Source organism: Sphingomonas sp. 10B4, from assembly GCF_035019905.1.
Classification (GTDB): domain Bacteria; phylum Pseudomonadota; class Alphaproteobacteria; order Sphingomonadales; family Sphingomonadaceae; genus Sphingomonas; species Sphingomonas glacialis.
On record NZ_JASJVC010000011.1, the window covers coordinates 1 to 54,114 of the forward strand.

Consider the following 54,114-nt stretch of genomic DNA (forward strand, 5'->3'; position numbering starts at 1 on the left):
CGGTCATCCCGGTCCGCCGCAACGGGCAACCGTGGATCAAGGATGGCCCCGGCGTCGATGCACGCAATGAAGCGCTACGCGCTACAAGGCGGCTTGGTCGCGCCATCTGGAAGAAGTGGAGCGGCTATCATCGTCGCAGTCTGGCCGAGACCAAAATGCACTGCTTCAAACTCCTGGGTCAACGCGTTGTCGCCCGCACCTTCGATCGTCAGATTACCGAGCTCAAAGTCCGTGCTGCAATCCTCAATCGGTTCTCCGAAATAGGAACACCGGTGACCGTCCGCCTCTCATAACATCTTCAAGTAAAAGCGCGGTTATGCTCTCGCGACGTTATGCAACAAAGCCCTGCTGCGCCATCATGTAGCTGAGGTTGGCCAGCGCGAACGACTTGCCGCTGCCGCCCTTGCCGTAGATCGCAATGATCTGCGTTTCCTTGGTCACCGGCCCGGTCGAAACGGGATCGGGCTCGTACGCGGCTTCGTCGCGCAGCGGGCCTGGGTCGAGCATCGTCATACCGCACTCCAATCGAGGACCATCTTGAGGCAAGCAGGATCGCCGAACGCCGCCGGATAGGAGTCGGCGGCTTCGGCGGCCGGCCGAAGGTGACTGATCAGCCCGTCGAGCCGCAGCGCGCCGGATGCGATCAGCGCAGTGGTCGCGGCGACATCAGCCGGGGTAAATTCGGCCGAGATGCGCAGCCGCGCCTCGCGCTGGAAGGCTGGCGGGAAGGCAAAACCGAGCCGGTCGTAGAATCCCGCAAGCACGATCTCGCCGCGCTTGGCGAGCCGTGGGACGATCACGTCGAGGATATCGGGCGCGCCGCTCGCCTCGCAGATCGTCGCATAGTCGCGGCGTTCGTCCTGTGCGGGATCGATCACTGCATAGCCGCTCGCATCGCGCCGATCGGGGTTGGTCTCCCACACCGTCGGCGCCGGCGCGCCGAGCGCCACCGTGATCCGCGCCGCAAGCCGCCCGACGATCCCGTGGCCGATCACGAGCTCGGGCAGCGCGCCACCCGCGACGGCGTGATAGGCGGTTGCCGCGAGCGCGGTGAGGATCCCGTCGGCACCGAGCGACTCGTCGACCGGGATCGCGCGCGCCGAAGGCAGCAGGACGCGCCGCGCCGATCCGCCGAACAGGCCGCGCGCGCCCTCATAGCAATTGGCACCGGGAACGAAGACCCATTCGCCGATGCGCGCGCGGACCTCGGGGCCCGCATCGACGATCCGGCCGACCGATTCATATCCCGGGACCAGCGGATAGCCCATGCCGGGGAAGGCGGGCATCTTGCCCGACCACAGCAATTTCTCGGTGCCCGCGCTGATCCCGCTCCAGGCGATTTCGATCAGGACGTCGGCAGGGCCCATCGCGGTCAACGCCAGGCGACGCAGGGCGAGCTGTCCGGGCTCCTCCAATACGATCGCCAGTGTATCCACCGTGCTTCCCCTGCCGCGCCCCGTTACGGGTCGTCTTGGTGTCAATCTATATGGACACTTTGTTTTGTCAATCATGATTGACGGTTGATCGTCAGGCCTCCGCGATGACCACACGACACGTGATCGGCAGCGCAGTCGGCAGCAGCCGCGAGCGAGCAAAGCCAGCGGTACGGAGCATCGCGCGAATCTCGGCGGGAGCGCGCGGACGGCCCGACCCCATCGCGAGCAGATACAGGCCGAAATAGGCGTCTCCGGCGGGTTCGGCGCCCGGTGTCTGCGCCATCGGCTCGGCGATCAGCAGGCGACCGCCGGGGGGCAGCGCGGCACGAATCGCACGCAACAAGGCGAGCGCGACCGAATCATCATGGTCGTGCAGCACACGCACCAGCGTGATGAGATCGTACCCTTGCGGGACGGGGTCGCTGCGGAAGCTGCCGCCATGAATCGACGTCCGCCCGCCAAGCCCCGCGGCGGCAAAGCGCGCGCGCGCGCGTTCGCCGACCGCGGGCAGATCGAACACAGCGAGCTCGAGCGTCGGCACACGCGCCGCGACCGATTCGACAAATCCCCCCTCGCCACCACCGATATCGAGCATCCGCCGGTGGCGCGCGAAGCGATAGGCGTCGAGCGTCTGCGCCGCGACGAGCGGCTGCGACGCCGCCATCAGCCGCGAATAGGGCGCGACCGATTCGGCGTCGCCGGCGCCCGGCGCCTCGGCATAGCCCCAATATCCGGCCAGCGCCCCGCCGCCGCCACCCCGCCGCAGCAGCGCCACGGGGTCGGCGAGATCGGCATAGAGCAAGCCGTGGTGCGCGACCATTTCGGCGATCCCGCCATTGCCGCGCAGCGCCGCGCCCGCGCTGCCCAGCACCCAGGCATCGCCGAGTCGTTCGACCAATCGCAGCGCCGCAGCCGCGCGCAGCAGCCTGAGCGTGCCCTCGGGCGGCACGTCGATTTGCGCGGCGAGCGCGTCGCACGTCTGCGGTCCGCCGCCGAGTCGATCGAGCAGACCGGTCGCGATGCACGCCGCGAGCGTCTGCGAATAGACAAAGCCCGCCACCAGATCGAACAGCCCGCGCGCACGCGCCCGGGCAATCGGGCGCGTCAGCCAGCAGCGCGCGGCAAAGCGCTGAAACCGCGGCGACCCCAGCAGCCCGTTTCGCCATGCCAGCCAGGACGTCCGGGCCGAGAGCAGGAGGGACTTGCGCAAGACAGGCTTTGACATGTCGCCCTTGGTGGACGAAACTGAGTGTCCAGTCGAGTGGACACTGGCTGGATCGAGGATTCATTACGGTGGACAGACGCGATACAGTGCTCGTCATCGGCGCCGGGATCGGCGGGCTGGTCAGCGCGGCCTTGCTCGCCGCGCGCGGGGTGCCGGTTACCGTAGTCGAGGCGGCCTCTACCCCGGGCGGAAAGATGCGCCAGGTCATGGCGGGCGGCGCGGCGGTAGACGGCGGGCCGACGGTCTTCACGCTGCGCCATGTGTTCGACGAAATCTTCGCCGCCTGTGGCGAGTCGCTCGATGCGCATGTCGCGCTCACCCCTGCAAAGATCCTCGCGCGCCACGCCTGGGGCGACGACCGGCTCGATCTGTTCGCCGATCCTGCGGAAAGCGAGGCCGCGATCGGCGATTTTTCCGGCGCGCGCGCAGCGGCGGGTTACCGCGCGTTCTGCGCCGAGGCGCGCCATATCTTCGAAACGCTCGAAGCGCCGTTCCTGCGCGCGCCGCAGACCAACCCGCTCGGGCTCACCTGGCGGATGGGGTTGCGCGGGCTGACCGATCTCAGCCGCATCCGCCCGTACGAAACGCTCTGGTCGGCGCTCGGCGACCATTTTCCCGATCCACGGCTGCGGAGATTGTTCGGGCGCTACGCGACCTATTGCGGATCCTCGCCGTTCCACTGCCCGGCGACGCTGATGCTCGTCGCGCATGTCGAGGCCGCCGGGGTCTGGCTGATTTCGGGCGGGATGCATGCGCTGGCCAAGGCGCTCGAGGCGCTGGCGATCCGGAACGGCACGGTCTTCCGCTATGGCGAACCGGTCAGCGAGATCCTGGTCGAGCGCGGGCGTGCGAGCGGCGTGCGGCTCGCCTCGGGCGAGCAGATCTGCGCGACTGCGATCGTCTGCAATGCCGATCCCGCAGCGATCGCGCACGGTGCGTTCGGCCAGGCAGTGCGGCGCGCGGTCGCTCGGCAACCGGCGCACAAGCGCTCGCTCTCGGCGCTGGTGTGGTGCGCGAACACGCCCGCGCGCGGTTTCCCGCTGCTGCGCCACAATGTGGTCTTCGCACGCGACTCGGCGACCGAATTCGCCGAGCTCGCCGCCGGCCGCGTTCCCGCCGACCCGACCGTCTATGTCTGCGCACAGGACCGCGACGCCACGACGGGCGCGAGCGCCGGCGCGTCCGAGCGCGTCCAGATCATCGTCAACGCCCCCGCCACCGGCGATACGTCCCCTCTTTCCCAAGCGGAGATCGAGCAATGCACGCTATCGATGCACGCCACGCTGCAGCGCGCTGGCCTGACGCTGGACTTGCCCGAGGAGGCGACGGTGCTGACGACGCCGAGTGGCTTCAACGGCCTGTTCCCACGGACGGGTGGAGCCCTTTATGGACGGGCCTCGCACGGGTGGGCGGCATCCTTCCAGCGCCCCGGCAGCCGGACACGGATCCCTGGGCTCTATTGCGCGGGCGGGAGCACCCATCCGGGCGCGGGCGTCCCGATGGCGGCCTTGTCCGGCCACCTAGCCGTCGATTGCCTGCTCAAGGACCGCGCTTCGACGTCCATGTCGACGCGAACGGCTATGCCTGGTGGTATATCGACGCGGTCAGCGCCGACCGTCGCTTCGGCCTGACGATCATCGCGTTTATCGGCAGCGTCTTCTCGCCCTATTACAAGCTTTCGGGGCGCGGAAGGCCCGACAATCACTGCGCGATCAACGTCGCGCTGTGCGGTCCGCGCGGTGGGGCATGGGCGATGACCGAGCGCGGCGAGCGCCATATCCGGCGCGATGCCGACCATTTCCAGGTCGGACCGAGCGCGCTCAGCTGGGACGGCGATACGCTGGTGATCGCGATCGACGAACGTTCGGCGCCGCTGCCCTACCGCGTGCGCGGCACCGTCCGCGTCACCCCGGAGCTGATCGGCACCACCGCCTTCGCGCTCGATCCCGCGGCGCGGCACCGGTGGCACCCCGTCGCGCCGCGCGCGCGCGTCGAGGTGGCGATGACGCATCCCGATCTTGGCTGGTCGGGCAGCGGCTATTGGGATTCGAATTTCGGCGACGAGCCGCTCGAGGCAGGGTTCGACGACTGGCACTGGTCGCGCGCGCACCTGCGCAATGACGTGGCCGTGCTGTACGAGGGGCGACGCCGCGGTGGCGATCCGTTCGAGCTGGCGCTCAAATTCGATCGGCAAGGCCGCTGGCACGACGTCGCGCCGCCACCGCGCGTGCGGCTCCCGCATACCGGCTGGCGTGTCGCGCGTGCGACACGCGCCGATGCCGATGCGACTCCGCTCGTGACGCGGACCTGGATCGACGCGCCCTTCTATGCGCGGTCGGGGCTGTCGACGCGGCTGTTCGGCGAGAGCGTCGATGCGGTGCACGAAAGCCTGTCGCTCGCGCGCTTCCGCTCACCGATCGTCCAGTCGATGCTCCCCTACCGCATGCCCCGGGCGCTCTGGTGACTCTTCAGGCGGCACCGCCTTCTTGGCCTTGTCGCGCGCGATCTCGCGGTTGATCGAGACGAGTTGCCAGACCACGAAGAGGATCGTCGGCACTCCGACGATCGCCATGTCGAGCAAGGCGAAATAGCTATTCGGCATCCGCAAACCCTCGAATCAAGGCGGCGACATCGGCGGGACGTTCCTCGTGCGCGAGATGGCCCAGCCCGGCGAGCACTTCCAAGCGGCTGTCGGGCAGCAAGGCCGCGGCTTGGCGGACCGACGCCAGCGCGATCGCCGAATCGGCCGACCCGTGGATCAGAAGCGTCGGCACGCGAACGCGCGGCAGATCGCGCGCGAGCGAGTCCAAATCCCAATCCGCCATCATCGTGATCGCGCCCGCGGCGTGATCCGAGGTCGAGAATAGCCGCCGATACCAATCGACCCCTCGCGCGTCGATCGTCGAGCCTGTCGCGCGCTCGAGGTAGCGCTTCGCATCGCCCGGCCCGCGCGCGAGCCCCGCGACGAGATGCGGCGCGAACGGATTGACGAACAGCATTCGCGCGAGCGTCGGGAAGAGCGCCGCAGCCAGCCCGGGAAACGGCATCAGCGCGGGGTTGAGCCCGACCAGCCGGGCGGGGTTAGCGCCGCCATCGAGCACCAGCCGCGCCCCGATCGCCGCGCCCGCGGAATGCCCCACGACCAGATCTGGCTCGAGCCCGAGCGTGCCGAGCAACTCGCCCACCGCGCGCGCCATCGCGGGCATCGCCAGCCCACCGACCGGGCGCCCGGTAGTGAAACCGTGCCCCGGCAGATCGGGCGCGATCACGGTAAAATTTTCCGCCAGCAGCGGTGCAAGATCACGCCAGCTGTGCGTCGCCGCGCCGGTGCCGTGGAGCAGCAGCAACACCGGCCCTGCCCCCATCATCTGGACATGCCAGCGAATGCGCGCGGTATCGACGAATCGGCTCGCGCCCCGATTGGGCCAGTCGCGCCCCTCGGCCTCCCAGCGCGCGCGGCTCATGCGGCCTGCGCCGCCGACACCGCGCGGTGCATCGCCGCGGCATCGGCGCGTGGCAGCGGGAGGTAGCGCGCGCCCATCGCCAGCGCGAGTCGCGCACCTTCGGGGCGGGGGCGCGCCGCGGTATCGAGGAACACCGCGCCGATTCCGGCCTGACCGATCGCGCGCGCGGCTTGCTCGGCGTCGCGCTCGGCACGCTCGCGCACCGCGCTGCCATCGGCGGCGATGTTGCCGCGTCCGTCGGTCAGCACGACGAGGAAGGGCGTACGTCCGCGCGCGCGCGCCGCTTCGGCGAGCGTTCGCGCCGCGTCGAGCCCGGTGGCGAGCGGCGTGCCGCCACCGCCCGGCAAATCGGCGAGCGCACGCCGCGCACGCGTCAGCGAGCGAGTCGGCGGCAACAAGACCTCCGCGCCGACCCCGCGAAACGCCACCAAAGCGACCTGCGCGCGCTTCACATAGGCTTGCGCGAGCAGCAGCTCGACCGCGCCCTTCGCTTCGGCCAGTCGCGCCGCCGCCGCCGAGCCCGAGGCATCGACCGCAAAGATCGTCACCGTTTCCGCACGCGTCTCGAAGCGGCGAATGCGGAGATCGTCGCGGCGAATCCGGATCGCGCCGCCGCCACGCTCGCGCAGCTTCTGCCACGGCGCGGCGGCGCGCAGCGTGTCGATCAAGCTCAGCCGCAACCCGCCACGCGGAATCCCCGCACGCGCGCCGAGCGGGCGACCGCGCAGCGGCGACGTGCGCCGTTCGCCCGCGCCGCGCGCGCGATTGACCCCGCGCCGTGCCGCGCCGGCCGCGAGTCGTTCGAGCACGTCGCGCGGGAGCGCGGCGAGCGCGGCGGCGAGCACGACGTCGTCGGGCGGTTCGGGCGCACCGCGCTCTTCCTCGCTCGACTCGCTTTCGGGCGGCGGGGGTGGCGCGTCGGTCGCGCTGTCGTCCTGCGGCGGCGCGGGAAGCCGCGTCGCGCGCGGGCCGAGGACGAGCCGGATCGCGAGGATCACATCGTCTTCGTCGGGTTCGCTGCGCCCCGCCAACGCCGCCGCCGCGCGCGCGGCACGCAGCGCGAACAGCGGAGCGCGCGCCGAATCGATGCCGAGTGCGGCAGCAGCGCCGCTGAGAATCGCGCAAGGGTCGATCGCTGGCGCGTCGCCGTCTGCTGCCTTCGCTCCAGCATCGAATGGCACCGTGTCGGTCGCCCCACGGCACTCGGACAGGTCGATCCGAAACGCCAGCCGCTCGACGAAGGCTTGCGGCGGCGCTTCATCCTCGACCCCGTCATCGAACGCGACCATCGCAACGCGTACCGGCACCGCATCGATCGCGCGCGCGTCGAGCACTGCGGTGATCCGCGCCGCAGTCGCCTCGGCGATTCGCTCCGCCATCGGCAGCACGACGATCCCGCCATCCGCCGCCGCAAGCACTCCGCGCTGCCGCACGGGCCGCCCGAGCGCGAGCGTCGCGCCGAGATCGAGCCCCCCGAGCAGCGCATCGTCATCGACATGCGCAGGAATCCGCCGCAACGGCGCGCCTTCGGGGAGGTCCGCATGCAAGCGCGCGACGACGCGGTCGCGCACTTCTCCGCCACCGCGCAGGATCATGCCCCCCAGGCCGACCGGATCGATCGCGCACAACCGCGCCGCCAGCATCGCATCGTCGAGCGGCGAGGCGGTCGCGCTCACGCCGCCGCCAGTTCGTCCAGCGCGCGTTCGATCCGCACCGTCGAGCCCGTCTCGTCGAGCACCCCGCGCCGCAACCGGTGCCGCAACGCGAGCGGCGCGACGCGCGCGAGCTGCGCCGGGCCGACGACGGCCTCGCCATCGAGCGCCGCCAGCGCGCGTGCCGCGCGCATCAGCGTTAGCTCGCCGCGCAAGCCATCGGCGCCGACCGCCATGCACAATTGCGCGGCGCGTGCGAGGATGGCATCGGGCACGGTCACGTGCGCGAGGCCAGCCCGCGCCCGCGCGAGACGTCGCAGCGTCTTCTTCTCCGCCGCACGCCACGCCTCGGCGAATTCCGCAGGCGTCCGCTCGAACGCGTCGCAGCGCTTGAGGATCTCGATCCGCGCGGCGAGATCCTGCGGCGTGCGCACCTCGACCGACAGGCCGAAGCGGTCGAGCAATTGCGGGCGGAGTTCGCCCTCCTCGGGATTTCCGCTGCCGACCAGCACGAAGCGCGCCGGATGCCGCACCGACAATCCCTCGCGCTCGACGACGTTCTCGCCCGATGCCGCGACGTCGAGCAGCAGGTCGACGATATGGTCCTCGAGCAGGTTGATCTCGTCGATATACAGGAACCCGCCATTGGCGCGCGCAAGCAACCCAGGCTCGAACGCCTTTACCCCGGCGCCGAGTGCCCGCTCGAGATCGAGCGCGCCGACGACGCGGTCCTCGGTCGCGCCAAGCGGCAGATCGACGAAGGGAACGGGGACCGTCGCCTTGCGATCGGGCGGTGGCGCACCCTCGGGATGGAACCCGGCAAGGGCGGCAGGCATTGGGGGAAGCAAGGCGGCGAGCGCGCGCACCGCGGTCGACTTGCCGGTGCCGCGATCGCCGAATACCATCACGCCGCCGATCCGCGCGTCGATCGCGGACAACAGCAGTGCCAGTTTCATCTCGTCCTGGCCGACGATCGCCGAAAAGGGAAATGCCATGCCCATCGCTCATGTGTACCACGCGCTTGACACTCGGCAAGTGGACAGTCGTCGAAAAGTGATCGGAAACGCCGCATGAGCCCGCTGATCGTCTCGGGCGGATGCGCTGCGGTGTTGCTCGTGGCGGGTGGCCTCGCGACGCCGATCGGGTCGTGGTACAAGGCGCTGCGGAAGCCCTGGTGGCAGCCGCCCGGCTGGGCGTTCGGCCCCGCCTGGACGATTCTGCTTGGCCTCGCCGCCTGGTCCGCCGCGATCGCGTGGCAAGCTGCGCCCTATGCGGCGGCGCGTCAGTCGGTCGTCATCCTGTTTGCGGTCAACGCGGCGTGCCATTTCGCGTGGAGCCCGCTTTTCTTCGCGGTGCGGCGGCCCGATTGGGCGCTGGTCGAAGTCGTCTTCCTGTGGGGCTCGCTCGTCGCCTTGCTCGTCGGGCTGTGGCCAATCTCGCATTTCGCTGCGGCGCTGATCGTGCCCTATTTCCTGTGGGTGAGTTTTGCCGCGGTGCTCAACCGCAAGATCGTGCAGCTCAACGGGCCGTTCGGCTGAGGCTTTCGCGTTAATATTGTCGGCGCTCGCCAAAGGGCGTACAGTCCCCACTCCAAGACAAAGGAAAGTACGCTTAGGACGAGGACCAACCGATGACCGCCACGCTACACGCAACCGCCCTGCCCGCACGCGCCGCCGATCTGCCCGAGATCCGACGAATCGAGACAGCCGACTTGACCTGGGCGCTGGCGGAGGGGTGGAAGGACTTTACCGAAAAGCGCGGCGATCTGATCTTTCTCGGGCTGCTCTATCCCGTCATCTGCTTCGTGGCGGTCGCGCTCGCCTTCAACGCGCCGCTACTGCCCTTGCTCTTTCCGCTCGTCGCAGGGCTCTCGATCGCCGGGCCGGCCGTGGCATCGGGCTTCTACGAACTGGCGCGGCGCCGCGAGGAAGGCCGCGACTCAAGCTGGTGGCACTTCCTTGATCCGCTCAACGCGCGCAGCCGCTGGCCGCTCGCACTGCTGACCGGCGGGATCGCTTTGCTGTTCGTGGCATGGCTCGGCGTCGCCTATGCGATCTATCAAGCGACCTTCGGCACGGTCGGGCCGATGCAGCCCGGCGACGTGATCGCGCGGCTGTTCACCACGGTGGAGGGCTGGCAGCTGATCGTGCTCGGCAATCTCGCCGGCGGGGCGTTTGCGCTGGCGACGCTCGTCGTCGCGGTCGTGGCGTTCCCGATGGTGGTCGATCAACCCGTCGATGCCGTGACGGCAGTGCGCACTTCGCTCGCCGCGGTGCGCGAGAATCCGCGCGAAGTGCTCGGCTGGGGCGTGCGCGTCGCGGGGCTGCTCGCGCTCGGCATGATCCCGGCGGCGATCGGGCTGGCGGTGGTGCTGCCGTGGCTCGGCTACGCCACCTGGCACCTCTATACGCGGCTGGTGGTGCGCTAACGCGCTGCCGCGCGCTGTGCGGCCGCCATCTTGTCGAACTGATCGAGTGCGGCGAGCCGCTGGACGATGTCGTCGCGATACGGCGCGTTCGGCGGCGTCACGCTCAACGCGAACGCCCAGGCCGGCCGCGCCTGTGCGAACTCACCGGCATCGACATACGCCATGCCGAGGAAGAACGCCGGCCCCGGGCTGCGCGACGCAAGCGCAACGGCGCGACGGAAGGCGAACTTCGCCGCCGGCGACACCGCAGTGTCGTGCAGCGCGAGAACATAGCCGAGCCCGGTCCACAGCGCAGCGTCGCCGGGGCGCAGCGCGATCTCGCGGCGCAGGCCATCGGCGGCAGCATGCGCGTCGCCCGCCGCCAGCCGCGCATCGGCGCTGGCAAGCGCGAGACTGTCCTCGCGCGACGGCGCAAACACCGCCTCGCGAAACGCGACCATCCCGGGATCGACCGCGATCGGCGTGACATCGGCGGCGATCGGCTTGCCCGGGACGTGCCGCGCCGCCTGCACCGCAAAGCCTGCCGCGCCGAGCATCAGCGCCGCGCCGGCAAAGCTCCACAAGCGGCGCCCGACGCCCAATCCCCACAGCATCCCCGCCGCGACGATCCCGACCAGCGCGAGCATGAGCAGGTTCATCGTTTCGCCCGCCGCTTGAAACTCGCACGGGCGAACCAGACGCCGAGCGCCAGCAAGATCAACGGCGCGATCCACAAGGGAGCGGTCACCGCGCTGAGCGGCGGATCGTAGCTGACATAGTCGCCATAGCGCGCGATCAGCCACGCCCGGATCGCCTCCGGGCTCTGCCCCGCGGCGATCCGCGTGCGGACCAGCGCGCGCATGTCGCCCGCCATCTCGGCATTGCTGTCGGCGATCGACTGGCCTTGGCAGACGACGCAGCGCAGCGTCAGCATCAACGTCTGCGCCTGCGCTTCCTTGGCCGGGTCCTTGAGCTGGACATTGGCGAGCGGGGCGGGCGGAAGGTTGCTGTCGGCAAACGCCGGTGCCGCAACCAGCATCAACAGCGGGAGCAGCAGCCGCTTCACCGCGCGTTCCTCACCGCCGCGATCAGCCCCGGCACCTCCTCGGCGCGGATGTCGCCGACATGCTGGAGCACGATTCGCCCGTCGCCACCGATCACGAAGGTTTCGGGCACCCCCGACGATCCGAGCGCGAGCTGGACCGAACTCGTCTTGTCGTCACCGATCGCGGCGTAAGGATCGCCATTGCGCGCGAGGAACTCGGCGATTGCGGCGGGCGTATCGCGGATCGCGACGGCGTCGATCTCGACCCCGGCTTGCTTGAGCTTGAGCAATTGCGGCGCCTCGGCGATGCACGGGATGCACCAGCTGGCAAAGACGTTGAGCAAGCGCGGCTTGCCCGTCGCAAACGCTGCAGTGGCGAGCCCCGGCTTGCCCGGCACGATCGGCGGGAGCGCGAATTTGGGGAGCGGCTGTCCGACCAATGCCGAGCGCACCGTGCGGTCGGCAGGCTTGTAGAGTCCCCAGCCGACCAGAGCGAGCAAGCCCAGCGCGACGGCGAACGGCACCCAGATCAGCCAGCGCTTCATGCGTACGCCTCGCGCACCCGCACGCGGCGTTCGCGGCGCAAGCGCCCGAGCAGCGACAGCGCGCCGCCGATCGCGACGAGCGCGCCGCCGAACCAGATCAGCGTCACGAACGGTTTCCACCACAGCCGTAGCTGCCACCGCCCGGTGCCGTCGGGCTCACCGAGCACGGTGTAGAGTTGCCCGTCCCAGCGCGTCGCGATCGCCGACTCGCTCGTCACCGTCACCGGATTGGCGAAGAAGCGCGATTGCGGGCGGAGATAGAAGACCGCGCCATCGGTGCCACGCCGCGCGCTCAGCCGCGCTTCGAGCGCCGACCAATTGGGGCCGACCACCGGCTTGATCCCGTCGAGCGTCACGCTGAACGGCCCGGCGCGATACGGCTCGCCGACGCGCACCGCGACGAGCGTCTCCTGCGTGAAGGCGGCGTCGCACGCCATCCCCGCCAGGCTCACCGCGATGCCGAGATGCGCGACGACCATGCCGTAGGTGAAGAGCGGCGTGCGGCGCAGGTTGCGCCCCCACAGCGGCAACACGCTCGCCACCGCGAGCCCGATCGCGAGCGCCAGTCCGAACAGCGGCAGCCACGCGATCCCGCCGCCGAGCGCGACCAAGGCAACGAGCGCGAAGCCCGTCACCGCGACGGGTGCGATCATCCGCCCGAGCACCACGCCCGGATCGTCGCGCCGCCAGCGCACCATCGGCCCGATCGCCATCACCACGCCGAGCGCCAGCGCGATCGGACCGATGAACTTGTCGAAGAACGGCTTGCCGATCGACAATTGCGTCCCGAAGCCCGCCGCGACGATCGGATAGAGCGTGAACAGCAGGACGAGCGCGAGGATCACCGAGAGCAGCAGATTGTTGACGATCAACGCGCCCTCGCGGCTGACCGCGTCGAAGGTGTTGCCTTGCTTCACCGTGCCGACGCGGAGCGCGAACAGCAGCAGCGCGCCGCCGATATAGATGGCGAGCAGCGCGAGGATGAACGACCCGCGCGTCGGATCGACCGCGAAGGCGTGGACGCTGGTGAGGATGCCCGAACGCACCAGGAATGTGCCGATCATCGACATCGAGAACGCGACCACCGCGAGCATCAGCGTCCAGGCGCGCAAGCCGTCGCGCGTCGCGAGCACGCTGACCGAATGCAGCAAGGCGGTCGCCGCGAGCCACGGCATCAGCGAGGCGTTCTCGACCGGATCCCAGAACCACCAGCCGCCCCAGCCGAGCTCGTAATAGGCCCAATACGATCCCGCGGTGATGCCGAGCGTGAGGAAGATCCACGCGCCGAGCACCCACGGCCGCATCGCGCGCGCAAACGCCGGGCCGACATCGCGCGTGATCATCGCGCCGACCGCGAACGAGAAGGCGATCGAGATGCCGACGTAGCCGATGTAGAGCGTCGGCGGATGGAACGCTAAGCCCGGATCCTGCAACAACGGGTTGAGCCCGTTGCCATCGGCGGGCGCGGGATCGAGCCGCGCGAACGGGTTCGAGGAAAACAGCAGGAAGGCGTAGAAGCCAAGCGCGATCGCCGCCTGCGCGCCGAGCGTCGCGATCAGCGTGCGGGTCGCGAGGCTGCGCTCCAACAGCGCGACCGCCGCGCCGGCGATGCCGAGGATCGTCACCCACAGCAGCATCGAGCCTTCATGGTTCCCCCACGCGCCCGCGATCTTGTAGAGCATCGGCTTGTCGGAATGGCTGTTCTCGGCGACGAGCAGCACCGACATGTCGCTGCGCACGAACACCGTGATGAGCAGCAGCATCGCGAACAGGGCGAGCACGCCCTGCACCACCGCGACCGGTCGGACCGCGGCGATGATGTCGGCGGTGAGCGTGGTTTCCGCGTCGGTTCGCGCCGAGCCTGTCGCCTCAGCGCGAAGGGGGGTGGAGCGCCAGACCCCCATTCCCGCCAGCACGAGCTGCAACAGCGCGAGCGCAGCGGCGAACCACAGAGCGGCAAGGCCGGCCTCGGCGATCACAGTGCCGCCCCTTGGGCGTCGGCCCCGGCTCGTCCCGGGGTCCACCCTGCAACGAGCGCCGCGCGTGCGGCGCGGTGGACCCCGGCGCGCGCCCGGGGTGCCGAAGCATGGCGTGACGAACGGCGCGCCCTCATTGCTGCAACGTCTTCGTCTCGTGCATCTTGCCGGCGATTTCGGGGGGCATGTATTTCTCGTCGTGCTTGGCGAGCAGATTGGTCGCGGTGAAGCTGCCGTCGGGGTTGAACGATCCTTCGGCGACGACGCCCGATTTCTCGCGGAACAGGTCGGGCGCGATGCCTTTATAGGCGACCGGCACCGTCGCGACGCCATCGGTCACGACGAAGCGCATCGACACGCCATCGGCGAGCCGCTGGATCGAATGATCGGCGACCATTCCGCCAAGTCGCACCGCACGCCCGATCGGCAGGCCGTCCTTCTTGACGTCGCCCGGCGCGTAGAAGAATGCCGCCTGGTCCTTGAGCGCGGAGAGCGCGAGCAAGCTCGCCCCGCCGACCGCACCGATCGCAAGCAGGACAAGCGTGAGGCGTTGATGCTTGGCTTTCATTTCTTTTCGCAGCCGCGCATCGCGAGAAAGCTCCACACGGCGAGCCCAACCGAGACGACCCCGGTCAACGCATACGCCGCCGTCACGAACGGCCAGGGATTCATGCCGTCACCTCGACGACATTGGCCATCCGCCGCAGCCGCGCCTCGGCCTTGGTGCGCGCGAGGATCGTGCGCATCCGCATCAGCACGATCCCTGCGAAGAAAAAGGTGAAGCCACCGAGCGTGAACCATAGCGGCCAAAGGATCGACGAATCGATCGTCGATTTGGTGAGGCCGATACTCTGCCCCTGGTGGAGCGTATTCCACCACACCACCGAATAGCGGATGATCGGCAGCAACACCGATCCGGCGATCCCGTAGAGCGCCGGGATCCGCCCATCGCCGCCGCGATCGTCATCGGCCCGGACCAGCGCCATGAAGCCGAGATAGACGAAGAACAGCAACAGCATCGAGGTCAACCGCCCGTCCCACTGCCACCACGTCCCCCAGGTCGGGCGACCCCAGATCGACCCCGTCGCGAGGCACAGCCCGGCGAACACCGCCCCCGGCAACGCGATCGCGCGTGCGGCGATCATCGCGAGCGGATGCCGCCAGACGAGAAAAACCAGCGACGAGACCGCGATCCCGCTCCACCCGCCCATGCCGAGCCAAGCGGTCGGCACATGGATATAGAGGATGCGGACGGTCTCGCCCTGCAGATAGTCGGGCGGGGTTTGCGTGAGGCCACCCCAGACGCCGATGCCGATGAGCCCGACGCCGAGCCAGAACAAGACGGGCGTGAGCGGACGCGCAAGCTTCAGAAAACGGGCCGGATTGGCGAGGATGTGGAGGCTCGGCACGCGGGCGAGGTTACGCAAGAAACGTGGAAGAATCTACAGTCAAGCCAGCCTCCCCTTTACCGTCGCGCGCGGATTTTCACTCCGCTGCGCGTAATCCGTTCTCACCATAATCAACATCCTCGGGCAGTGCCCAGAGCAATTCGTGCTTGGTCAGCACGCGGCCGTCCCACGCGCGCACGTCGATCGGGGCGATCGGGCGCATGTCGCGCTTGTCGACCAGCACCGGGCTGGCGCGAAAGCCCGTCTCCCAGCGTTCGCCCCATTGCCGCAGCGCGAGCATCGTCGGCAACAGCGCAGCGCCCTTCTCCGTCAGCTCATACTGGATCTTGCGCCGGTCGGCGGCGACCGCTGTGCGCGTGAGAATGCCATGCTCGACCAACCGCCCCAGCCGATTGGCAAGGATGTTGCGCGCAATCCCGAGCTCGGACTGGAATTCCTCGAAATGGTGCAGGCCGTTGAACGCGGCGCGCAGGATCATGAAGCTCCAGCGCTCGCCCATCGCTTCGAGCGCCGCGGGGAGGCTGCATTCCACCAAATCCCGCAAGGGCTCGCGCAACTTTGCATCCATAATCGGAAACCCTAACGCATTTATAGGTAAAGGGGGAAGCAAAACTACGTTTTGACTTGCAACTCGCAACTGCAGCATTTAGGTAGCGGATCGAAACTGACAAGGCAAGGAGTCTCCCCATGATCCGTTCGCTTCCGCTTGCCGTCGCCGCGTTCGTGGCGACGCTCCCCTTCGTACCGACCGTCGCGCATGCCGCCGACGCTGCGCCGTATTATGCCGCGACCCCGGTCGCTGCGCCCGCCAAGACGATGCTGATCACCAACGGCACCGTGTGGAAGTGGAACGACACCGCCTTCACCGCGAACAAGGGTCCGCAGCGCGAAGGCATCGTGTGCGAGATGATCGCGCAGCGTGCCGGCAAGCTTTCGGCCTTCGCGATTGCCGGCCAGCCGCTCGATGCCGACGCGCTCGCCAAGTGCAACGCCCGCGCCAAATAAGCGTGGCGGCAAACCGATCGAAGCCCCTTTCGCAAGCGTGCGAGAGGGGCTTTTTTCTGCGATTCGCGCAAACATGTTGCAAAGCAACACTTCGTGACGCCATCTTGGTTTGAGATGTTGCGTCAGTATGAACTCGTCGATCGTGTCCTGGAGTACGATCCCTCGGCCAATGAGGCGCTGCTCAACCGCGCCTATGTCTTTTCGATGCAGGCGCACGGATCGCAGAAGCGCGCGAATGGCGATCCCTATTTCAGCCATCCGATCGAAGTCGCCGGCATCCTGACCGACTTGCATCTCGACGACGAGACGATTGCGACGGCGATCCTCCACGACACGATCGAGGACACCGTCGCCACCCCCGAGGAGATCACCCGCCTTTTCGGCGCGAGCGTCGCGCGGCTGGTCGATGGCGTCACCAAGCTGTCGAAGATCGAAGCGCAGACCGAGAACGAGCGCGCCGCGGAAAATCTCCGCAAATTCCTGCTCGCCATGTCGGACGATATCCGCGTGCTGCTGGTCAAGCTTGCCGACCGGCTGCACAACATGCGCACGCTGTATTTCATCAAGAATCCCGACAAGCGCAAACGCATCGCGCGCGAGACGATGGATATCTACGCCCCGCTCGCCGAGCGGATCGGCATGTACGAGTTCATGAAGGAGATGCAGACGCTCGCCTTCGCGCAGCTCGAGCCCGAGGCGTTCGAATCGATCACCAAGCGCCTCGCCCAGCTCAAGGACGGCGGCGGGGATCGCATCGCCAAGATCGGGTCGGGGCTCAAGCTGCTGCTCAGCCGCCAGGGGATCGAAGGCGACGTATCGGGGCGCGAAAAGCATCCCTATTCGATCTGGAAGAAGATGGCCGAGCGGCACATCAGCTTCGAGCAGCTCAGCGACATCATGGCGTTCCGCGTGATCGTGCCCGATGAAGAGGCGTGCTACACCGCACTCGGCGTGATCCACCGCCGCTGGCCGATGGTGCCGGGGCGTTTCAAGGATTACATCTCGACCCCCAAGCGCAACGGCTATCGCTCGCTGCACACCACGGTGATCCATGCCGACAATACGCGCGTCGAGATCCAGATCCGCACGCGCGCCATGCACGAAGAGGCCGAACTCGGGCTCGCCGCGCACTGGGCGTACAAGCAGGACAAGGTCCGGCCCGACTCACAAGTCAGCTGGATCCGCGATCTGGTCGAGATCCTCGACAATGCCGAGAGCCCCGAAGAGCTGCTCGAGCATACCAAGATGGCGATGTACCAGGATCGCATCTTCGCCTTCACCCCCAAGGGTGAGCTGCATCAGCTGCCCAAGGGCGCCTCGCCGATCGATTTCGCCTATGCCGTCCACACCGATCTCGGCGATCAGGCGGTCGGCGCGAAGATCAACGGGCGCGTGGTCCCCTTGCGCACCGTGATCGACAATGGCGATCAGGTGCAGATCCTGCGGTCCAAGGCGCAGGAGCCGCAGCCCGGCTGGCTTAACTTCGCGATCACCGGCAAGGCGCGCGCCGCGATCCGGCGGCATCTGCGCCACAAGGAGCGGATCGAAACGCAGGCGCTCGGCCGCAAGATGTACGACGAGCTCGTCTCGCGTCTCCCCGCCCCGCTCGCCGGCAATGCGCAGGCGATGGCGATGCAGCGTCTCAAGGTGTCCGACGAAGCCGCCTTGCTTGAGGCGATCGCGCGCCGCCGGATCCCCGACGCCGCGGTGATGGAAGCGTTGATGCCCGGCTCGGCCGGCGTCGACGCGATGCGTGATTTGCCGCCGCAATCGAGCGCGATCTCGATTCGTGGGCTGACCGCAGGCGTCGCGTTCGATCTCGCCGAATGCTGCCACCCCGTCCCCGGTGACCGGATCGTCGGGCTGCGCCGCCCCGATGCGGGGATCGAAGTCCATACGATCGATTGCCCGATCCTCGGTGCCGCCGACGATACCGATTGGGTCGATCTATCGTGGGGCGACAAGACCGAGGGCGCGACCGGACGGATCTCGGTCGAGGTCAAGAACGAGCCCGGCGCGCTTGGCACGATCGCGACGATCATCGGCGCGCAGAAGGCCAACATCGTCAATCTGCGGCTCGATAACCGCGATACCGGCTTCCACACCAATACGATCGATGTCGAGGTCCACGACGTCCAGCATTTGATGCACGTCATCGCCGCGCTTCGCGCCGCCGACGCGGTTAACGCGGTGACGCGCGTCTAGTACGCCGCCGCCGGACCGACACCCTTGCGCGTCAAGGGCGAGCCGTTAGGCTGCGCTGCGGGCAGACAAAGGGATGATGATGGACCGGCGTGATTTTCTGTGTTCGACGAGCGTGTTCGGCGCGCTCGCCCTTCTTCCCGCCGCCGCTGCCCGCGCCGCGATCGCGACCGCACCGGGCGATGCTGCACTCGCGGCGCTGTTCGACCGGATCTTTGCCGAAGGGCTGCAGGAAAGCCCCGAAAGCGCGACGCAGCTCGGGCTCGACAAGGGCGCCAACGCCGCGCTGAAGCGTCGGCTCGACGACCCCTCGCTCGCCAATCGGGCGCAGGGCTTGGCAAGGACACGCCGCGCGATCGCCGCGCTCGACGCGATCGATCCCGCGACGCTCTCCCCGGCGAGCAAGCTCGACCGCGAAGTCGTGCTCTATTCGCTGCGCCAGCGCGAAGTCGGCCCCGCCCGCTTCGGCGTCGGCTCGCCGCAGCGTCCCTATGCGATCACGCAGCAGCAAGGCGCCTATTTCGGCGTCCCCGACTTCCTCAATTCGCGCCATGTCGTCGCGAATGCCGCCGATGCCGAAGCCTATCTCGACCGCCTCGCCGATTTCGCGCGCGTGCTCGATGCCGAGAATGCCGTGCAGGCGGAAGCGGCCAAGCGTGGCTTGCTCGCCCCCGCCTTCGCGCTCGATCTCGCGCTCGGGCAGATGGCCGCGTTGCGCAAGCCCGCCCCCGCCGAGAGCGGCCTCGTCACCTCGCTCACGCGCCGGACGACGGCCGCCAAGTTGCCCGGCGATTACGCTGGCCGCGCGACCAAAATCGTTGCCGATGCCGTCTATCCGGCGCTCGACCGGCAGATCGCACTCGTCACGCGACTGCGCCGCACCGCGCGGACCGATGTCGGGCTGTGGTCGGTGCACAATGGCGACGCGCTCTATGCCGCCGCACTGGCAAGCGCCACGACGACCGATTTCACGCCCGATCAAGTCCATCAGATGGGGCTCGACCAAGTCGCCGAAATCGGCGCCAAGCTCGATTCGCTGCTCAAGGCGCAAGGGCTGACCACCGGCAGCGTGAGCGCCCGGCTCGACACGCTCAACACCACGCCGTCACAGCTCTTTCCCGACACGCCCGAAGGCCGCGCCGCGTTGCTTGCAAGCCTCAACGGCCAGGTGCGGACGATGCAGGCGCGGCTGCCAACGCTGTTCATCAACCCGCCCGACGCCCCGCTCGAGATCCGCAGCGTCCCCGTCGAAATCCAGGACGGCGCATCGAACGGCTATTATTACCGCGCCGCGCTCGATGGCTCGCGCCCGGCGATCTATTGGATCAACCTCAAGCACATCACCGATTGGCCGAAATACGGGCTGCCGACGCTGACGCATCATGAAGGTGTCCCCGGCCACCACCTCCAGATCAGCATCGCGCAAGGCGCCGCAGGGCCGCTGATCCGCAAGACGAGCTTCTTCAACGCCTATACCGAGGGCTGGGCACTCTATGCCGAGCAACTCGCCGACGAGAGCGGCGTGTACGACCAGGATCCACTCGCGCGGATCGGCTATTACCAGTCGCTGCTGTTCCGCGCGTGCCGGCTCGTCGTCGACACCGGCATGCACGCCAAGCGCTGGAGCCGCGAAAAGGCGATCGCCTATATGGTCGAAATCACCGGCTTCCCGCCGCCGCGCGCGACGAGCGAGATCAACCGCTATTGCACCATGCCGGGACAGGCGTGCAGCTACAAGATCGGCCATGTCAGCTGGCTGCGCGCGCGCGCCAAGGCCAAGACGATCCTCGGCGCGAAGTTCGACGTGCGGCAATTCCATGAAATTCTGCGCAACGGCGCGGTGCCGTTGGTCATTCTCGAACGGCTCGCCGAGGAGCGCGCGCGGGCTCAGGCGTGAGCTCGCCGGCATAGGCGCGATGCGGATAGGCGATGACGTAGCGGCAAAGCGGCGCTAAACCTGCCGCATGATCCGCCCCGCGCTCTCCATCGTCATTCCCTGCTATAACGAAGCGGCATGCCTCGACGTGTTGCACGCACGCGTCTCGGCCGCTGCGCACGCTGCAGTCGGCACGGATTACGAGATCGTGCTGATCAACGACGGGTCGCGCGACGAGAGCTGGCCGGTGATGCAGCGCCTCGCCGCCGCCGATCCGCGGCTCGTGGTGATCAACCTGTCGCGCAACCACGGGCATCAGCTCGCGCTGACCGCCGGGCTCGATCTGTGCTCGGGCGCGCAGATCCTGATCATCGATGCCGACCTGCAAGATCCGCCCGAATTGCTCAGCGACATGCGCGCGGCGATGGCGGCGCAGCAAGCCGATGTCGTCTATGCCGTGCGCCGCACGCGCGAGGGCGAGACCGCGTTCAAGAAGCTCACCGCGGCGATCTTCTATCGCTTGCTCGACCGGGTCACCGACACCGCGATCCCGCTCGACACCGGCGATTTCCGCCTGATGAGCCGCCGCGCGCTCGATGCGTTCCTGGCAATGCCCGAGCAAGCGCGCTTCATCCGCGGGATGGTCGCGTGGGTCGGCTTCCGCCAGGTGCCCTTCCCGTACGATCGTGCCGAACGCCATGCCGGCGAGACGCATTACCCGCTCGCCAAGATGATCCGGCTCGCACTCGACGCGGTCACCGGCTTCTCGACCGCGCCGTTGCGCTTCGCCAGCCATCTGGGGCTCGCGCTGACCGCGGCGTCGCTGCTGCTGTTCCTCTATATCGCGATCGGCTTCTTCAGCGGCAGCGCGGTCGCCGGCTGGACCTCGACGATGCTCGTCGTCGTGCTGCTCGGTGCGTTCCAGATGTTCGTGCTCGGGATGATCGGCGAATATCTCGGCCGGCTCTATGTCGAATCGAAGCGCCGGCCGCTCTATCTGGTCGCCGATGTGGTGGGGCCGATCCAGGGTCATGCGACGCTGGGGTATCGCGCGGAAGTCGAGCCCCTGCCCGTTCGCCCCGAGCCTGTCGAAGGGCACGCCGCTCCGCAGGCGACCGCGCCTGCTGCAAGCAGTGCTTCGACAAGCGCAGCACGAACCGAAATCTAGCGTCAGCCCTTTTTCGGCGACGCCAAGGTCAGGATCGAAACCCCTGGCGACAGCGGCACGCGCCCGACGAGATGCCGCTCGAGCCGGAAGATCCGCTCGAACAGCGCATTGAGCGCGGGGTGCGGCGGCGAATCGTCGCTGTCGTCCTTGCCGCGCAGCCGCCCGGCGATCCGCGATGCGGCGGCGAGCGGGAAGAGCAGCGAGTTGAACCAGCGCAGCCCATTGTGCTTGAGCCCGGCCTTCCCGATCGCCGCGGCGAGCGTCGCCTTCGAATAGCGGCGGTGATGGTGGTTGACGACGTCGTGCGCGCTCCACATCCATTGGTGCGCGGGCACTGCGATCAGGATCTTGCCGCCGGGCTTGAGGCATTCGCCCATCGCCTTCAGCGCCGCGACATCGTCCTCGATATGCTCGACCACATCGAGCACCGCGATCAGATCGTACGCGCCGCGCTCGATTCCCGGCAGTTCGGGCAGCGGTGCCGCGCTCACCGGCGCGCCGAGCCGCGCGCTCGCGATCGCGCGCGCGGCGGGATCGATCTCGATCGCCTCGACCCGCCCGAACTGCGCGAGCATCGGCAGATTGTGCCCGGTGCCGCAGCCGATCTCGAGGATCCGCGCATCCTTGGGCAAGCCCCCCTCGCGCACGAGATAGTCTGCGAGGATGTCGCGCCGCGCGCGATACCACCAATGCGTGGAATCGTGTGCCGCCATGCGGTCGTAAACGATGCGGTCCATTTATTTGAACACCAATTGGCGATTGAGGAAGAAGGTGAAGACGGTGGCGCAAGCGACCGCGGGCAGCAGCGGCACCCATGCCGGATACCCGAGCTTGGCAGTGCCGATCCAGGTGATCAGCGCGTTCAACAGCACGCCCGAGGCCTGCACGCAGACGAATTTGACGTGCTGCATCCGACCGGGATCGCGCGATCCGTGCCCCTTAAAGCTCCACCGGCTGTGCAGGAAGAATCCCACCGTCACCGCCACCAGAAAGGCGAAGGGCACGGCATAGACCGCGTGGCGCTGCTCGAACACGAAGTGCGTCAGCGGGAGATAGACCGCGGCGTAGATGGCCGTGGTGATAACACCGGCGATCCCGAAGCGCACGAGCTGCCCGACGAGCGGGTTCTCTCGCAGGCTCTCAATCTGTCGCTGGATCGCTGTCACGTTGGCTTGCCCTTTACGATAGCGCCACTAAAGGGCGGAGAGACCCGAGGAAAGCGTTTTACATGGTTGACGGTACAGTGGCGCGGACGCTCGATCGGGATTGGGTCCGCCTCAGCCTGATCGCATGGGTCGGCATCGCGATCTATTATGTCGCGCAACGCTGGACCGGGATTCACTACCTCCAGCTCGGCGACACCGACGACAATATGCGGCTGATGCAAGTCCGCGCCTGGCTCGGCGGGCAGGGCTGGTACGATCTGCGCCAGTACCGGCTCAATCCGCCGCTCGGCTTCGACATGCATTGGAGCCGACTGGTCGATCTGCCGCTCGCCGGGCTGATCGTGCTGCTGCGCCCGTTCGTGGGGCCGCGCGAGGCCGAGATGCTCGCATGCGGCATCGCGCCTTTGCTGCCGCTCGGCATCGTGATGCTCGGCATCGGCGCGACGGTGCGGCGCCTGGTCAGCGTCTATGCCTGGCCGCTCGGCATCGTGCTGCTCCTGTGCTGCTCGGCGACGATGATGATGTATATGCCCGAGCGGATCGACCATCACGGCTGGCAGCTCGCGATGCTGAGCCTCGCGGTCGCCGGTCTGTCCGACCCCAAGGGCGCGCGCGGTGGCGCGATCGTCGGCGTGGCGAGCGCGGTGTCGCTGACGATCGGGCTCGAGATGCTGCCCTATGCAGCACTGGCCGGCTCGATCCTGACGCTGCGCTGGATCTGGGACCGAAGCGAGGCGCCGCGGCTGGCGATCTACGCGCTGTGCCTCGGCGCTGGCAGCGGGCTCGGCTATGCGCTGTTTGCCTCCTATGCCGATGCGGTGCTGCGCTGCGACGCGCTGACGCCGGTCTGGCTGAGCGTGATGGTGATGGCGGGCGCGTCGCTGTTCGCGCTGGGCTGGGCAAACCCGGCGAACCGCTGGGTGCGGCTTGGCCTAGCGATCGCGGCGGGGGCGATCATCGTCGTCGGCTTCGCGCTCGTCTTCCCGCAATGCCTCGGCCGCCCCGAACAAGCCTCGCCCGAGCTGCAGAAGAACTGGCTCAACATGATCCGCGAAGCCAAGCCGATCTACAGCCATCCGTTCCGCGTCGCCTTTCCCGTAGCGGCGATGCCGATCGTCGGGGTGATCGGCGCGGCGGTCGCGACGTGGCGCGCGCGCGGGACCGAGCTGCGTGGCGCCTGGGCAACGGTATTGCTGTTCGTCACCGGCGCGGCATTGCTACTGCTGTGGCAGGCGCGCGCGGGCCCCGCGGCGCAAATGCTCTCGGTGCCCGGCGCGGTCGCACTCGGCTGGCTGCTCGTCCCTAGCCTCCTCGGTAATCGCTCGGCGATGGTGCGCGTGCTTGGAACGGTGGCGGCGGTCGTGGTGATCGGGTCGGGGCTGTTCGCCGGGCTCGCGATCCGCTTCCTGCCGATCGACCGACCGAGCAAGCGCGTCCAGATCATCGACCGGGCGAGCGGCCAATGCCCGACGATGACCGCGCTGCGCCCGCTCGATCGCTATCCCGCGCAGACGGTCTTCAGCTTCGTCGATCTGGGGCCGCGGATCATCACGATCACGCATCACGATGCGGTCGCGGGCCCGTATCACCGCAATGGCGCCGCGATTCTCGATGTCCAGCACGCCTTCTCGGGCAGCCCGGAGAATTTCCGCGCGATCGCCAAGCGCCACGGTGCGACGCTGCTGCTGGTCTGCCCCAACATGGCCGAATCGACGATCTACCGCGTGCGCGCGCCCGGCGGCTTCTATGACCAGCTCGCGCATCGCAAGACGTTCGACTGGCTCGAGGAACTGCCGATGCCGGCCAAATCGCCGCTGCGGCTGTGGCGGATCAAGGACTGAGCAACCAAAGGCCCTCCCCTGAAGGGGGGCTTTTCCCAATCACCCGAGGCTTTGCTTTACCCCGTCGATCACGAACTGCACCGCGAGCGCTGCGAGCAGCACGCCGAGCAGCCGCGTGATCACCGCTTCGATCTTCGCGCCGAGCACGCGCATGATCGGCCCCGCCGCCAGCAAGGCGGCGAGCGTCAACGCCAGGATCGTGGCGAGCGCGGCGAGCACGACGGCGATCGGCTCGAGCCCGTGGTTGCGGCTCATCAGCAGCATCACCGACGCGATCGACCCCGGCCCCGCGATCATCGGCATCGCCATCGGGAAGATCGAGACATCTTCGACTTCGGGCGTCGCGGCGACCTTGGCAGCGCGGTCCTCACGCCGCTCGGTGCGCTTTTCGAACACCATCTCGAGCGCGATCAGGAACAGCATGATCCCGCCGGCGATGCGAAACGAATCGAGGCTGATGCCGAGCGACTTGAGCAGCACTTCGCCGAATGCGGCAAAGGCGAACAGGATCGCGGCGGCGACGAGCACCGCGCGGATCGCCATCGCCCGGCGATTGGCAGGAGAGGCGCCCGACGACAGCCCGGCATAGATCGGCGCGCAGCCGGGCGGGTCGATCACCACGAAGAAGGTGATGAGCGACGAGATATAGAGTTCGATCAAAGCGCGCCCTCACCGACGACGTTTTCGCGCCGCTCGGCGGAGATCAGCGTGTTGCGCAGCAGCACCGCGATCGTCATCGGGCCGACGCCGCCGGGTACGGGCGTCACCGCCCCCGCCACGTCGAGCGCACCCGCGAAATCGACGTCGCCGACCAGTCCCTCGGGTGTGCGGTTGATGCCGACGTCGATCACCGTCGCGCCGGGCTTCAGCCACGCGGCCTTGACCATCTGCGGTCGCCCGACCGCTGCGACGACGATGTCGGCGCGCTTGACCACGCTCGGCAGGTCGCGCGTGCGTGAATGCGTGACGGTGACGGTGCAGCTCTCGGCGATCAGCAATTGCGCCATCGGCTTGCCGACGATGTTCGAGCGGCCGATGACCACCGCGTCGAGCCCCGACAGATCCCCGAGCTGGTCCTTGAGCAGCATCAGGCAGCCGAGCGGCGTGCACGGCACGAAGCCGGGAAGCCCGACCGCGAGCCGCCCGGCATTGACCGGATGGAATCCGTCGACATCCTTGTCGGGGTCGATCCGTGTCGTCACCGCTTGCTCGTCGATATGCGAGGGCAGCGGCAGCTGGACGAGGATCCCGTCGATCGCGGGATCGGCGTTGAGCGCATCTACGAGATCGAGCAGCGCCTGCTGCGGCACGTCGGCGGGGAGGCGGTGCTCGATGCCCGCCATGCCCGCCGCCTTGGTCGCCTTGCCCTTCGAGCGGACATAGACCGCCGAAGCGGGGTCGTCACCCACGAGCACGACCGCGAGCCCCGGCGCGCGGCCGGCCTGTTCGACAAAGCGCGCGACGCGCTGTGCGACGCGCTCGCGCAAGCCGGCGGCGAACGCCTTTCCGTCGATGAGTGCGGCAGTCATGCTAGCGCCTTTCGCCTTAGAGCGGCGTGCCGCTCAGGATATGAGCAGCCAGATTGTTGAGGATGATGCTGAGGATCCGCAGCGTCAGCAGCACCGCGAACGGTGCCAGGTCGATCGATCCGAAATCGGGCAGAATCCGGCGGAACGGGCGATACAGCGGCTCGGTCCCGCGGTTGAGCCCGGTATAAATCGAGCGCACGACTTCGTTGTAGGTATTGATGACGTTGAACGACACGAGCAGCGACAGGATCACCTGAACGATGACGATCAGCGTGACCGCGTCGATCAACACCTGCAGGATCTGAATGATGGTAATCACGCGCGTCTCCGGGTGGTGTTCATCACGGTTCTAGCGCGCTACCGCAGGTGCGAACACCCCTAGCGACGCAGACCGCGCGATGCGCAACGCTCAGCGGCGAACCAGGGTCCCGGCGCCGCGCTTCGTGAAGATTTCGAGCAGCATCGCATGCGGCACGCGCCCGTCGAGGATGACCGCGGCATCGACCCCGCCCTCGACCGCATGGACGCAGGTCTCGAGCTTGGGGATCATCCCGCCGCTGATCGTGCCGTCGGCGCGCAGCGCGGCGACGGCCGCGGGATCGAGATCGGTGACGAGTGCACCCGCCTTGTCGAGCACGCCGACCACGTCGGTCAGCATGAACAGGCGTTCGGCGCCGAGTGCGGCGGCGATCGCACCGGCCATCGTGTCGGCATTGATGTTATAGGTCGCGCCATCCGCGCCGAGCCCGACCGGCGCCACCACCGGGATGAAGCCGTCGCGCGCGAGGTTGATCAGGATCGACGGGTTGACCGCGACCGGATCGCCGACGAAGCCCAGATCGACGTGCCGCTCGATCCCCGAATTGGGATCGGGCTCGCGCCGCCCACCGACCTTTTCGGCCACGACGAGGTTGGCGTCCTTCCCCGAAATGCCGACCGCGCGGCCGCCCGCCTGGCCGATCCAGCCGACGATTTCCTTGTTGATCGACCCCGCCAGCACCATTTCGGCGATCTGCGCGGTCTCGGCATCGGTTACGCGAAGGCCGTCGACGAAGCGCGATTCGACCCCCAATCGCTTGAGCATCGCGCCGATCTGCGGTCCGCCGCCGTGCACCACGACCGGATTGATCCCGACCGCCTTCATCAACACCACATCCTCGGCGAAATCGCGTGCGAGCTCGGGGTCGCCCATCGCGTGCCCGCCGTACTTCACGACGAAAGTCTTGCCGGCGTAGCGCTGCATGTACGGCAGCGCCTCGACCAAAGTCTCGGCCTTGGCGAGCAGTTCGGGGGCGGGGGAATGATCGGTCATGTTCGCGCCCATAGCCAATCCGTCACCCCAGCGAAAGCTGGAGTGATATGTCAGCCGCGATCGAGCGTCCGCCCGATCGCCACCGCCAGATAGATTGCCGGCGGCACGAGCAGCGCCGACAGGATCACCTTGATCAGCATCTGCCCGGCGAGCAACTGGCCGATCGGGAATTCGCCGTAGAACGCGATCGTCACGAACAGCAACGTATCGACGACCTGGCTCAGCATGCTCGCAATCGCCGCGCGCAGCCACAGCAAGCTGCTCCCCTCGCGGCCTTTCAGCGCCGCGAAGATCGTCACGTTGAGCGTCTGCGACACGCCGTAGGCGACGATCCCGCCCGCCCAGATCCGCCACGTCGCGCCGAGCACGAGCTGGATCGCATCGCGATTGGCGGGCAGCATCGCGGGCGACGGCGGCAGGATCCAGACGATCCACGACAGCAGGATCGACACCAACAGCGGAACGAAGCCGATCCGCACCAGCCGGTTGGCGACCGCGCCGCCATGCAGCTCGGCGACCGCGCTCGACGTCACCACGAGCAAGAGGAAGGCGAAGATCCCGGCCTCGACCGCCAGCGGCCCCAGGCCGAAGACCGGTCCGATCGCGGAAATCGGCCCGAGCGAGACTTGCTTGTTGCCGAGCACGCCCGCGATGCAGACCATCCCGCCGTAGAAGATCGAGAAGGCGAAGAGCGAGCGCGGGATACCGCCGACCGCGGGAGAAGCAGCTGTGTTCATCGCGCCGACGCTAGCCGGTTTCGCGCGCAGAGCAAACCGCCACTAGCCCCCGCCGCGCGGCGCTGTATGGTGGCGCGCTTGCGCGGGGGGCCGCGTGCCGGTTTCAACGCGAGTAACGACCCACATGAATCGTCTTCTCATCGGCATCGCCGGAATTGCGGTCATCCTGCTGATCGCCTTCGCTTTGTCGAGCAATCGGCGCGCGATCCGGCTGCGCGTCGTCGGCGCGGCGTTCGCGCTGCAAGTCGCGATCGCGGTGCTCGTGCTGAAGGTGCCGGCAGGCGTCGCGGCGCTGCAATTCCTGTCGGGCGGGGTCGCGAACCTGCTCGGCTATGCGCATAACGGCGTCGACTTCCTGTTCGGCCCGCTCGCCAAGCCCGAGATCGGCGGCAACAGCTTTGCGATCGCGGCGCTGCCGGTGATCATCTTCTTCGCCAGCCTGGTGTCGATCCTCTATTATCTCGGCATCATGCAGTTCATCGTCCGCTGGCTCGGCGGTGCGATCGAGGCGGTGATCGGCGTGTCGAAGGTCGAGGCCTTGTGTGCCGCGGCCAACATCTTCGTCGGCCAGAGCGAATCGCCGCTCGTCATCCGTCCCTATCTCGCCGGGCTGACCCCGGCACAGCTGTTCACGGTGATGACCAGCGGGATGGCGGGCGTCGCCGGCACGATCCTCGCGGCCTATGCCTCGATGGGGATCCGCATCGAATATCTGCTCGCGGCAAGCTTCATGGCGGCGCCGGCGGGGATCCTGATGGCCAAGATCATGATGCCCGACGAGCCCGTTCGCCAAGGCGAACTGCCGCTCGGCGATCATCCCGAGGAGAATATCCAGCTTTCCGAGGCGCGGATCAGCGGCCAGGGGCCCGCCGCCTTGCTGCCCGAGGGCGTCCCCGGCGAACCGATGCCGCACGCGAGCCACGACGAGGAAAAACCCGCCAACATCATCATGGCCGCGGCACAGGGCGCGCAGACCGGCGTCAAGCTCGCGGTCGCGGTCGGCGCGATGGTGCTCGCCTTCGTCGCGCTCGTCGCGCTCGCCAACGGCATCCTCGGCGGAATCGGCGGATGGTTCGGCTATCCCGCGCTGAGCTTCCAGGGGCTGCTCGGCACGGTGTTCGCGCCGATCATGGTGCTGCTCAACGTCCCGTGGACCGAAGCGCAGATCGCCGGCGGGCTGTTCGGGCAGAAGATCGTGCTCAACGAATTCGTCGCCTATATCAGCCTCGGCACACAAAAGGGCCTCAGCGCGCATACCATCGCGGTGGTCACCTTCGCGCTGTGCGGGTTCGCCAATTTCTCGTCGATCGCGATCCAGATGGCGGTGACTGGCAGCCTCGCCCCCAACCAGCGCCCGATGATCGCGCGGCTCGGCTTGAAGGCGCTGGCGGCGGGAAGCCTCGCCAATCTGATGTCGGCGGCGCTGGCCGGGTTGCTCATCCCCGACGTCCCCACACAGCCCGCGGCCAAAGCGCCGGCAGCGGTCGTCGCGCCGGTGGCAAAGCCGTGATCGACGCGCAGCGCGGCTAGCCTCCCTTGATCGAGGCGCGGTCCGCCAATGCCGTCCGGACGGAGCCCGTCGAAGTCCAGCCTTGAACCCGCCGACGGTCGGCAAGTGGCGTTGGGCCCTTCGACAGGCTCAGGGCGAACGGTGGGTCGGTTAGCCTCGGGAAAAGGCCGCTAGCGGTAGATCCAGTGCCACACCCCGGCCGCGACCCCCGCGATCGGCAGATGCGCCCAGGTCGCCGCGAGCCAGATCACGACGCCGCCCGCGATGTCATGCGGCCGGAAGCCACCGAACGCCGCGCGCCGCTGCGCGATCGCGACGAATGGCCAATAGCTCGTCTTGGCCTCCCAATCGCGCCACAAGGCGGGCTGGAGCGCTTCCTTCTTGCGATCCTGCAACGCCGCGCCGACGAGCGCGAGCACGATGATCGCCACCGCCACGACGATGTTCGCGGCGATCGGATAGACCGCGATGTGGCACAGCCCCCACAGCGCGAACGCCCACATCATCGGATGCCGCGTGATGCTGAACACGCCGCGCGCGCTGGCAGGCGCAGTCGCGGTCGGTGGTCCGGGAAGCGCGGGATTGCCGAGCAGCGAGCCCATCAACAGGATGCTCGCCACCAGCATGACGAGCGTGACGGGACCCCAGATGCCCTCGCCGACCGCCCAGAGCGGAACGCTCGCAGGCGCGATTTTATAGGCATGCGCAAGCCAGCCGAGCGTCGCGAAGGCGACCAGCGCATACACGCCCATAAAGCCGTTCGCGCCGATCGCCTTGACGATCGGCGCGCGCAACGGATGCGACAGCAGGAAATGCGTTCCAACGAATGCCGCAGCCGCGGCGATCACCATTTCCGTGCCGTCCATCGTCTTTCCCCCTTATTTGACGCCGTGCATCCACTTCTTGAGCGGCCACGACAAGGCCAGCAGCACGACCCCGAGCACGATCGCGACTTCGGCGATCGTCGTGAAGGTGCCGGTATAGGTGTCGAGGCTGACCTTGAGGTTGGTCACCTGCCCGCCGACGGTTTCGACGCTGGCGAACTGCGCGACGATACCCGCGACATATTGCGCGCACGAGATCGACAGGAACCACACGCCCATCAACAGCCCGACGATCCGCGCGATCGACAGCTTGGTGATCATCGAGAGGCCAACGGGCGAGATGCACAGTTCGGCGACCGAGTGGATCAGGTACAAGCCAGCGAGCCACCAGATGCCGACCTGGAAGCCCGGCCCGGCGAACCCTGCGCCGAGCACGAGGAACAGGAAGCCCGCCCCCACGCCGATCAGCGCGATGCCGAACTTGACCGGGATCGACGGCTCGAGCCCGCGCTTGGCGAGCGTGGTCCAGAGGATGCTCATGATCGGCGCGAGCGTGACGATGAAGAAGGCGTTGAAGAACTGCGTCTGCGGCGCCGAGATCGCGAAATCGCCGAACAGCCGCAAATCGGTGTTGCGATCGGCGAACAGCGTCAGCGACGAGCCGGCTTGCTCGAACAGCGTCCAGAACACGACGTTGAAGATGATCAGCACCATCGCTGCGAGCATCATCTGGAATTCGCGCTTGTCGCCGATCACGAACGACCAGATCAGGATTCCCGGGATCGCGACAAGGAAGGTGCCGAACAGCAATTTGCCCATCAACGACAGCGACGCGAGATAGCCGATAAAGCCCGAACCCGGCACTGGCGGGACCGAGTTCATCAAATTGACGAACAGGAAATACAGCACCGGAACCGCAACGAGCGCGCCGATAAAGATCGGGATCGTCCGGTCGGGCCCGCTCCGCACGGGCGGTTCGCCGTATCCGTTGAGCTTGCCGCCATCGAACTGGATCAACGTGAACGAGATCAGCATGCCGACCGCGGCAAGGCCGAAGCCTGCCCACCAGCCGAACGTCTCGGCAAGGATCGGACAGAGGATCTGCGACGCGAGCGACCCGAGGTTGATGCCCATGTAGAAGATCGTGAAGCCCGAATCGCGGCGTCGATCGCCCTGCGCGTACAATTCGCCGACCATCGTCGAGATGTTGGGTTTGAAGAATCCGTTGCCGACCGAGACGAGGCTGAGCGCGAGCAGCATGATCGTGACGAACAGCGGGCTGCGCTCGGCATCCGATTTGAAGCCGTCCTTTTCGATCGTGCGCGCGGTGCTGCCATCGGCGGCGAGCAGCGAGACGGTGCCGTCGTCATTGCCCTTCACCTGCAGCCGCTTGCCCTGATCGGTGATGTAGCGCTGCTCGGTCCCGGCCTTGGATTCGACCGTTACGTTATAGCGCTGGCCGTCGATCGTCGCGAACGGCACCGCTGTCTGGCCGCCGAAGCAGAGCGTGAAATACCCGACCGCCATCATGATCGCGCCGAACTTCACCGAGCGCTTCGACCCGAGATACTGGTCCGCCAGATATCCGCCGACGAGCGGCGTCAGATAGACGAGCGCGGTGAACCCGCCGTACAGCCCGGTCGCGGCGCGATCGCCGAAGACAAAATGCTTGGTGAGATATAGCGTGAGCAACGCGCGCATGCCGTAATAGCCGAAGCGTTCCCACATTTCGGTGGTGAACATCCGCGCAAGCTGGCGCGGATGTCCGAACCAGGTCTCGCCCGCCGCCGGATTGACGTGGCTAATATCCGGCTCGCGCGGAGTATCCGCGGTCGGGGTGTCCACCATGTACGAAAGCTCCCTGAATGTCCGTGCGCCGCTACCTTCGGCGCCGACTTGTTACCGTTGAGACTAGCGGCTTGGACGACGGTGTAAATATGCGCGCGTTCCGCTACAGCGCGGCGATGCTCAACGACTCGTCCACCCCGCTCTCGCTCCTCGCCACGCGCCGCTCGGGAAAACCGCGCGATCTCGTCGCGCCGGGGCCCGATGCGGGACAGCTCGACACGATCCTGCAGATCGCCGCGCGCGTCCCCGACCACGGCAAACTCGCCCCGTGGCGCTTCGTGATCGTCGCGCCCGAGCAGCGCGCCGCGCTCGCCCGCCTGATCACCGACGCCTGTCGCGCCGAGCGTCCGAACGCGTCGGCGAAGGAGCTCGAATCGCTCGAACAGTTCGCGCACCAGGCACCGACTTTGGTGGTGGTGCTGTCATCGCCGCGCGTCGACAGCCCTATCCCTTTGTGGGAGCAGCAATTGTCGGCGGGCGCCGCGGCGATGAACCTGCTCCAGGCGACGCACGCGCTCGGTTTTGCCGGCGGCTGGCTGACCGGCTGGGCGAGCGCTTCGGATGCGGTGCGCGATGCGTTCGGCGCGGCCCCGGAACGGATCGTCGGCTTCTTTTTTCTCGGAACACCCGCCAAGCAATTAGAAGAACGCCCCCGCCCGGATACGAGCAAGATTATTTCTCACTGGAAGGGCTGAGGTGTGGACCTTTTTGGCGGTTGCTGTATTATAGCAGCATGACAGCCCTGAACAGCGAAGACAGCCCAGTCTATATCAAATTGCGCGGGACGATCTCCGCCGCGATCCTGCGCGGCGAGTTTCGCGCTGGGGACCAGCTCCCCTCGGTCCGCGCGCTTGCCGCCGAACATGGCGCAAACCCGCTGACCGTCGCCAAAGCGTATCAGAGTTTCCAGGACGACGGCTATGTCGAGGTCCGGCGCGGGGTCGGGATGTTCGTGCTCCCAGGCGCCGCCGAGAAGCTGCGCGCTGCCGAGCGCGAGCATTTCGTCAAGACGAGCTGGCCGCGCATCGCGGCGCATATCGAATTGCTCGGGCTCGACGTCGCCGACCTGCTCGAGCGCGAAAAGGCCTGAAAGCCTGGCCCGGCCGCGAAGCGCTGCTTCCGACCGGGCCGTTACACGGTAACCGCCTATCCGACGGTGACCCCCGCCACGCGCCAGCCACCCATCTCGCGCTCGAGCGTGACCGTCTCGATCGCCTCGGTCCTATTGGCGAAACGGGTCCGAAACTTCACCATTTGGTAGCCATGCGGCGGCGTCGGCACTTCCTGCTGGCTGACGAAGTTGCGTGACAGCATCTCGCCCAGCGGCACACGCGCCTGTTCGGACGCCTTTGTCCAGACTTGGAGCGTATTGAGCTTTTGGAACGACGGCGTCGTCGCGCGGTAACTCTCACCCCAGTGCGCGCGGTCGAGCAGCATGAGCCATTGCCGCGCTTTATCCACGACCGCTGCATCGGGCGTTTCTGCAGCGACGGATGGCCCCGGCGGGGCAGGCGCGTCTTGAGGCAGCGCGATGAGCGCCAAGAGACCGAGGGTAAACGTCATGAGCAAGCCTCCGATGAGGAACCGGGGCTGGCGGTGTGCCCGCCCCACGCCGACTTCCGGCGCGGTTTCCTGTTCCCCCCGAGCAGCGTCCGCGGCTTCCCCGATTGGCGTGTCCCCCACGGAATCGGGGGCCGGCGGCACGCCGCCGCCTTCGGCCGCGAGCAGCATCCGCGCAGCCTCGCGACTGCTCGACACGGCGAGCTTGCGGCGCGCATCGCGCAGCCGCTCGTTGATCGTATGGACCGAGAGGCCGAGATCGCGCGCGCTCGACTTCGCATCGTGCCCGCGCACGATCAGGCGAAGCGTCTGCTTCTCCTTCTCGGTCAGCGCGCGGACCCCGTCTCTCACCGGCATGTTCATGCCCCGGAGGCTAGTTCGGGGGCCACGTTGCGCCTACCCCGAAAAATTCGGGGTGAGCGCGGCAGTGGCTCAGCTCAGGCCGCGAAGGCTTCGGCCGGGACCGAATAGAGCACATCGGCCTTCGCCGTCGCCGCCGCCTTGAGGCCCATCGCCTCGGGGACGATCTGCGCGACGTAGAAGGCGCACGCCGCGCGCTTCATCGCCGAGAAGGCATCGTCGCCGGTCGCGATCCGGCCCGAACGCTCCATCAGCCAGCCGCACGTCGCGACCGAGAGCATCGTCAGGAACGGATAGCTTGCCGCAAGCTTGTCATCGGCATCGAGCCCCGCCATGCCGCGCCCGATCTCGTCGCATGCGTCGATCAGACCGATCAGGCCTGCATCCTGCGCTTCGGCGCGCATGTCGGCGATCAGCTGCGCAAACACGCCGCCATTGGCCATCGACAGCTTGCGCCCGACCAGATCGGCCGCCTGGATGCCGTTGGTGCCCTCGTAGATCGGCGTGATGCGTGCATCGCGGAAGAACTGCGCCGCGCCCGTCTCCTCGACATAGCCCATCCCGCCATGCACCTGGATGCCGAGGCTGGCGACTTCGTTGCCGATATCGGTGCCGTGCGCCTTGGCGAGCGGGGTGAGGATCTCGAGCCGGTCCTGCGCGCCCGCTTGCCCGAGCGCCGCGCGGTCGACTTGCGCCGCGGCGTAATAGACGAGCGCACGCGCCGCCTGCGTCTGCGCCTTCATCCGCAGCAGCATGCGGCGGACGTCGGGATGCTCGACGATCTTGACCGATTCCTTGCTGGGCGAGCCAGCGCGCGGCGACTGCACGCGATCGAGCGCATAGGCCACCGCCGCTTGCGTCGCGGCTTCGGCGACCTGGACACCCTGCAGCCCGACATTGAGGCGGGCATTGTTCATCATCGTGAACATGGCGCGGATGCCGCCGAATTCGCCACCGATCAGCTCGCCGATACAGTCATCATTGTCGCCGAACGACAGCACGCAGGTCGGCGAGGCGTGCAGCCCCATCTTGTGCTCGATCGAGACGACGCGGACGTCGTTGAAGTCGCTCGGCGTGCCGTCCTCGGCCAGCCGGTACTTGGGCACGAGGAACAGCGAGATCCCCTTGGTGCCGGCCGGAGCGCCCGGCGTGCGGGCGAGCACGAGGTGGACGATGTTGGGCGCCATGTCGTGATCGCCGAACGAGATGTAGATCTTGGTGCCCTTGATCGACCACTTTCCGTCGCCAAGCGGCGTCGCGGTCGAGCGCAGCGCGCCGACGTCGGACCCGGCCTGCGGCTCGGTCAGGTTCATCGTGCCGGTCCATTCGCCGGTCGCGAGATGCGGAAGATACAGCGCCTGCTGCTCGGGGCTGCCGTGATGCGCCAGCGCCTCGATCGCACCGACGGTCAGCGTGGGCGCGAGCGCGAAGCCCATGTTCGCGCCACCGAGCGTATCGAGCACCGCGGTCTGGATCGCGAAGGGCAGGCCCTGCCCGCCAAATTCTTCGGGAACGCCGATCGTGCCCCAGCCGCCTTCGACATAATCGTGATACGCCTTCACGAAGCCGTCGGGCATGACGACTCCCTCGGGGGTCCATTTCGCGCCGACGGTGTCGCCGGCGCGCAGCAGCGGCGCCCATTCGCCCGCCGCGAGTTGCCCGACGCCTTCGAGCACCGCGTCGACGACGTCCTCGCTCGCGGCGGCGAAGCGTTCGGTCGCGGCGAGATCGGCGATGCCGACGATGTGATCGAGCACGAAACGCTGGTCGGCAGTGGCGGGGGTGAACATGGCGGATCCTCTGACTCAGGGCCCCTTATCGGGGATGCTGCGCCGGGCTATAGCCCTCTCCGATGATCCCGCCAAACCCACCATTTGCGACGCAGACCTTACCCTACGGCGAGGCCGCGATCGCCGCCGCCGCCGCGCTGATCGTGGCCGGCCAGCCGGTCGCGATCGCGTCCGAGACGGTCTACGGGCTCGCCGCCGACGCGACCGATTCGGCCGCCGTCGCGGCGATCTATGCGGCGAAGGGCCGGCCGAGCTTCAACCCGCTGATCGTCCATGTGCTCGACCTTACAGCGGCCGAGGCGATCGCCGAGTTCGATCCCGTCGCGCGTGCGCTGGCCGCGGCGTTCTGGCCGGGGCCGCTGACGCTGGTGCTGCCGCTGCGCGCGGGTGCCGGGATCGCGGCCGCGGTGACAGCGGGACTGTCGACGATCGCGCTGCGCGTGCCGGCGCACCGCGCGATGCGGGCGTTGATCGCGGCGTCGGGCAAGCCGCTGGCGGCGCCCTCCGCCAACGCCAGCGGGGGGATCAGCCCGACGCGGGCGGAGCATGTCGTCGCCAGCCTCGACGGGCGCATTGCGCTTGTCGTCGATGACGGCGCGACCGAAGCGGGACTCGAATCGACGATCGTCGCGACCGCGGGGGGCCTGCGCGTGCTCCGCCCCGGGCCGATCACGCGCGAAACGCTGGCGGCGTTCGACACGCTTTCGCCCGAAACAGAGAAAGCAGACCGCCCGGCAGTTCAAGCGATCACCGCCCCCGGCCAGCTCGAGAGCCACTACGCGCCGAGCAAGCCGCTGCGCCTCAACGCCATCACGGCTGCGCCAGACGAATATCTGATCGGCTTCGGCACGATAGCCGGCGCCGCCACACTATCGCCGACCGCAGACCTGACACAAGCCGCGACCAACCTCTTCGCCGCTCTGCACGCGGCAGACGCCTCGCCATCGGCACGGATTGCGATCGCGCCGATCCCGAGCGAGGGGATCGGCGCTGCCATCAACGATCGGCTCAAACGCGCGGCGCACCGCGACACTTGAGCGGAGGCGTTACGCCCCCACCGCCGCCTTCGACCGTGCCGCAAAGCTCTTGCGCAGCTTGGCGAGCTTGGGCGGGATCACCGCGAGGCAATAGGGATTGCCGCGACCTTCGGTGTCCCAATAGTCCTGGTGATAATCCTCGGCCGGATACCAGGTCGACATCGGCTCGATCGTCGTGACGATCGGCGCGGGCCAGTCGCTCGCGGCCCGCTGCATCGCCGCGACGGCCGCGTCGCGCTGCGCATCGTCGGCGGGGAAGATCGCCGAGCGATATTGCGTGCCGACATCGTTGCCCTGGCGGTTGAGCTGCGTCGGATCGTGCGTTGCAAAGAACATGTCGAGGATCTCGCCATACGACACCTGGTCCTTGTCGAAGGTCACGCGGATCGCCTCGGCATGGCCGGTGTCGCCACCGCACACCTGCTTGTAGGTCGGATCCGGCACCGTCCCGCCGATATACCCGCTTTCGACCTTCTCGACGCCGATCACGTCCTTGAACACCGCCTCGGTGCACCAGAAACATCCATCCGCGAGCGTTGCGACTTCGCTTGCCATTTTCGAATCCTTTATTGCTAGGTTCCTAGATAGGAACGCGGTGGCGCGACGCAATCTCCACGGGTAGGGCGTGGGCGCTGGCAGGAGACGAAGATGCTCGACGGTGCGGTAATGGTGACGGGCGGAGCGGGCTATATCGGCAGCCATGCGGTGCTGGCGCTGCTCGACGCGGGGCACCGCGTCGTGGTGTTCGACAATCTTTCGACCGGGTTCGACTGGCTGGTCGACAGCCGCGCTACGCTGGTGCGCGGAGAGATCGAGGATGACGTGCTCGTCCGCAGCACGATGCGCGATCATGACGTCCGCGCCGTGATGCATTTCGCCGGCTCGATCATCGTCCCCGAATCCGTCTCGAACCCGCTCAAATATTATCGCAACAACACCGTCGCGAGCCGCGCCTTGCTCGAAAGCGCGGTCACCTCGGGCGTGAAGCACTTCATCTTCTCCTCGACCGCGGCGACCTACGGCACGCCCGAAAAGGTGCCCGTGGCCGAGCGCGACCCGACCGTGCCGATCAACCCGTACGGCATGTCGAAGCTGATGACCGAGGCGATGCTGCGCGACGTCGCCGCCGCCTATCCGATCAACTATGCGGTGCTGCGCTATTTCAACGTCGCCGGCGCCGACCCGCAGCAGCGCACCGGCCAGTCGACCGTCGGCGCGACCCACCTAATCAAGATCGCGGTCGAAGCCGCCCTCGGCAAGCGCGCGAGCGTCGGCGTTTACGGCACCGACTATGACACGCCCGACGGCACCGGCGTGCGCGACTACATCCATGTCAGCGATCTCGCCGCCGCGCACGTCGCCGCGCTCGACCTGCTGGTGGCGGAACCCGCCAAGAGCCACACGCTCAACGCCGGCTACGGCAAGGGTTTCTCGGTGCTCGAAGTGCTCGACGCGGTCGACCGGGTCACCAACATGAAACTGACCCGCGTCATCCAAGGCCGCCGCGCAGGCGATGCCGGCGAACTCGTCGCCGACAATCGCGCGATCCTCGCCACGCTCGACTGGACGCCGCAGCGCGCCGACCTCGACGGCATCGTCCGCGATGCGCTGGCGTGGGAGCGCAAACTGGGCGAGCGGGGCTGAACGTCCCCCCTCCCGCTTGCGGGAGGGGAGGCGCAAAGATCAGATCGTCTTGCTGATCCCGAACATGAAGCCGCGCCGCGCGCCGAATTGCGGCGCGCCGACGCCGACACCCGAGCCGTCGCGAATCTCGTACACCCGGTCCGCCACGTTGAGCACGTCGAAGCGCACCTCGATCCCCGGCCCCTTGAAGTCGTGGCTCGCGGTGAGGTTGAACACCGCATAGGGCGTCAGCTTGCCGCCATTGGGCACGTCACCGTCCTTGCGCAGCCCCGAGCCGTAAATCATGCTCCCGCCGAGCTTGCTGTCGCGCAGGAACCCCTGGTCGAAGCGGTACGACGCGCCGGCCGAGCCGGTATAGGTCTGGTCGTGGTCGAGATAGATGTAGTTGCGCGCGATATAGGCGACGTCGCCCGGGTCGAAGTTGAACTGCCCCGACGCGATCCCCAGCCCCTGCGCCTTGGCGTAGGAGAAATTGGCATAGGCGAACACCGGCCCGTGCTGGTACGAGACATTGCCTTCGATCCCGTCGATCCGCCCGCGCGTGTAATTGAACGGCGTGAGAATGATCGGCGCACCGAACTGGCCTTCGTCGACCAGGTTGCGCGACCGGCGATGATAGGCGTCGATGCCCACCGTGAAGCGGCCCAGTTTCTGCTGCGCGCCGACGTCGAAATAATCCTGCCGCTCGGCAAATGGGGCGGTGGCGAGCGGAGTCGTCACGCCGTCGTCGCCCGGCGCCTGTGCGCTGGTGCCGCGGAACTTGAGGACGCTCGTCGTCGCGACGTTCGAAAAGGGCGCGGGCGAGAAATAGCGCGCATAGCCGGCGTGCAGCGTCAGCCCCTTCGACGGCGTCAGCACCGCATTGATCCGTGGCGAGAACTGCGATTCGGCGCGGAAGCCGGTATAATGGTCGAAGCGGCCGCCGAAATTGACGATCAGCGGCTCGGCGATCTTCCATTCGTCCTGCAGATAGACGCTGTAGGTTATCTCGGTCGTCGCGCTGTTGTCGACCACGGTGATCGGCTGGCCGACCTGCGCACCGGTGTCGTCGAGCTGGAACACTTGGCTGCTCGTCTTCGAATTGCTGCGATCGCGCGAGATGATCACGCCGCCGCGCAGCGTATGCGCGTCGGACGCGCGATAAACGCCCTCGAGCTGGCCGCCGAAGGTGAAGTCCTGCTTGAACGCCTTTTGCGCAATGCCGTTGAACAGCAGCTCGCCCGTCACGTCGGGGGTGTAGCGCAGCGACGAATAGCGCGCGAACAGCGAGGCCTGGAGCGTCACCGGGCCGGCATCGTGCAGCAAGCTGGCGAGGCCGAACGCGGTGCGTTCGCGCTGGCGCTCGTCGAGGTCCTCGCTGCGGAAATCGGTGACACCGCCGACATTGTAGCCGTTGCCCGGGGTCAGCCCGCGCGGATTGGGGATCTGGAAGCTCTGGTCGGAATAGCCGCCCATGAACGAGACGCGATTGTTCTCGTCGAGCGTGTGATCGACATAGACGAAACCCTGATACTGGTTGGTCTTGTCGTGGAGCGGGGTGCGGCTGCCATCGACTGCTTCGATCCCGATATTGCTGTGCTTGTAGCTGCCGGTGACGAAGTAGTTGGTGTTGCCGGTCGACCCGCCATAGTCGAAGCTTGGCTGCACCGTGTCGTTGGTGCCGCCATACAGCGACACCTGCCCACCATTCTTGAAGCCGTTCTTGGTGGTGATGTCGATGATGCCCGCCGTGCGCAGGCCGTATTGCGCGGGCAGCGCGCCGGTGCGCAGGTCGAAACGCTCGACCAGGCGGGGCGATAGCGTCTGGCCGAACACCGCGACCCCCTCGGGCAGGATCGTGCCGTTGATGCGGTATTGCAGATTGTTGTGGTCGTCGCGGACATGGAACTGGCCGCCGCCATCCTGCACGACGCCGGGCAATTGCAGCAGGATCTGGTTGAGCTGCTGATTCTCCCCGCCAGGGAGCGCTTTGATCGTCTCGCTGGTGATCGTGTAGGTCGTCGCGCCGAGGCTCGGCTGGATCGAAGCGCGCGCCGCATCGAGGCGGCCGGTGACGACGATGTCGGGACCGCTCTTTGCGGTCGACGGTGCAGTCTGGTCATCGGTGCTGGCGGCAACCGGTGCCGGCGTGGCTTCGGGGGCGGCATAAGCGGCGATCGGTGCGAACGACAGCAGCGCAGCGCTGGACAACAGAGTGGCTCGGATCATGCGGGAGGCGGCCTTTCAAAATGCGTTGTGCAGTGCAGTAGATGTTATGTGATATTATCACAAGACCGTTTCGTCGACTCCCGGAAACGATTCGGCCGTGTAGGCGCAGCGGTGGCCCGCGCCACCTTGCGGGCAGATGAACGACGCTCGGATCGGTGGCTAGGCGGGGGTCTTGCCGCGCGCGATCCGCAACCGCAGCGCGGCACCCAGTGACCACCACGCGACCGCCCACAGCCCGCCGAAGGTCCAGCCGGCGAGCACGTCGCTCGGCCAATGCACGCCGAGATAGACGCGGCTGCACCCGATCGCCGTGACGAGTAGCAGCGCTGCGCCGAGCACATAGCGCCGGAGCGCACGATGCTCGGTGATTTGCAGCAGCAACAGCGCGAGCGTCAGATAGACGCACGCGCTGTTCGCGGCGTGGCCGCTCGGGAAACTCGCATTGTAGACCGAAACGAGGTGATCGGTCACCGTTGGCCGCGTCCGCCCGACCAGCGCCTTGACCAATGTCACCACGATCGATCCGCTGATCGTTCCGCCCAGCACCAAAGCGAGCGTCAGCCAATGCCGCTGGACGATCAACAGCCCCGCCGCCAGCGCGGCGACCACGACCAACACGGTCGGCCCGCCGAGTGCAGTCACATCGACGACGCTTTGCGTCAGCCAGGCCGGCCCTGGCGGCACGCCATGCGCCACCCCGCCGCGCGCCCATAACAGGATCGCGCGGTCGAACCCGAACTGCAGCCCGCGATCGATCAACGCGCCGAGCAACAACAACGCCCCGCCAGCGCCGGTCAGCGCCGCGACCGCGACGATCGTCCAGGGCGGGTGGCGGACATCGGGGGCTGGGGGCGGCATCGAGGCATCCTTGCGTGCCGGTGGTGGGCCCAATGGGACTCGAACCCATGACCTACAGATTAAAAGTCCGTTGCTCTACCAACTGAGCTATGGGCCCACACCGGGCTCGCGTTAGGAGCGGTTGCCGGATGGGTCAACCCAGGCGCTTAACCTTGCGCAATCGCGCGAGCAGGTGGCGCGGGGTCAAACCGGTCCGCGGGTCGCGCCAAACGGGCGCAATCGCGCACAAGGGCGCGAGCACGAAATCGCGGTCCTGGAAGGCGGCGTGCGGGACGCGCAGCCCCTTCGATCGCCATGCGCCGCCCGACCAGGCGACGATATCGAGATCGATCACGCGTGCGCCCCAGCGCGCGCCACGCCGCCGCCCGAAAGCGCGCTCGATCGCCTTGAGCCGCGCGAGCATCGCCGGCGGCGCGACCGCGCTCTCGATCAGCACGACGGCATTGGCGAAGCGTCGAATCGACGGTCCGATCGGCGCACTGCTCAATACAGGGGATTCGGCGACGACACCGCCGAGCGCCGCGATCGCCGCGATCGCCGCGGCGACTTCTGCCACCGGGCTGCCATGCCGCCCGCGCCGATTCGATCCGATCGCGATAGCGTAACACGGCGCGTATCTGGGGGCTTGGCGCAGGGTACAGGTTGAGTTGCTCACCCAAACCTGCCTATCGCATCGCGATGAACTTCGCACCCAGCCCGCTGCCCGAAACCGAACCTTCACGCGATTGCCCGCTTTGCCCACGCCTTGTCGGCTTGCGCGAGACGTTGCGCGTCGAACATCCCGCGTGGTGGAACGCCCCCGTCCCCGCTTTCGGCGATCCGCAGGCGTGGCTCGGCATCGTCGGCCTCGCTCCCGGCCAGTTCGGCGCGAATCGTACCGGGCGGCCATTCACCGGCGATCGCTCGGGGCCGTTGTTGTTCGATACGCTCGCCAAGTTCGGGCTCGCCACTGGCGACTATGAGGGCAAGCCCGACGACACGCTCCAGCTCGACGGCGTGATGATCGTCAACGCGGTCAAATGCCTCCCGCCCGAAAATAAGCCGACACCCGAGGAAATCCGCACTTGCCGCCCCTTCCTCGAAGCGCAGGCCGATGCGGTCCCCAGCGCGCGCGTCTTCATCGCGCTCGGCCAGGTCGCGCATCAGTCGGCGGTCAAAATCCTCGGCGGACGCCTCCCCAAATGCCGCTTCGCGCACGGCGCAGAACATCGCATGCCCGACGGGCGCGTGCTGATCGATAGCTATCACTGCTCGAGCTACAATCAGAGCACCGGGCGCCTCACCGCCGAGATGTTCGAAGCGATCTTCGCCCGCGCGCTGGAACTGCGCGCGCAGGGCTGAGCCTCCCGCGTCAGATATCCTGCACCAGCCGCCCGTAGAGATCGGGGCGGCGATCGCGGAAGAAGCCGAACGCGGCGCGGTGGCGCTTGACCCGGTCGAGGTCGAGCGTCGCGGTGATGACGCCCGTCTCCTCGCGCCCCAGCTCGGCGAGGATGTCGCCGCGCTCGTCGGTGATAAAGCTCGTCCCGTAAAAGGTTTGGCCGTGCTCGACGCCGATGCGATTCGCGGCGACCACCGGCACGACGTTCGACACGGCATGGCCGACCATCGCGCGCCGCCACAGCCGCGCGGTGTCGAGCGAGGTGTCGTGCGGCTCGCTGCCGATCGCGGTCGGGTAAAACAGCACTTCCGCGCCCATCAGCATCAGCGCGCGCGCGGTTTCAGGATACCATTGGTCCCAGCACACGCCGACGCCGAGCGTCGTCGCATCCGGCCCCGGCCACACCTTGAAGCCGGTATTGCCCGGGCGGAAATAGAATTTCTCCTCATAGCCCGGCCCGTCGGGAATGTGGCTCTTGCGATAGACCCCCATCACGCCGCCATCGGGCCCGATCATCGCGAGCGAATTGTAATGATGCGGGCCGTCCGCCTCGAAGAAACTCGTCGGGATGTAAACGCCAAGCTCCTTGGCGAGATCCTGCATCGCGAGCACCGCCTTGTGGACCCCGACGGGCTTCGCGTTCGCGAACAACCCTTCGTCCTCGACCCGGCAGAAATATTCGCCCTCGAACAATTCGGGCGGCAGGATCACTTGCGCGCCCTTGCCGGCGGCCTCGCGCACGAGATCTGAGACATGCGCGATATTCGCGTCCATATCGGCGGAGAAGGCGAGTTGCAGCGCGGCGACGGTGATTTCGGTCATGCGCCGGCATATCGGGCTTCGCCGCCGCGATTCAAAGACGCAAAAGGAATTGGGCGTGGAAAAGCTGTTCGAAACGATCGCGCAAAAGGCGACGGGCTGGGCCGGCCGCCCGCCCGCCTTCGTCCTCGCGCTGTCGGTAATCGTGATCTGGGGCGTGACCGGGCCGCTGTTCCACTATTCGGACACGTGGCAGCTGGTGATCAACACCGGCACCACCGTCGTCACCTTCCTGATGGTGTTCCTCATCCAGAACGCGCAGAATCGCGACGCCTCGGCGATCCAGGCCAAGCTCGACGAGATCATCCGTGCGACCACCGATGCGCGCAACGCGTTCATCGGAATCGAACATCTGACGCAGGACGAGCTCGAAGGCATCCGTCGGATGATCGAGCGCGATTGCGGCGAGAGCTCGACCGATCACCACGCCATCGAACGGCTGATCGGCCGGCTCTAACTCCGAATCAGGCGGGCACTTGCTGCGAGATGCAGTGGAAGCTCCCGCCGCCGGTCAGGATCGCATCGGCACGCAAGCCAACCGCAGTCCGGCCCGGGAACAGCTGCTGCACCGCCGCGACCGCCGATTCGTCGTTGGGCGCGCCGTAAAGCGGCACCACCACCGCGGCATTGCCGATATAGAAGTTCATATAGCTCGCCGGCACGATCTCCTCGTCGCGCAGCACGCGGCCGGGCGACGGGATCCGCACCACCGTGATCCCCGGCATCGCTTCGGCCGCGGCGGCGGCATGCTGATAGACCAGCCAGTTGGGATCGTTCTCGGCGGCCTGCGGGATCGCCAGCACGCCGGGCGCGACGAAGCGCGCGAGATTGTCGACATGCCCGTCGGTGTGATCGTTCATCAGCCCCTCGCCGAGCCACAGGACTTGGTCGAGACCGAGATCGTCGTGCAACCGCCGCTCGATCTCGGCCTTGCTGAGCGCGGGGTTGCGGTTGGGGTTGAGCAGGCATTGCTCGGTCGTGACGACCAGCCCGGTGCCATCGCCATCGATCGCGCCGCCCTCGAGCACCCAGTCGCACGGCGTGACCGGCAGCAGCTTGCTCGCCGCGAGCCGCAGCCCGACATCGTCGTCGCCGGGCAAATCGTATTTGCCGCCCCAGCCGTTGAAGCGGAAATCGCGCGCGCTGTGGTCCGACAGCACGATCGGCCCGGTGTCGCGCAGCCAGATGTCGCCGAACGGTTCGACCACGATCTCGGCGAAATCCCCCGCCAGGCTGCGTGCCGCCTCGGCCGCATCCTCATCGGCGGCGACGAGGATGACGCGCTCGCCGCGACCCTCGGCATGGACCGCGCGCCCGAACGCGGTCACTTCGTCGCGCGCGGCGTCGAGATCGTCCTCCCACAGCTCGGGATGGCTCGGAAACCCGATCCACACCGCGGCGTGCGGTGCCCATTCCGCGGGCGGCAGCAGCTTCGACATACGTTATTTCCCTGCACGACTCGTGTCGCGAACGGCGCGGAATTCCGCGGATTTGTACCAATTGGGCCAATCGGTGCCATCGGCGAGCTGACGCCCCAGCGCATAATAGAGCTGAACGTCCTCGACCGCGCCCGACCAATCCCATGCCGCATTATATTCGTCCTGCGGCTTGTGATAGCGGTTTTGGATATAATCGAGCGTCGCGGCGTGTCCCGCTGCGACACCGCCGACGCGCAGATCCTCGCCCGCGCCGCCATCGAACATCGGCACGCCCAATTTGGCGAAGCTGAAATGGTCCGAACGGAAATACCCGCCGCGCTCGGGATTGGGCTCGGGCTTGATCACGCGATCCTGCGCCTCGACCAGCAGCTTCATGCGATCCTCGAGCTCGGACTTGCCCGCGCCAGCAACAACGAAATCCCGGGTCCGGCCTTTGACGTTGAGCCCGTCCATATTCACCCCGCCGACGGTCTGCGCGAGCGGATAGATCGGATGCTCGGCATAATAACGCGACCCGAGCAGCCCGCATTCCTCGCACGTCACCGACAGGAAGACGAGCGAGCGCTTCGCTGGCCCGGCCTTGGCATTGGCCTCGGCGAGCGCGACGAGCCCGGCGACGCCGCTCGCATTGTCGAGCGCGCCGTTGCAGATGTCGTCGCCGTTGACCGCGTCGCAGTGGCCGAGATGGTCCCAGTGCGCGGTGTAGAAGACATAGTCCTTCGGCGCCGTCGTGCCGGGCAGGATGCCGATCACGTTCTTCGAGGCTTGCCGCTTGATCGTGTTGGCGAAGCTGACCGACGCCGTCACGCCGAGCGGTACGGCCGTGAAGCCCTTGGTCTTGGCGGCGGCGCTGAGCGTCTCGAAATTCTGCCCGGCGCTGGCGAACAGCTCCTTTGCCTTGGCAAGCTGCATCCAGCCGATCGCCGCGCTCTGGTCGGCATGGTCGCCCTTCTCGTCGAGCTCCAATTGCGGGCCGGTCCAGCTCGACTGGACGACGCCCCAGCCATAGGCGGCAGGCTCGGTATCGTGGACGATGATCGCCGCGGTCGCGCCGTGGCGCGCGGCTTCCTCGAACTTGTAGGTCCAGCGGCCGTAATAGGTCATCGCCTTGCCCTCGAAGAGCCCGTCGCGGCCCGGCGTCTGCCAGTCGGGGTCGTTGACGAGGATCACGACGGTCTTGCCGTGGACATCGACCCCGGCATAGTCATCCCACCCGCGTTCGGGCGCGGTGATGCCGTAGCCGACGAACACGACGGGCGAATCCTTGATCGCGATCGTTGGTGTGACGCGATAGGTCGCGAGCACCACGTCTTGGCGATATTGCAGCGCGACCGGCGTCTTGCCGCCGCTGAAGGTCATCGGCGTCACGTCGCGCGCGGTGAGTTCGACGAGCGGGACGGGCTGGAACCAGCTGCCATTGTTGCCCGGCTTGAGCCCCGCCGCCTTGAAGCGCGCGACGATATAGTCGGTCGCCTTGTCCTCGCCCGGCGTGGTCGGCTTGCGGCCTTCGTACGCGTCGGACGACAGCGTCTTGGTGACCTCCTTGAGCGTCTGCACGGATATCGCTGGTGCGGTTTGCGCGGTTGCGCTCGTCGATAGCGCAACCGCGCCCAGGATCACGGCAAACGTCGGGGAGAGGCGCATCGGCAAGCCCTTTTACTGGATTTCGCGCACCGTTCTGGCAGGCCACGATCAAACGCGCAACGCTCCGGAACGGGTCGCTTGCGGGGGATCGGAAACGCGGTATCGTGCGGAATCATAGGGGGGATTCCATGACACGACATATGCTGCGCGCAGCGCTGATCGCCTGCGTTGCCACATCACCGCTTGCCGCGAGCGCGGCCCCGGATGCAGCGGCGACCGCACCCACCGCGCTGACCGACGCACAGCGCTTCGGCGCGCGCGAATCGGTGCAGCAGATCAGCCTGTCGCCCGATGGCAAACGCGCCGTCGTGCTGATGAGCGCGGGCGATCGCGGCGTCGCGGCGTTCGTGCTGACGGTCGATTCGGCCGAACCATTGGTCCGCGTGTTCGGCTCGAGCGGCGAGAAGGAGCAGCTCGATTATTGCCAATGGGCCACCAACGACCGGCTGGTCTGCGGGCTGCGCTTCACCGACGGCAAGGTCAGCGACATGGTCGGCTTCGATCGGCTGATCACGGTGCAGGCCGATGGCAAGAACCTCAAGCTGCTCAGCGCCAGGACCTCGACCGACGCGCTTGGCGTGATGCAGAATGGCGGGCGCATCATCGACTGGCAGGGCGACCCCAGCGGCGCCACGCTGCTGATGACGCGCCAAGTCGTTCCCGAATACAGTACCGGCACGCATCTCAACGAGACCGACCACGGGCTCGCCGTCGAACGCGTCGATCCCGCGACACTGCGCCGCAGCTTCGTCGAGCCCGCGCGCGCGGATACCGAGGAATATATCTCCGACGGGCGCGGGACCGTTCGCATCGCCGGCATCCGGCCGAAAACGAGCAGCGGCTATGGCGCGACGCATATCCGCTATGTCTATCGCAAGGCCGGCACGACCAAATGGCTGCCGCTCAGCACCGTCACCGGCGACGCACAGACCGAATCCGGGTTCGATCCCTATGCCGTCGATCCCGCGCTCGACGTGGTCTATGGCTTCGACAATCTCGACGGGCGACGCGCGCTGTTCAAGATCGCGCTCGATGGCAGCCTCAAGCGGGAGCTCGTCTATTCGCGCCCCGACGTCGATGTCGCCGGGCTGGTCCGCATCGGGCGTCACAACCGCGTGGTCGGCGTGAGCTTCGTCACCGATCGCCGCCAGACCGATTTCTTCGACCCCGAGCTCAAGAAGCTGTCGCTGAGCCTGTCCAAGGCGATGCCGGGCACCCCGCTGGTCCGCTTCATCGACGCCAGCGCGGATGAATCGAAGCTGTTGCTGTGGACCGGAAGCGACGTCGATCCCGGCAAGTACATGGTGTTCGACAAGAAGACGCGACACCTCGACGCTCTGCTGCTCGCGCGCCCGCCGCTCGAGGAAGCCAAGCTTGCCCCGGTCAAGGCGATCACCTTTCCCGCCGCCGACGGCACGCCGATCCCCGCCTATCTGACGCTCCCGGTGGGTGGATCGGGCAAGGGGCTGCCCGCGATCGTCATGCCGCACGGTGGCCCGGGCGACCGCGACGAATGGGGCTTCGACTGGCTCGTCCAGTTCCTCGCGGCGCGCGGCTACGCCGTGCTCCAGCCGAACTATCGCGGATCGACCGGTTATGGCGATACATGGTTCCAGCAGAACGGTTTCAAATCGTGGCGCATCGCGATCGGCGACGTCAACGATGCCGGGCGCTGGATGGTCAAGCAGGGCATCGCCGCGCCGGGCCGGCTCGCGATCGTCGGCTGGTCGTATGGCGGCTATGCCGCGCTGCAATCGCCGATCCTCGACCCCGCGCTGTTCAAGGCGATCGTCGGGATCGCGCCGGTCACCGATCTCGACACGTGGCGCCACGAGCATGACCATTATGAGAGCTTCGCGCTGGTCGATGCGTTTGTCGGCAAGGGGCCGCATATCCGCGAGGGATCGCCTGCGCTGAACGCCGCGCAGATCGCCGCGCCGGTGCTGCTGTTCCACGGCGACATGGACCAGAATGTCGGCATCGGTGAATCACGCACGATGGCGAGCCGGCTGCGCAGCGCGCACAAGCAAGTCGAGCTGGTCGAGTTCAAGGGGCTCGACCATCAGCTCGACGATACTGCCGCGCGCACGAAGATGCTCGACAAGACCGATACGTTCCTGCGCACGTCGCTCGGCATCAAGTGACACGAAAAAGGGCGGCCCGATGCGGGGCCGCCCTTCTTGGTTCGGATCGGCGCCGTGGCGAAGCCACGGCGTCGGTCGGTGCCTTGGGCACCGCCGGCCGAGCCGCTGAGTATGGCTGGCGCTAGCTTCGCTAGCGCCTCGCCTCAGCGGCTGTAGAACTCGACCACCAGGTTCGGTTCCATCTTCACCGGATAGGGCACTTCGTCGAGTGCCGGCACGCGCGTGAAGGTGACCTTCGCCGCACCGTCGGGCGCGACATAATCGGGGATTTCGCGCTCGGCGAGCTGCTGCGCTTCGAGCACCAGCGCCATTTCCTTGGCCTTGGTGCCCAGCGTGATCTCGTCACCGACGAAGCAGCGACGCGACGCGATGTTGCACTTCACGCCGTTGACGCGGATGTGGCCGTGCGAAACGAGCTGACGCGCCGCCCAGACGGTCGGTGCGAACTTGGCGCGATAGACGATCATGTCGAGACGCTGCTCGAGCAGGCCGATCAGGTTCTGGCCGGTGTCGCCCTTCATGCGCGCTGCTTCGGTGTAGCACGCACGGAACTGCTTCTCGGTCACGTCGCCATAATAGCCCTTAAGCTTCTGCTTGGCGCGCAGCTGGATGCCGAAGTCCGAGACCTTGCCCTTGCGGCGCTGGCCGTGCTGGCCGGGGCCATATTCGCGCTTGTTGACAGGCGACTTGGGACGACCCCAGATGTTCTCGCCCATCCGGCGATCGAGCTTGTACTTTGCGCTTGAACGCTTCGACATGTGATATTCCTTGGCAAGTGCTTCGTGACAAGACCACCTGCCGGGGCAGGCGATCGATACCCGGTATCGCTCTATCCAGATCTTTGGAGGATCAAGGCAGGGCCACCACTTCACCGGGGTGCGGGGCCATTTGCGAAGGTGGGCGCCTAGCCGCGTGGGCCGTGTGAGTCAAGCTGGACAGCTGCGGCCCGTCACGCCAAGACCGCTGGCATGAGCGAAATCCTGTCAGGCCCCGACTGCACCACCATGATCGAGGTCCGCGCCGGCGTCGACCAGGTCGACCGCGATCTCGTCGCGCTGCTGGCACGGCGCTTCGCGTACATGGATGCCGCCGCGCGGATCAAACCCGCGCGCACGGCGGTGCGGGACGAAGCGCGCAAGGCCCAGGTCATCGCCAATGCCTGCGCCGCAGCGCAAGTGGGCGGCGTGCCCGAACCGATCGTCGCAGATCTCTGGGAGCAACTGGTCGAAGCGTCGATCGCCTACGAACTCGCCGCATTCGACCGACGCTGATCGCTCAGCGCGGGACGTCGACGCCGTTGCCGCGGCTCTGGTTCTGCATATGCTCGGCCGAACGCTGCCCCTCGAGGTCGAGCGACGCCCATTCCGCCTTGGTGCGGCAGACACGCTTGACGAACAGCGACCCGGTCGCTTCCTGGCTGCGGCAGACCTTCTTTTCTTTCTCGATCGGAGCGTCCGCGGGGACCGCGTCGCTCGCATAAGCGAGGCTCGGGACGCACAGCAGCAAAACAGCGACGACAGTTTTCATGGTGTTCCCGTGCCCCCAACTCAGCTCGATGTAAGTCGTTGCTACACCGCAATATAACGCCGCTACGCGCAGATCAAGGTCGCCGCGGCGTCTTCCCCGACAGCGCTGACAACACGCCGCGCAGCGTCCGCACTTCCTGCGCCGACCAGGCGGGCTTGGTCAGCAAGGTGCGCAGCGTGCGTCGCGTCACCGGGGTGCGGTCAGGCGGATAGAAGAAGTCGGTCGCCACGAGCATCGCGTCGAGCTGGCCGATCATCCCGTCGAGCTCGGCCTGCGGCGCGGGCTCGTGCAGTTCGACCGCGGGCGGTTGCGCCAGCCCCATGCCCTTCGACCATTCGTACGCGACGAGGATCACCGCCTGCGCCAAGTTGAGCGAACCGAATTCGGGGTTGATCGGCACGGTGATGATCGTCCGCGCGAGCGCGACGTCATCGGTCTCGAGCCCCGAGCGTTCGGGCCCGAACAGGATCGCCGCGCGCCCCGGCCCGGCATGGATCGCGGCAGCGGCCTCCTCGGGGGTCACCACCGGCTTGGTCACGCCGCGCTTGCGCACCGTGGTCGCATAGACATGGCTGCAATCGGCGACCGCCTCGGCAACGGTTTCATAGACTTGCGCCCGCTCGAGCACGATATCGGCGCCCGACGCCGCGGGGCCGGCCGACGGATTGGGCCAGCCATCGCGCGGCGACACCAGCCGCATCTCGACCAGTCCGAAATTGAGCATCGCACGCGCGGCCTTGCCGATATTCTCGCCGAGCTGCGGGCGGACGAGGACGAGGACGGGGGGCGGAACAGCCGGGAGCGTGCTCACGCCTTGCCGACCTCGCTCACCGTACCGGCGAACTCCTCGAAATCGCGCGCCTCGCGGAAATCCTTATAAACGCTGGCGAAGCGGATATAGGCGACCGAATCGAGACCCTTGAGCCCCTCCATCACCATCTCGCCGATTCGCCCCGAGCGCACTTCGCTTTCGCCCTGTGTCTCGAGCTGGCGCTGGATGCCCGAGACGAGCTTCTCGAGCCGCACCGCCTCGATCGGGCGCTTGCGCGCCGCGATCGAGACCGAACGCAGCAGCTTCTCGCGATCGAACGGCTCGCGCTTGTCCTCGCTCTTGAGCACCGTCAGCTCGCGCAGCTGGATCCGCTCGAACGTGGTGAAACGCGCTGCACACCCCTCGCACTGGCGCCGGCGGCGGATCGCACCGGCATCTTCGGTCGGGCGCGAATCCTTGACCTGGCTGTCTTCATGTCCGCAAAAGGGGCAGCGCATCTCTTATTTGTTCAACTTTCGATAAGCAGCATAGCCGGCGCCGAGCAAAGCGCCCGTCATCAGCGAAAACGGCAGCACGATCGCCGCCAGCGCACCGACGACGGCGCCGCCGACGATCCGGTTGCCTTCCTCGCCGCCAAGCAGCGTGCTGGTCTTGTCGACCGCGCTGTCGAGCACTTCGACGACATCCTCGCCAACGGCGCGGGCCATGTCTTCGAAGGTGGTCTTGGGTTTCTCGTCGCCAGCGGGATCGGTCATGTCAGCTCTCCGGGTAGATCGGGAACCGGTGACATAGTGCAATAACACGCTCCCGTACAGCGGCTTCTACCGCCGGGTCGCCGCCCTCGCCCTTCTGGCGCAGGCCGTCGAGCACGTCGGCGACCATGTTGCCGATCTCGCGGAACTCGGCGGGGCCAAAGCCGCGCGTCGTGCCCGCAGGCGTGCCGACGCGGATGCCGCTGGTCTTGGTCGGCGGCAGCGGATCGTTGGGGATGCCGTTCTTGTTGCACGTGATGTTCGCACGCTCGAGCGCTTCGTCGGCATCCTTGCCGGTGACGCCGAGCGGGGTGAGGTCGATCAGCGCGAGATGCGTGTCGGTCCCGCCCGAAACGATCTCGGCGCCGCGCTCCTTGAGCGTCGCCGCGAGCACCTTGGCGTTCTCCATCACCGCGGCGATGTAGCTCTTGAAGCCGGGTTCGAGCGCTTCGCCGAACGCGACCGCCTTGGCGGCGATGACGTGCATCAGCGGACCGCCCTGGAGCCCCGGGAACACCGCCGAGTTGAACTTCTTGCCGAGCGCCTCGTCATTGCTGAGGATCATGCCGCCGCGCGGGCCGCGCAGCGTCTTGTGCGTTGTCGTCGTTACGACATGCGCGTGCGGCAGCGGCGAGGGATGCAGGCCGGCCGCGACCAGTCCCGAGAAATGCGCCATGTCGACCAGGAAATAGGCGCCGACCTCATCCGCGATCGCGCGGAACTTGGCGAAATCGATCTGCCGCGGATAGGCCGAGCCACCCGCGATGATCAGCTTGGGGCTATGCTCGCGCGCCAGGCTCGCGACTTCGTCGAAGTCGATCAAGTGGCTGACCGGATCGACGCCGTACTGCACCGCATTGAACCACTTGCCCGACATCGCCGCGCGCGCACCGTGCGTCAGATGGCCACCGGCATCGAGGCTCATGCCGAGGATCGTCTCGCCGGGCTTCACCAAAGCGAGCATCACCGCCCCATTGGCCTGCGCGCCCGAATGCGGCTGGACGTTGACATAGGCGCAGTCGAACAGCTGCTTGGCACGGTCGATCGCCAGTTGCTCGACTTCGTCCGACGGGTGGCAGCCCTGATAATAGCGCTTGCCGGGATAGCCTTCGGCATATTTGTTGGTGAACACCGAGCCCTGCGCCTGCAGCACCGCCTTCGACACGATGTTCTCGGAGGCGATCAGCTCGATCTGCGTCTGCTCGCGCGTCAGTTCGTGCTGGACGCCCGCGAACACCGCCGGATCGGCCTCGGCCAGGCCGCGCGTGAAGAAGCCGTCGGGCTGGACGTCGTGGAGCGTGGTGGGGTTGGTGCTCATGCCGGATCCTTTGCGGGAGCTGGGGCGCCGAGCTTGTCGACGCGGGTTTGATGGCGGCCACCGGCGAAATCGGTGGTCAGGAAAGCGGTAATGCAGGCCTTGGCCATGTCCTCGCCGATCAGCCGCGCGCCGAGCGCGATGACGTTGGCGTCGTTATGCTCGCGTGCCAGCGCGGCGGACAGGGGTTCCGAGACGAGCGCGCAGCGCACCGCCGGGTTGCGGTTGACCGCGATCGAAATGCCGATCCCCGACCCGCACAGCGCGATACCGCGCTCGGCCGATCCCGCCGCGATCGCTTCGGCCAGCTTGAACCCGAAATCGGGATAATCGACGCGCGCATCGCTGTCGGGACCGAGATCGACGACGTCATGCCCCTGCCCGGCGAGCCAGGCGGCAAGTATGCCCTTTAGCGCAAAGGCGGCGTGGTCGGAGGCAATGGCGATGCGCAAAGCGAAGGCACTCCCAATTCGATTGAGCGGATCGGCAGCGCTTTAGCCAAGCATCCGCGCAATTGCCACACTCAAGCCAGCAGAATTGCCGTGCGGCGATTGCGATACCCGCGACAGCTGGCTAGGGTGTTGATCAATGATAGATTCGACGCCTCGCGCTTCCGTCAACTCCGCCGCCGGGACACCCGAAGCGGCGCGTCTTCGGCTCGTCGAGACGCTGGTCCGTACCGGCGAG

At 67.3% G+C, this 54,114-nt stretch carries 57 protein-coding genes, 1 tRNA gene and 2 pseudogenes (1 of these 60 only partly in view); 20 read left to right on the forward strand and 40 right to left on the reverse strand.

Annotated features, from left to right (window positions below; translation table 11 throughout):
• Window positions 1-293, forward strand: a pseudogene (locus QN347_RS05145) (IS5/IS1182 family transposase); the annotation flags it as partial.
• A gap of 49 nt (window positions 294-342) precedes the next feature.
• Here the strand turns inward: QN347_RS05145 and QN347_RS05150 are convergent.
• The 3 genes and pseudogenes from QN347_RS05150 to QN347_RS05160 form a co-directional block, all read right to left on the reverse strand.
• Window positions 343-513: pseudogene (locus tag QN347_RS05150) on the reverse strand (chlorophyllide reductase iron protein subunit X); the annotation flags it as partial.
• Window positions 510-1,436, reverse strand: a complete 927-nt coding sequence (gene bchC / locus QN347_RS05155) for a chlorophyll synthesis pathway protein BchC (protein ID WP_322161768.1) — start codon at window positions 1,434-1,436, stop codon at window positions 510-512. The gene bchC and the pseudogene QN347_RS05150, both read right to left, overlap by 4 nt.
• Window positions 1,437-1,527: 91 nt before the next feature.
• Window positions 1,528-2,661, reverse strand: a complete 1,134-nt coding sequence (locus QN347_RS05160; protein ID WP_322161766.1) for a methyltransferase — start codon at window positions 2,659-2,661, stop codon at window positions 1,528-1,530.
• Window positions 2,662-2,729: 68 nt separating this feature from the next.
• Between QN347_RS05160 and crtD the strand changes: the two genes are divergently transcribed.
• On the forward strand, window positions 2,730-4,292 hold the full coding sequence (gene crtD / locus QN347_RS05165) for a 1-hydroxycarotenoid 3,4-desaturase CrtD (RefSeq protein WP_322161765.1): 1,563 nt from the start codon (window positions 2,730-2,732) through the stop codon (window positions 4,290-4,292).
• Window positions 4,193-5,125: a hydratase gene (locus QN347_RS05170; protein WP_322161763.1), complete on the forward strand. Its 933-nt coding sequence runs from the start codon at window positions 4,193-4,195 to the stop codon at window positions 5,123-5,125. Before crtD ends, QN347_RS05170 begins: the two co-directional genes overlap by 100 nt.
• On the opposite strand, the gene QN347_RS05175 is transcribed toward QN347_RS05170, so the two are convergent.
• From QN347_RS05175 to QN347_RS05190, 4 genes are read right to left on the reverse strand one after another with little or no spacing between them, the layout of a single operon-like run.
• Complete coding sequence (locus QN347_RS05175; protein WP_322161761.1) at window positions 5,072-5,263, reverse strand: hypothetical protein; 192 nt, start codon at window positions 5,261-5,263, stop codon at window positions 5,072-5,074. The genes QN347_RS05170 and QN347_RS05175 overlap by 54 nt on opposite strands.
• Entirely contained in the window at window positions 5,253-6,125 is an 873-nt protein-coding gene (bchO, locus tag QN347_RS05180) for an alpha/beta fold hydrolase BchO (protein ID WP_322161759.1), read from the reverse strand. Before bchO ends, QN347_RS05175 begins: the two co-directional genes overlap by 11 nt.
• Window positions 6,122-7,768 carry a magnesium chelatase subunit D gene (locus QN347_RS05185; protein ID WP_322164159.1) on the reverse strand — a complete coding sequence of 549 codons (1,647 nt, stop codon included), beginning with the start codon at window positions 7,766-7,768 and terminating at the stop codon, window positions 6,122-6,124. Before QN347_RS05185 ends, bchO begins: the two co-directional genes overlap by 4 nt.
• Before the next feature lie 29 nt (window positions 7,769-7,797).
• Window positions 7,798-8,778, reverse strand: a complete 981-nt coding sequence (locus QN347_RS05190; protein ID WP_322161758.1) for an ATP-binding protein — start codon at window positions 8,776-8,778, stop codon at window positions 7,798-7,800.
• Between the two features lie 69 nt (window positions 8,779-8,847).
• Here QN347_RS05190 and QN347_RS05195 point away from each other — a divergent pair, with 69 nt between their 5' ends.
• Together QN347_RS05195 and QN347_RS05200 are read left to right on the forward strand one after the other, a co-directional pair.
• Entirely contained in the window at window positions 8,848-9,315 is a 468-nt protein-coding gene (locus tag QN347_RS05195) for a TspO/MBR family protein (RefSeq protein WP_322161756.1), read from the forward strand.
• Between the two features lie 92 nt (window positions 9,316-9,407).
• On the forward strand, window positions 9,408-10,205 hold the full coding sequence (locus QN347_RS05200) for a DUF2189 domain-containing protein (protein ID WP_322161755.1): 798 nt from the start codon (window positions 9,408-9,410) through the stop codon (window positions 10,203-10,205).
• Here QN347_RS05200 and QN347_RS05205 read toward each other — a convergent pair.
• From QN347_RS05205 to QN347_RS05235, 7 genes are all read right to left on the reverse strand, one after another.
• Window positions 10,202-10,843 carry a cytochrome C biosynthesis protein gene (locus QN347_RS05205; protein ID WP_322161753.1) on the reverse strand — a complete coding sequence of 214 codons (642 nt, stop codon included), beginning with the start codon at window positions 10,841-10,843 and terminating at the stop codon, window positions 10,202-10,204. The two genes, QN347_RS05200 and QN347_RS05205, sit on opposite strands and share 4 nt — an antisense overlap.
• Entirely contained in the window at window positions 10,840-11,223 is a 384-nt protein-coding gene (locus QN347_RS05210; RefSeq protein ID WP_133192150.1) for a cytochrome c-type biogenesis protein, read from the reverse strand. The genes QN347_RS05205 and QN347_RS05210 overlap by 4 nt, the downstream gene beginning before the upstream one ends.
• A gap of 23 nt (window positions 11,224-11,246) precedes the next feature.
• Complete coding sequence (locus QN347_RS05215) at window positions 11,247-11,774, reverse strand: redoxin family protein (RefSeq protein ID WP_322161752.1); 528 nt, start codon at window positions 11,772-11,774, stop codon at window positions 11,247-11,249.
• Window positions 11,771-13,753, reverse strand: a complete 1,983-nt coding sequence (locus tag QN347_RS05220) for a heme lyase CcmF/NrfE family subunit (protein ID WP_322161750.1) — start codon at window positions 13,751-13,753, stop codon at window positions 11,771-11,773. The genes QN347_RS05215 and QN347_RS05220 overlap by 4 nt, the downstream gene beginning before the upstream one ends.
• A gap of 130 nt (window positions 13,754-13,883) precedes the next feature.
• Window positions 13,884-14,318 carry a cytochrome c maturation protein CcmE gene (ccmE, locus tag QN347_RS05225; protein ID WP_189676405.1) on the reverse strand — a complete coding sequence of 145 codons (435 nt, stop codon included), beginning with the start codon at window positions 14,316-14,318 and terminating at the stop codon, window positions 13,884-13,886.
• A 100-nt stretch (window positions 14,319-14,418) separates the two neighbouring features.
• The gene (gene ccmC / locus QN347_RS05230; RefSeq protein ID WP_189676654.1) at window positions 14,419-15,159 is read right to left on the reverse strand and encodes a heme ABC transporter permease CcmC; all 741 of its coding nucleotides are present in this window, start codon (window positions 15,157-15,159) and stop codon (window positions 14,419-14,421) included.
• Window positions 15,160-15,235: 76 nt separating this feature from the next.
• A complete protein-coding gene (locus QN347_RS05235; RefSeq protein ID WP_133191416.1) occupies window positions 15,236-15,727 on the reverse strand; it encodes a winged helix-turn-helix transcriptional regulator in 492 nt (163 codons plus the stop codon).
• Between the two features lie 119 nt (window positions 15,728-15,846).
• Between QN347_RS05235 and QN347_RS05240 the strand changes: the two genes are divergently transcribed.
• The 4 genes from QN347_RS05240 to QN347_RS05255 all read left to right on the forward strand — a co-directional run bounded on the left by QN347_RS05240 (window position 15,847) and on the right by QN347_RS05255 (window position 21,410).
• Window positions 15,847-16,164, forward strand: coding sequence for a CC_3452 family protein (locus QN347_RS05240; RefSeq protein ID WP_206365596.1), 318 nt, complete (start codon window positions 15,847-15,849; stop codon window positions 16,162-16,164).
• Window positions 16,165-16,278: 114 nt separating this feature from the next.
• Window positions 16,279-18,369, forward strand: coding sequence for a bifunctional (p)ppGpp synthetase/guanosine-3',5'-bis(diphosphate) 3'-pyrophosphohydrolase (locus QN347_RS05245; RefSeq protein ID WP_322161748.1), 2,091 nt, complete (start codon window positions 16,279-16,281; stop codon window positions 18,367-18,369).
• Window positions 18,370-18,448: 79 nt separating this feature from the next.
• The gene (locus tag QN347_RS05250; protein WP_322161746.1) at window positions 18,449-20,263 is read left to right on the forward strand and encodes a DUF885 domain-containing protein; all 1,815 of its coding nucleotides are present in this window, start codon (window positions 18,449-18,451) and stop codon (window positions 20,261-20,263) included.
• A 67-nt stretch (window positions 20,264-20,330) separates the two neighbouring features.
• Window positions 20,331-21,410, forward strand: a complete 1,080-nt coding sequence (locus tag QN347_RS05255; RefSeq protein ID WP_189676408.1) for a glycosyltransferase family 2 protein — start codon at window positions 20,331-20,333, stop codon at window positions 21,408-21,410.
• A 2-nt stretch (window positions 21,411-21,412) separates the two neighbouring features.
• On the opposite strand, the gene QN347_RS05260 is transcribed toward QN347_RS05255, so the two are convergent.
• Entirely contained in the window at window positions 21,413-22,147 is a 735-nt protein-coding gene (locus QN347_RS05260) for a class I SAM-dependent methyltransferase (RefSeq protein ID WP_322161743.1), read from the reverse strand.
• Window positions 22,148-22,576, reverse strand: a complete 429-nt coding sequence (locus QN347_RS05265) for a GtrA family protein (protein ID WP_133191411.1) — start codon at window positions 22,574-22,576, stop codon at window positions 22,148-22,150.
• Window positions 22,577-22,638: 62 nt separating this feature from the next.
• Between QN347_RS05265 and QN347_RS05270 the strand changes: the two genes are divergently transcribed.
• On the forward strand, window positions 22,639-24,417 hold the full coding sequence (locus QN347_RS05270; RefSeq protein ID WP_322161742.1) for an AcrB/AcrD/AcrF family protein: 1,779 nt from the start codon (window positions 22,639-22,641) through the stop codon (window positions 24,415-24,417).
• Window positions 24,418-24,456: 39 nt separating this feature from the next.
• Here QN347_RS05270 and QN347_RS05275 read toward each other — a convergent pair whose 3' ends face one another.
• From QN347_RS05275 to QN347_RS05295, 5 genes are all read right to left on the reverse strand, one after another.
• Window positions 24,457-25,077: a MarC family protein gene (locus QN347_RS05275; RefSeq protein WP_133191409.1), complete on the reverse strand. Its 621-nt coding sequence runs from the start codon at window positions 25,075-25,077 to the stop codon at window positions 24,457-24,459.
• The gene (gene folD, locus QN347_RS05280) at window positions 25,074-25,946 is read right to left on the reverse strand and encodes a bifunctional methylenetetrahydrofolate dehydrogenase/methenyltetrahydrofolate cyclohydrolase FolD (RefSeq protein WP_322161740.1); all 873 of its coding nucleotides are present in this window, start codon (window positions 25,944-25,946) and stop codon (window positions 25,074-25,076) included. Before folD ends, QN347_RS05275 begins: the two co-directional genes overlap by 4 nt.
• A 16-nt stretch (window positions 25,947-25,962) precedes the next feature.
• Window positions 25,963-26,265 (reverse strand): YggT family protein, encoded by a 303-nt coding sequence (locus tag QN347_RS05285; RefSeq protein WP_133191407.1) that lies wholly within the window; start codon window positions 26,263-26,265, stop codon window positions 25,963-25,965.
• A gap of 90 nt (window positions 26,266-26,355) precedes the next feature.
• Entirely contained in the window at window positions 26,356-27,258 is a 903-nt protein-coding gene (gene argB, locus QN347_RS05290) for an acetylglutamate kinase (RefSeq protein WP_133191406.1), read from the reverse strand.
• Window positions 27,259-27,308: 50 nt separating this feature from the next.
• Complete coding sequence (locus tag QN347_RS05295; RefSeq protein ID WP_322161739.1) at window positions 27,309-27,995, reverse strand: queuosine precursor transporter; 687 nt, start codon at window positions 27,993-27,995, stop codon at window positions 27,309-27,311.
• A 124-nt stretch (window positions 27,996-28,119) separates the two neighbouring features.
• Here QN347_RS05295 and QN347_RS05300 point away from each other — a divergent pair, with 124 nt between their 5' ends.
• Window positions 28,120-29,505: a NupC/NupG family nucleoside CNT transporter gene (locus QN347_RS05300; RefSeq protein WP_322161738.1), complete on the forward strand. Its 1,386-nt coding sequence runs from the start codon at window positions 28,120-28,122 to the stop codon at window positions 29,503-29,505.
• 170 nt (window positions 29,506-29,675) lie between these two features.
• On the opposite strand, the gene QN347_RS05305 is transcribed toward QN347_RS05300, so the two are convergent.
• Window positions 29,676-30,371: an NnrU family protein gene (locus tag QN347_RS05305; RefSeq protein WP_322161736.1), complete on the reverse strand. Its 696-nt coding sequence runs from the start codon at window positions 30,369-30,371 to the stop codon at window positions 29,676-29,678.
• Between the two features lie 12 nt (window positions 30,372-30,383).
• Window positions 30,384-32,177 (reverse strand): peptide MFS transporter, encoded by a 1,794-nt coding sequence (locus tag QN347_RS05310; RefSeq protein WP_322161734.1) that lies wholly within the window; start codon window positions 32,175-32,177, stop codon window positions 30,384-30,386.
• Between the two features lie 116 nt (window positions 32,178-32,293).
• On the opposite strand from QN347_RS05310, the gene QN347_RS05315 reads away from it, so the two are divergent.
• Both QN347_RS05315 and QN347_RS05320 read left to right on the forward strand, forming a co-directional pair.
• Entirely contained in the window at window positions 32,294-32,872 is a 579-nt protein-coding gene (locus QN347_RS05315) for a nitroreductase (RefSeq protein ID WP_322164158.1), read from the forward strand.
• 38 nt (window positions 32,873-32,910) lie between these two features.
• Window positions 32,911-33,267: a GntR family transcriptional regulator gene (locus QN347_RS05320; protein ID WP_133191401.1), complete on the forward strand. Its 357-nt coding sequence runs from the start codon at window positions 32,911-32,913 to the stop codon at window positions 33,265-33,267.
• 56 nt (window positions 33,268-33,323) lie between these two features.
• On the opposite strand, the gene QN347_RS05325 is transcribed toward QN347_RS05320, so the two are convergent.
• Together QN347_RS05325 and QN347_RS05330 are read right to left on the reverse strand one after the other, a co-directional pair.
• Window positions 33,324-34,100, reverse strand: coding sequence for a DUF4019 domain-containing protein (locus QN347_RS05325; protein ID WP_322161731.1), 777 nt, complete (start codon window positions 34,098-34,100; stop codon window positions 33,324-33,326).
• Window positions 34,101-34,174: 74 nt separating this feature from the next.
• Entirely contained in the window at window positions 34,175-35,887 is a 1,713-nt protein-coding gene (locus tag QN347_RS05330; protein WP_322161729.1) for an acyl-CoA dehydrogenase, read from the reverse strand.
• 62 nt (window positions 35,888-35,949) lie between these two features.
• Between QN347_RS05330 and QN347_RS05335 the strand changes: the two genes are divergently transcribed.
• Window positions 35,950-36,924, forward strand: a complete 975-nt coding sequence (locus QN347_RS05335; RefSeq protein ID WP_322161727.1) for an L-threonylcarbamoyladenylate synthase — start codon at window positions 35,950-35,952, stop codon at window positions 36,922-36,924.
• Window positions 36,925-36,933: 9 nt separating this feature from the next.
• Here the strand turns inward: QN347_RS05335 and msrA are convergent, their stop codons facing one another.
• Window positions 36,934-37,479: a peptide-methionine (S)-S-oxide reductase MsrA gene (gene msrA, locus QN347_RS05340; RefSeq protein WP_322161726.1), complete on the reverse strand. Its 546-nt coding sequence runs from the start codon at window positions 37,477-37,479 to the stop codon at window positions 36,934-36,936.
• Window positions 37,480-37,572: 93 nt separating this feature from the next.
• On the opposite strand from msrA, the gene galE reads away from it, so the two are divergent.
• Entirely contained in the window at window positions 37,573-38,568 is a 996-nt protein-coding gene (galE, locus tag QN347_RS05345) for a UDP-glucose 4-epimerase GalE (protein WP_322161725.1), read from the forward strand.
• Window positions 38,569-38,607: 39 nt separating this feature from the next.
• Here galE and QN347_RS05350 read toward each other — a convergent pair whose 3' ends face one another.
• From QN347_RS05350 to folK, 4 genes are all read right to left on the reverse strand, one after another.
• Entirely contained in the window at window positions 38,608-40,776 is a 2,169-nt protein-coding gene (locus tag QN347_RS05350) for a TonB-dependent receptor (RefSeq protein ID WP_322161723.1), read from the reverse strand.
• Between the two features lie 159 nt (window positions 40,777-40,935).
• On the reverse strand, window positions 40,936-41,634 hold the full coding sequence (locus QN347_RS05355; protein WP_322161722.1) for a phosphatase PAP2 family protein: 699 nt from the start codon (window positions 41,632-41,634) through the stop codon (window positions 40,936-40,938).
• A 21-nt stretch (window positions 41,635-41,655) separates the two neighbouring features.
• Window positions 41,656-41,731: transfer RNA gene (locus QN347_RS05360), tRNA-Lys, on the reverse strand.
• Between the two features lie 36 nt (window positions 41,732-41,767).
• Window positions 41,768-42,268 carry a 2-amino-4-hydroxy-6-hydroxymethyldihydropteridine diphosphokinase gene (gene folK, locus QN347_RS05365; protein ID WP_416194515.1) on the reverse strand — a complete coding sequence of 167 codons (501 nt, stop codon included), beginning with the start codon at window positions 42,266-42,268 and terminating at the stop codon, window positions 41,768-41,770.
• Window positions 42,269-42,312: 44 nt separating this feature from the next.
• Between folK and QN347_RS05370 the strand changes: the two genes are divergently transcribed.
• Window positions 42,313-42,975, forward strand: coding sequence for a uracil-DNA glycosylase (locus QN347_RS05370; protein WP_322161720.1), 663 nt, complete (start codon window positions 42,313-42,315; stop codon window positions 42,973-42,975).
• A 10-nt stretch (window positions 42,976-42,985) separates the two neighbouring features.
• Here QN347_RS05370 and aguB read toward each other — a convergent pair whose 3' ends face one another.
• Complete coding sequence (gene aguB / locus QN347_RS05375) at window positions 42,986-43,837, reverse strand: N-carbamoylputrescine amidase (protein WP_322161718.1); 852 nt, start codon at window positions 43,835-43,837, stop codon at window positions 42,986-42,988.
• Window positions 43,838-43,892: 55 nt separating this feature from the next.
• On the opposite strand from aguB, the gene QN347_RS05380 reads away from it, so the two are divergent.
• Complete coding sequence (locus QN347_RS05380; RefSeq protein WP_133191391.1) at window positions 43,893-44,291, forward strand: low affinity iron permease family protein; 399 nt, start codon at window positions 43,893-43,895, stop codon at window positions 44,289-44,291.
• 7 nt (window positions 44,292-44,298) lie between these two features.
• On the opposite strand, the gene QN347_RS05385 is transcribed toward QN347_RS05380, so the two are convergent.
• Both QN347_RS05385 and QN347_RS05390 read right to left on the reverse strand, forming a co-directional pair.
• Window positions 44,299-45,273 carry an agmatine deiminase family protein gene (locus QN347_RS05385; protein WP_189676425.1) on the reverse strand — a complete coding sequence of 325 codons (975 nt, stop codon included), beginning with the start codon at window positions 45,271-45,273 and terminating at the stop codon, window positions 44,299-44,301.
• Between the two features lie 3 nt (window positions 45,274-45,276).
• Window positions 45,277-46,917 (reverse strand): M28 family metallopeptidase, encoded by a 1,641-nt coding sequence (locus QN347_RS05390; protein WP_322161715.1) that lies wholly within the window; start codon window positions 46,915-46,917, stop codon window positions 45,277-45,279.
• 128 nt (window positions 46,918-47,045) lie between these two features.
• Here QN347_RS05390 and QN347_RS05395 point away from each other — a divergent pair, with 128 nt between their 5' ends.
• Window positions 47,046-49,061, forward strand: coding sequence for an alpha/beta hydrolase family protein (locus QN347_RS05395; RefSeq protein WP_322161713.1), 2,016 nt, complete (start codon window positions 47,046-47,048; stop codon window positions 49,059-49,061).
• A 143-nt stretch (window positions 49,062-49,204) separates the two neighbouring features.
• Here QN347_RS05395 and rpsD read toward each other — a convergent pair whose 3' ends face one another.
• Window positions 49,205-49,819 carry a 30S ribosomal protein S4 gene (rpsD, locus tag QN347_RS05400; RefSeq protein ID WP_133191387.1) on the reverse strand — a complete coding sequence of 205 codons (615 nt, stop codon included), beginning with the start codon at window positions 49,817-49,819 and terminating at the stop codon, window positions 49,205-49,207.
• A 210-nt stretch (window positions 49,820-50,029) separates the two neighbouring features.
• Between rpsD and QN347_RS05405 the strand changes: the two genes are divergently transcribed.
• On the forward strand, window positions 50,030-50,332 hold the full coding sequence (locus QN347_RS05405) for a chorismate mutase (protein WP_322161711.1): 303 nt from the start codon (window positions 50,030-50,032) through the stop codon (window positions 50,330-50,332).
• A 4-nt stretch (window positions 50,333-50,336) separates the two neighbouring features.
• On the opposite strand, the gene QN347_RS05410 is transcribed toward QN347_RS05405, so the two are convergent.
• The 6 genes from QN347_RS05410 to rpiB form a co-directional block, all read right to left on the reverse strand.
• Entirely contained in the window at window positions 50,337-50,588 is a 252-nt protein-coding gene (locus QN347_RS05410; protein ID WP_322161709.1) for a hypothetical protein, read from the reverse strand.
• Window positions 50,589-50,661: 73 nt separating this feature from the next.
• Complete coding sequence (locus QN347_RS05415; protein WP_322161707.1) at window positions 50,662-51,399, reverse strand: RNA methyltransferase; 738 nt, start codon at window positions 51,397-51,399, stop codon at window positions 50,662-50,664.
• Window positions 51,396-51,857, reverse strand: a complete 462-nt coding sequence (nrdR, locus tag QN347_RS05420; RefSeq protein ID WP_133191383.1) for a transcriptional regulator NrdR — start codon at window positions 51,855-51,857, stop codon at window positions 51,396-51,398. The genes QN347_RS05415 and nrdR overlap by 4 nt, the downstream gene beginning before the upstream one ends.
• Window positions 51,858-51,860: 3 nt before the next feature.
• Window positions 51,861-52,115, reverse strand: coding sequence for a hypothetical protein (locus QN347_RS05425; RefSeq protein ID WP_133191382.1), 255 nt, complete (start codon window positions 52,113-52,115; stop codon window positions 51,861-51,863).
• A gap of 1 nt (window position 52,116) precedes the next feature.
• The gene (glyA, locus tag QN347_RS05430) at window positions 52,117-53,430 is read right to left on the reverse strand and encodes a serine hydroxymethyltransferase (RefSeq protein WP_322161704.1); all 1,314 of its coding nucleotides are present in this window, start codon (window positions 53,428-53,430) and stop codon (window positions 52,117-52,119) included.
• A complete protein-coding gene (rpiB, locus tag QN347_RS05435) occupies window positions 53,427-53,879 on the reverse strand; it encodes a ribose 5-phosphate isomerase B (protein WP_133191380.1) in 453 nt (150 codons plus the stop codon). Before rpiB ends, glyA begins: the two co-directional genes overlap by 4 nt.
• 136 nt (window positions 53,880-54,015) lie before the next feature.
• On the opposite strand from rpiB, the gene QN347_RS05440 reads away from it, so the two are divergent.
• Window positions 54,016-54,114: the 5' portion of a sigma-70 family RNA polymerase sigma factor gene (locus QN347_RS05440; protein ID WP_229839383.1), read on the forward strand. 498 nt of this gene lie beyond the right edge of the window; the window shows 99 of its 597 coding nt (coding positions 1-99); the start codon lies at window positions 54,016-54,018; the stop codon falls past the right edge of the window.

What these genes read in the sequence shown, in the direction of transcription:
- QN347_RS05185 (WP_322164159.1), bottom strand. Translation starts at nt 7,768, where the DNA reads ATGCTGGCGGCGCGGTTGTGCGCGATCGATCCGGTCGGCCTGGGGGGC.
- glyA (WP_322161704.1), bottom strand. Translation starts at nt 53,430, where the DNA reads ATGAGCACCAACCCCACCACGCTCCACGACGTCCAGCCCGACGGCTTC.
- rpsD (WP_133191387.1), bottom strand. Translation starts at nt 49,819, where the DNA reads ATGTCGAAGCGTTCAAGCGCAAAGTACAAGCTCGATCGCCGGATGGGC.
- bchO (WP_322161759.1), bottom strand. Translation starts at nt 6,125, where the DNA reads ATGAGCCGCGCGCGCTGGGAGGCCGAGGGGCGCGACTGGCCCAATCGG.
- aguB (WP_322161718.1), bottom strand. Translation starts at nt 43,837, where the DNA reads ATGACCGAAATCACCGTCGCCGCGCTGCAACTCGCCTTCTCCGCCGAT.
- QN347_RS05300 (WP_322161738.1), top strand. Translation starts at nt 28,120, where the DNA reads ATGAATCGTCTTCTCATCGGCATCGCCGGAATTGCGGTCATCCTGCTG.
- nrdR (WP_133191383.1), bottom strand. Translation starts at nt 51,857, where the DNA reads ATGCGCTGCCCCTTTTGCGGACATGAAGACAGCCAGGTCAAGGATTCG.
- QN347_RS05405 (WP_322161711.1), top strand. Translation starts at nt 50,030, where the DNA reads ATGAGCGAAATCCTGTCAGGCCCCGACTGCACCACCATGATCGAGGTC.
- QN347_RS05310 (WP_322161734.1), bottom strand. Translation starts at nt 32,177, where the DNA reads ATGGTGGACACCCCGACCGCGGATACTCCGCGCGAGCCGGATATTAGC.
- galE (WP_322161725.1), top strand. Translation starts at nt 37,573, where the DNA reads ATGCTCGACGGTGCGGTAATGGTGACGGGCGGAGCGGGCTATATCGGC.
- QN347_RS05295 (WP_322161739.1), bottom strand. Translation starts at nt 27,995, where the DNA reads ATGAACACAGCTGCTTCTCCCGCGGTCGGCGGTATCCCGCGCTCGCTC.
- ccmE (WP_189676405.1), bottom strand. Translation starts at nt 14,318, where the DNA reads ATGAAAGCCAAGCATCAACGCCTCACGCTTGTCCTGCTTGCGATCGGT.
- folD (WP_322161740.1), bottom strand. Translation starts at nt 25,946, where the DNA reads ATGACTGCCGCACTCATCGACGGAAAGGCGTTCGCCGCCGGCTTGCGC.
- QN347_RS05425 (WP_133191382.1), bottom strand. Translation starts at nt 52,115, where the DNA reads ATGACCGATCCCGCTGGCGACGAGAAACCCAAGACCACCTTCGAAGAC.
- QN347_RS05255 (WP_189676408.1), top strand. Translation starts at nt 20,331, where the DNA reads ATGATCCGCCCCGCGCTCTCCATCGTCATTCCCTGCTATAACGAAGCG.
- QN347_RS05305 (WP_322161736.1), bottom strand. Translation starts at nt 30,371, where the DNA reads ATGGACGGCACGGAAATGGTGATCGCCGCGGCTGCGGCATTCGTTGGA.
- QN347_RS05200 (WP_322161755.1), top strand. Translation starts at nt 9,408, where the DNA reads ATGACCGCCACGCTACACGCAACCGCCCTGCCCGCACGCGCCGCCGAT.
- QN347_RS05160 (WP_322161766.1), bottom strand. Translation starts at nt 2,661, where the DNA reads ATGTCAAAGCCTGTCTTGCGCAAGTCCCTCCTGCTCTCGGCCCGGACG.
- QN347_RS05195 (WP_322161756.1), top strand. Translation starts at nt 8,848, where the DNA reads ATGAGCCCGCTGATCGTCTCGGGCGGATGCGCTGCGGTGTTGCTCGTG.
- QN347_RS05390 (WP_322161715.1), bottom strand. Translation starts at nt 46,917, where the DNA reads ATGCGCCTCTCCCCGACGTTTGCCGTGATCCTGGGCGCGGTTGCGCTA.
- QN347_RS05270 (WP_322161742.1), top strand. Translation starts at nt 22,639, where the DNA reads ATGGTTGACGGTACAGTGGCGCGGACGCTCGATCGGGATTGGGTCCGC.
- QN347_RS05315 (WP_322164158.1), top strand. Translation starts at nt 32,294, where the DNA reads ATGCTCAACGACTCGTCCACCCCGCTCTCGCTCCTCGCCACGCGCCGC.
- QN347_RS05260 (WP_322161743.1), bottom strand. Translation starts at nt 22,147, where the DNA reads ATGGACCGCATCGTTTACGACCGCATGGCGGCACACGATTCCACGCAT.
- QN347_RS05370 (WP_322161720.1), top strand. Translation starts at nt 42,313, where the DNA reads ATGAACTTCGCACCCAGCCCGCTGCCCGAAACCGAACCTTCACGCGAT.
- QN347_RS05190 (WP_322161758.1), bottom strand. Translation starts at nt 8,778, where the DNA reads ATGGGCATGGCATTTCCCTTTTCGGCGATCGTCGGCCAGGACGAGATG.
- QN347_RS05355 (WP_322161722.1), bottom strand. Translation starts at nt 41,634, where the DNA reads ATGCCGCCCCCAGCCCCCGATGTCCGCCACCCGCCCTGGACGATCGTC.
- QN347_RS05250 (WP_322161746.1), top strand. Translation starts at nt 18,449, where the DNA reads ATGGACCGGCGTGATTTTCTGTGTTCGACGAGCGTGTTCGGCGCGCTC.
- QN347_RS05235 (WP_133191416.1), bottom strand. Translation starts at nt 15,727, where the DNA reads ATGGATGCAAAGTTGCGCGAGCCCTTGCGGGATTTGGTGGAATGCAGC.
- msrA (WP_322161726.1), bottom strand. Translation starts at nt 37,479, where the DNA reads ATGGCAAGCGAAGTCGCAACGCTCGCGGATGGATGTTTCTGGTGCACC.
- QN347_RS05240 (WP_206365596.1), top strand. Translation starts at nt 15,847, where the DNA reads ATGATCCGTTCGCTTCCGCTTGCCGTCGCCGCGTTCGTGGCGACGCTC.
- QN347_RS05325 (WP_322161731.1), bottom strand. Translation starts at nt 34,100, where the DNA reads ATGAACATGCCGGTGAGAGACGGGGTCCGCGCGCTGACCGAGAAGGAG.
- QN347_RS05330 (WP_322161729.1), bottom strand. Translation starts at nt 35,887, where the DNA reads ATGTTCACCCCCGCCACTGCCGACCAGCGTTTCGTGCTCGATCACATC.
- argB (WP_133191406.1), bottom strand. Translation starts at nt 27,258, where the DNA reads ATGACCGATCATTCCCCCGCCCCCGAACTGCTCGCCAAGGCCGAGACT.
- QN347_RS05215 (WP_322161752.1), bottom strand. Translation starts at nt 11,774, where the DNA reads ATGAAGCGCTGGCTGATCTGGGTGCCGTTCGCCGTCGCGCTGGGCTTG.
- QN347_RS05350 (WP_322161723.1), bottom strand. Translation starts at nt 40,776, where the DNA reads ATGATCCGAGCCACTCTGTTGTCCAGCGCTGCGCTGCTGTCGTTCGCA.
- QN347_RS05410 (WP_322161709.1), bottom strand. Translation starts at nt 50,588, where the DNA reads ATGAAAACTGTCGTCGCTGTTTTGCTGCTGTGCGTCCCGAGCCTCGCT.
- QN347_RS05335 (WP_322161727.1), top strand. Translation starts at nt 35,950, where the DNA reads ATGATCCCGCCAAACCCACCATTTGCGACGCAGACCTTACCCTACGGC.
- QN347_RS05175 (WP_322161761.1), bottom strand. Translation starts at nt 5,263, where the DNA reads ATGCCGAATAGCTATTTCGCCTTGCTCGACATGGCGATCGTCGGAGTG.
- QN347_RS05385 (WP_189676425.1), bottom strand. Translation starts at nt 45,273, where the DNA reads ATGTCGAAGCTGCTGCCGCCCGCGGAATGGGCACCGCACGCCGCGGTG.
- QN347_RS05210 (WP_133192150.1), bottom strand. Translation starts at nt 11,223, where the DNA reads ATGCTGGTTGCGGCACCGGCGTTTGCCGACAGCAACCTTCCGCCCGCC.
- QN347_RS05245 (WP_322161748.1), top strand. Translation starts at nt 16,279, where the DNA reads ATGTTGCGTCAGTATGAACTCGTCGATCGTGTCCTGGAGTACGATCCC.
- QN347_RS05320 (WP_133191401.1), top strand. Translation starts at nt 32,911, where the DNA reads ATGACAGCCCTGAACAGCGAAGACAGCCCAGTCTATATCAAATTGCGC.
- QN347_RS05205 (WP_322161753.1), bottom strand. Translation starts at nt 10,843, where the DNA reads ATGAACCTGCTCATGCTCGCGCTGGTCGGGATCGTCGCGGCGGGGATG.
- QN347_RS05395 (WP_322161713.1), top strand. Translation starts at nt 47,046, where the DNA reads ATGACACGACATATGCTGCGCGCAGCGCTGATCGCCTGCGTTGCCACA.